A 57,671-nucleotide genomic window follows, 5' to 3' on the forward strand; every position below is an offset into this window, starting at 1 on the left:
CACAGGTTCTCATAATAGCTGCAACCACAGAAGATCCTAATACAACTCTTCTTCAAACTTTCACAAGAAGAATTCCTATGGTAATAACAATACCAGCATTAAGAAATAGGGGCATAGAAGAAAGGTTTAATCTCATAAAGCAGTTTATGATTGAAGAGTCAGGAAGGCTTGGAAAAAGCATAAAAGTATCTGTTAATTCAATAAAGTCATTTTTATTTTATGATTGTAAGAATAATGTAGGGCAGCTTAAGTCAGATATACAACTGGCTTGTGCAAGGGCATATGCAGATTTCTTGTCAAAGAAAAAAGAAGAAATAAGTATAAGTAGTTTAGACTTACCAAGTTATATAGCAGAAGGATTATATAGAGAAGTTGAGCATAGACAGCTTTGGAATAAATTAAGTGACATTAATAAAAGATATTATATATTTGATAAAAACGAAGAGAAGATAATATTTGAAGAAACCGATTCAGATGAAAATATATATGAAATGTTAGAGAATAAAACTAGAGAACTTAAAGCAAGAGGAATAGAAGGCAGAGGCTTTGAGGAAGAAATACAGAGAAATGTAGAGGGTTACTTTAACAAATATATTGATAAGTTTAATTATAAAGTTGGTACTACAAATATAGAAAACATTATAGAACCTCATATTATGAAGGTAATTGAAAACGTGATTAATTATTGTGAAGAAGAGTTAGATGTAAAGTTCAATGAGCAGATATACTATGGGTTAGCAGTTCACATTAATAATTCTATTGATAGAATAAGAAGAAATAAAAAGATTGAAAACTTAGAGTTAAATAGAATTCGTAAGCAATATAACAGAGAGTTTAATGTGGCTATAGACGTCTTAAAGATATTAGAGCAGTCTTTAGACATTAAAATGCCTGTGGATGAAGCTGGATTTATTACTATGTTTTTAACTTATCATAAAGAAAAAATAAGAAACTCTCATAGTAATGTAAATATAGTAATCATATCACATGGTGCTACAACAGCTACATCTTTAGCGGATGCTGTAAATGGACTTTTGGGAGTGAACTATGCAAAGGGAATAAATGCTCCAATAGATGAGAAACCTCAAATGACCTTAGAAAAGGTTAAAGATTATATAAGGCAAAACAATATTAATACAGACATATTGTTTTTAGTTGATATGGGTTCACTTGCAAACTTCGGTAGGGAGATAGAGAAAAGCTTAAAAATAAAAACAAGAACTATTCCTCTAGTGAGTACTCTTCATTGTATGGAGGCTACTAGAAAAGCAATAATGGGCTACTCATTAGATGAAATATACAGAGATACTTTAGAAGTTAATAACTTATATGATAATAATTCATTAGATTATATACCAGAGGTAGCTGAAGAAAAGAGATTATGTATAGTTACTATTTGCACAACTGGCGAAGGAAGTGCTAAAACTATGAAGAGCATCTTAGAGAGAAATCTTAAGATGGAAAATGAGTTGCTAGATATAATTCCACTTAACTTTATAGGTAAAGAAAACATTTATGATAGACTTAAAAAACTATCAAATAAATATGAAATACTAAGTATAGTTAGTCCTTTTGAGTTAGATGCCGATTATATACAATTTAAGTTAAGTGATATTATTGAGGGAAGGGCCTCAGAAGATATACAAAATTTAATAGATAGAGAAAAAGTCTATATGAAGATGAAGGAAACCTTAGAGCATCAGTTGAAGAATATTGATGGCAGAACTATTGTTAATGACATAAAAAGGTTTTGTAGAAATGTAACTAAAGCTTTGGAGATACAGCTAACATCAAATGCTCTAATAGGAATAACCCTTCATATGGCGGTAATGGTTGATAGGTTAATTGATAATGGAAAAGTAGAAGAGTATATAGGTAAAGAGGAATATATAAAACAAAATCTAGAGTTATATAGGTTAATTAAAAGTGAGTGTACTTTAATTAATACTAAGTACACAATCAATATATCAGAAGATGAGATTTGTTATCTCATGAATTTATTTAGTATGAAAAGTAGAAGATAAAGCACATAATCGATGTGCTTTATTTTTTTAGCTTAAAATAAAGCACATTAATATAAATTTGAAAAAGTTTTAATATTCTCTTAAACCCAGTAAAAATGGGACTTGAGAGAAGAAGGTATTTTAAAAAAGTAAAAATATAAACTTGGCACGGTGATTGCTATATATAGAAATGTAAGATACATAAATAACTTGAATAGAAGGTGAAGCAATGGAAATACTGTCAAAAGAACAAATAGTTATGGAATTAATAGTTAATAGTGGGGATGCTAGAAGTAAAGCAATGGGAGCTATTAAAATAGCAAAAAAAGGTGATTTAGAAGCTGCTAGAGCAAAGATTAAAGAGGCAAATGAAGCTTTAAACAAAGCACATAACATCCAAACTAGTTTAATACAAGGAGAAGCAGCAGGAGAGGAATTTCAGATAAATTTGCTCATGATACATGCGCAAGATCATTTAATGAATGCAATTACTATACGTGATTTAGCTCTAGAAGTACTTGATATTTATGAAGAAGTTAGAAAATAGTAAATCTAATAGTTAATAATAATTAAAAGCAAGCTTGTTTTAATAATTAATAAAAAATATAAAAATAAATCTTTAGGAGGAAAAAACAATGAAATATATTACCCTAATTTGTGCAGCAGGAATGTCTACAAGTATATTAATGAATAAGATGCAAGAAAGTGCAAAAGCTCAAGGACTTGATATAAAAGTAATAGCTATGTCAGAATCAAAATTTGAAGAATACGATGAACCTACAGAAGTTTTACTTTTAGGACCACAAATAGCTTACTTAGAAGATGAAATAAGAGAACAATATGAACCAAAAGGAATCAAAGTTGCAGTAATAGATATGATGGACTATGGAACTCTAAATGGTGAAAAAGTGTTAAAGGATGCACTTGCATTACTTGATTAATACAAATGAAAAGGTTATTAATGATAATATTTTAAAGGGGGATTTATAAATGGCTAATTTTGATGCGAAGGCGATATCAAAAAAGGTAGCGCCAGTATTAAACAAGGTTCAAAAAAGTAAATTAGCAAATGGAATAACTGGAGGAATGATGATAGCATTACCTGTTACATTATTCGGTTCATTTGCTTCATTATTTCAAAACTTACCAATACCAGCATGGAAAGCTTTTCTTGCTAGTTCAGGAATTGCAGGACTTCTAAACACAGGTATATTATTTACAACAAATTTTTTAGCTGTAGTATTTGTACTTACTATATCAGGTAGTTATGCAAAACAATATAAAGAAGATAGTATTATAGCATCGTTATTATCAGCAGTATGTTTCTTTATAATTACACCAACTGCAGTAAATAAAGTTAATGAAGTTAATGTGACTTCTATACCAGTAGAATGGTTAGGAGCAAAAGGAATTTTCTCTGCAATTATTATAAGTATAGTAGCAACTAGATTATATGTATATATTAAACAAGCAGGTTGGACAATTAAAATGCCATCAAGTGTGCCTCCAGTAGTATCAAGCAGTTTTAGCAGCTTAATACCAGGCCTTTTAGTTATTGCTTTATTCTTAGCTGTTGCAGGTGGTTTTGCAGCAACACCTTTCAAAACTATGCATGGATTCATTTATTCGTTTGTTCAAACTCCATTACAAGGTGTAGGTGGAAATATCATATCTATAATAATTTTATGGACATTCTCACAAATATTATGGTGGTTTGGAATTCATGGAACATTAGTTATTTACTCAGTTGTTCTTCCAATATTTACAGCAATGGACGCAGCTCAATTAGCAGCTTATGCGGCAGGAGAACCACTTCCTTATATAACTGGACGTGCTTTTATAAGTACTTATACTATGTCTGCAAGTGCAATAGGTTTTGCTCTACTTATGTTATTCTTTGCTAAGAGTAAACAATATAAGACATTAGGAAAATTATCTGCTGTACCATCTCTTTTTGGAATAAGTGAACCATTAGTTTTCGGTACTCCAATGGTTTTCAATGTTAGATTTGCAGTACCATTCTTATTCATGAATGCTATAAGTTTAACTATAGCTTATAGTTTAACAGCTATAGGTTTAGTTCCAAGAGTAGCAGGTATGACACCAATGAGCGGAATGCCTATAATATTTACTGGATTAATGGAAGGTAGCTGGAAAATAGCTGTACTTCAAGTAGTACTTGTACTTTTACAAATGGTTGTTTGGTATCCATTCTTTAAAAAGGCAGACAAAGAAGCTCATGAGATAGAAATGAAAGCAGAAGCTTAATATACTAAAAATAGGCCACCACTTGTATGAGTGGTGGCTTGAATATATTTAGAAGGAAAAGGAGAGAAGCACATTGAAAACAATAAATATAAATGATAACTGGTTATTTATTAAAGATAAAAATGTAAGTGAGACTGTTACATTACCACACTGCTTTAATGGAATAGATGGACAAAGTGGTAATGGGATGTTTAAGGGAGAATGTTGTTATCAAAAAAGCTTAAACATAAGTGAGGAAGAGTTAGAGAAGTTTATTTTTTTAGAAATAGGTGCAGCATCACTTGTATCTAAGGTATATGTAAATGGTGAACTTGCTGGAGAAAGCAGTTGTGGATTTTCTATGTATAGAGTGTTTTTAACTCCTTTCTTAAAAGCTGGGGAAAATACTATTTCAATTAAAGTAGATAATAGCCGTAATGATACAGTATATCCGCTAATGGCTGACTTTTCATTTTATGGTGGACTATATCGTGATGTAAGCTTAATAATATCAGAAAATCTTCACTTTGATCTAATGGATAATAGTAGAGATGGTATATATTTAACTCAAAAAGGATTAAGTGAAGGTAAATTTGAATTAAAGATAAATGGAAAAATAATAAATGAACTAGCTGAAGCAAAAGATGTAAAGGTGGATTTTAAATTAATAAACAAAGAAGAAGAGATTGTATATATGAAGGTAATTGACGTTAATGTTTCTAAAGAAGAGAGCTTTGAATTATTAGAAACAATAAATGATGTTATTGTTTGGCAGGGAGTAGAGAATCCTTACCTTTATAAAGCACAAATTGAGTTAGTTTATGATGGTCAAATATGTGATAAGAGAGTTATAGAGATTGGGTTTAGAAAAGTAGAAATTACTCAAGATAAGGGAGTATTCTTAAATGGTAAGGCTATTAAACTAAATGGTGTCAGTAGACATCAGGATTTTGATGGAATAGGCAATGCTCTAACTAAGGAACATATGGAATTAGACATGTCAATAATTAAGGAAGTAGGAGCAAACAGTGTAAGGCTTTCTCATTATCAACATGATGATTATTTCTACACTCTTTGCGATAGAGAAGGAATATTAGCGTGGGCAGAGATACCATTTATAAGTGTTCCAACAACAGCAGATAAAGAAAATAAAAATGCTAAGGATCAGTTGGAAAGATTAATTAAACAAGCATATAATCATAGTTCTATATATTGTTGGGGAGTTCAAAACGAAATAACAATAGCTATAGAAAATGAAAAGATATATGAAATGGTTAAAGAACTTGCTACTATAGCTAGAGAGTTAGATTCAAGCAGATTTATTGCACAAGCAAATATCCACTCTGTGGCAAATGAGAGTCCATTAAATGATATAACAGATTTTGTTGGATATAATTTATATTACGGATGGTATTATAAAGAGATGAAAGATCTAGCAATCAGATTAGATGAATTCCATAATGTAAGACCTAATATACCTGTTATGGTTACAGAGTATGGGGTAGATACTAACCCAGATCTTCATTCATACAACCCAACAGTAAAAGACTATACAGAAGAATATCAATTATTATTCCAAAATAATGCTCTAAAAACTTTTAATGAAAGAGAGTTTATTTTAGGCGGTTATGTATGGGCTATGTTCGACTTCGGTAGTGAAATTAGAAATGAAGGCGGTAAAAAAGGAAGAAATCAAAAAGGATTAGTTACTATAGATAGAAAGATTAAAAAGGATGCCTTCTATTTATGTAAGGCTTACTGGTCAAAAGAGCTGTTTGTGAAATTAGCAGGAAGCAGATTTGTAAATAGACATGAAGAATTAAATGATATAGTAGTATTATCAAATGTAGAGAATATCAAGCTTTATGTAAATGGAAAATTTGTAGATGAACTAAACGATAAAGAGCCAATGAAGAAATTCTCTAATGTTAAATTAGAGTTAGGAAAAAATATAGTAAGAGTAGAAGCTATAGATAATAATAAAAATATTTATACTGATGAAATAACATTAAATAGAACTAAAGAAGCTGATGAAAGTTATGTTCTTAAAAAGCCAGAAACAACAACTCATGTAACTAACTGGTTCCAAAAATTTGACTTAACAGATGTTCAAGAAGTGACACTTAAAGAGGGTTATTATTCAACTTTTGATACACTTGATGAATTGTATAAAAATGAAGACTCAAAAGCTGTATTTAAGAAATACTTTGGAGACATTGCAGAAAGCGATCAAATGAGCGCAATGAGAGGATTAATGACTATAGACAGTATGTCTAAGAGATCAAGATTCAATATACCAAAGGAATTACTAAGCGTTATAAATAAGGAACTAAATGTTATACCTAAAGCTGAAGACTAAGTGAGATTCTAAATCTTTGATTTAGTCAATCGAACTTATACTTGTAGTGAAAGTGAGATTCTAAATCTTTGATTTAGTCAATCGAACTTATGCTTGTAGTGAAGGTAAGAAATATAATAAGCGATATAGGATAGGTAGTTAACTTTACTACTGAATCCTATATCCTTTTTTATTTAGATATAACCACAGAGTAGTTTACAAATATTATTGTGCTATGAAAATTATGGTACAATTAAACTAGTCACATATGTATTTAATATCACTAGAAATAAATATCAAAGAATACAAGGAGATTATAACATGGACTACCAAGACTACATTGAATTAGGGTTAAATGGAGAAGAACCATTGAAATTAATATTGCGTGGAAGCATTGATAATAAAGAGAATAATAAGGTTGGAGTAGTGTCTGTAGTATATGCTACGACTGACAGAGATATAGCAGAACAAAAGATTCAGGAGTTACTAAAAAATAAAGATAATATAGATTATTATTATATGGTATATAGTGTGCCATTGAATACTGATTTAACAACACTTAGTCACTATCCATCAATAGAAATAACTAAAGATGATTTAATTTAATATTCTCTTCACTAAAGAAATGAGAGAAGTGAGGTGATACATCTATGATACAAGATAATATGTATATAAAAGAAATCCGTTTAAAAAAAGAAATTTATGAAGAAGAGAGCTATATTAAGAATTTACCTGTTGTTAGTAATTTAAATAGTTTAGCCTTATCAAGTAATGTAACTTTTTTTGTTGGTGAAAATGGTAGTGGGAAATCAACGTTACTAGAAGCTATTGCAGTTAATAGTGGCTTTAATGCAGAAGGTGGAACTAAAAATTTTAACTTTTCATCAATGGAAACTCATTCTGATTTATATAAGTATATTACTGTAGTAAAAAGTGTGAAGCGTCCTAAGGATGGATTTTTTCTAAGAGCAGAAAGTTTTTATAATGTAGCTACAGAAATAGAAAAATTAGGTGCTATACATAGCTATGGAGGAACTTCATTACATAAAATGTCACATGGTGAAAGCTTTATTACACTCATGACTAGCAGGTTTGGTGGAAATGGATTATATATTTTAGATGAACCAGAGGCTGCGCTATCCCCAATAAAACAGATGTCTATGCTTACTGTTATTAATGAACTTGTAAAGCAAAATTCTCAGTTTATTATAGCTACTCATTCACCTATACTGATGGCATATCCTGATGCAGATATATTTGTTATTGATGATAATGGCATTATGAAAACCCCCTACAAAAAGACCGATAATTATATGATAACAAGAAAGTTTTTAGAGAATCCTGAAAAGATGATACATTATTTGTTTGAGTAAATTAGTATGAATATTTAGCTTTATATAATATAATAGTTCTAAAAAAGAAAAGGAGATAAGTTATGATAGAATATAAATTTGATACACAATTATTAATTGAAGGAAAAAATCTTTCAGAAGATGAAATAAATGACTATATAACAAAAAATATTGAAGGTGATTGTTTACTTGCAGTTGGTGATGAAGAGTTAATAAAAGTTCATTTTCACACAAATATTCCATGGAAAGTACTTGAGTATTGCGCTTCTTTAGGAGAAATTTATGATGTTGTTATAGAAAACATGGAAAGACAATCAAATGGGCTTCAAGGTTAAGACGTTTTAAAATATTTATGTATTTACTTTAGAAATAAGAGTTTGGAGAATACATGAAAAAGATTATGAATGAAGAATTAATTTATGAAATACTTTCTGTTGTAGAGGAAATTCCAGAAGGGAAAGTAGCCACCTATGGACAAATTGCCAGCCTTATTGGCAGAGACAAAAATGCAAGACTTGTGGGGAAAGTTCTAAGTATGGCAGAATTTTATGGTAGATATCCATGTCATCGTGTAGTAAATCATGCTGGAAGATTGGCACCGGGATGGAAGGAACAACGATTTTTGCTACTAGAAGAAGGTGTATCCCTTAAAGATGAAAATCATGTTGATATGAAGAAAAATCATTGGGATTATTGAGATAGAGTATAGAAAAAAATGTGTTTTTAATAATGATGAAATAAAGACTTATTTAATGAATACTTTTATATATAATAACAAAGTCCAGCTTTTGCTGGACTTTACTAATATACTTATAAAGTGAAACTTGATTCAGGTAGGGGTTAGTCCCCGTCTGAATCTTAGTTGAACTTATCTAGGGTCATGCCAGTGTTATCTCCCACCTCGGATAGAGGATGGGGGTGTTACAGTGGCTAGACATCAGATAAATCTTATTAAACACCAGAATATGCTGAGAATCCACCGTCAATCGGAAGAACTACACCATTTATAAAGCTTGAAGCAGATTCATTTACTAAGAATAATAATGCTCCTATAAGCTCTTCTGGTTCTCCGAATCTTCCCATTGGAGTACTGTTTAGTATTTTGTGTGAACGCTCAGTTAGGCTTCCATCAGGATTCTTTAAAAGAGCAGCATTTTGAGCTGTTACAAGGAATCCAGGAGCTATAGCATTTACTCTTATTCCTACCTTAGCAAAATGTACAGCAAGCCATTGAGTAAAGTTTGATATAGCTGCTTTTGCACCTGAATATGCAGGTATCTTTGTAAGTGGAGTAAATGCATTCATTGAAGAAACATTTATTATACTGCAACCTTCTCTACCTATCATATCTCTTGCAAATTCTTGTGATGGTAGTAAAGTTCCAAGGAAGTTAAGGTCAAATACAAATCTTACTCCTTGCTCATCTAAATCAAAGAAAGTAATTAAATCCTTGTTATCTTCAGCTAAATCTTCTGGAAATAAGTATTCTTTTGTTGTTGTTCCCTTTGGATTATTTCCGCCAGCACCATTTATAAGTATGTCACATGGTCCGAATTTTTCTAATACAATTTCATGAGCTTTTTTAAGACTTTCTTTATTTAAAACATTTGCCTCAACACCTAAAGCTATCTTACCATTAGCTACAACTGCATCTGCTTTTTTTTCAGCATTTTCAAGTTTTAGGTCAAGAATTGCTACTTTTGCACCACATTCTGCAAGAGCATCTACCCAATACCCCCCAATAACTCCAGCGCCACCTGTTATAACAACTACTTTATCAGTTAAATCTATATTAAATGGAAGTTTCATTTTATTTTTCTCCTTTATCTGTTTTAGTTAGTGTTTCCCATATTCCAGTTAAGTACATTGATCCTAAAGCACGGTCATATAATCCATAACCAGCTCTTCCTGTTTCTCCCCAAATCATTCTTCCATGGTCAGGGCGAAGGTATCCTTCATAATTGTGTTTATGAAGAGCTTTCATTATTTCAACAAGGTCTAAAGAACCACAAGGTGAATAATGAGCACTTTCTTCAAAGCCACCATCATCAAGAAGCTTAACATTTCTAACATGCATGAAGTGGATACGTCTTTGAGAAGCATATTTATCTATCATTTTTACTACATCATTAAAGCTTCCAGATCCAAGAGAACCAGTACAGAAAGTTAAACCATTGTATTCACTATCAACAAGTTTTAAGAATCTATCTAGGTTTTCTTCGTTTGTAATTATTCTTGGAAGACCAAAAATATCATATGGTGGATCATCTGGATGGATTGCCATCTTAACTCCAGCTTCCTCAGCAATAGGTATTATTTCCTTAAGGAAATATTCAAGACTGTTCCATAAATCCTCTTTAGTTATCTTCGAGTATTTATCAAAAACTTCTTTAAGACTTTCTTTAGTATAGCTTGAATCCCAGCCTGGTAAAGAAAGTTCACCAGTAAGTGGGTCCATGTCTTTAATTTGATCAACGTAATAAACTAAAGCAGTTGAACCATCATCTAATACCTTATCTAACTGAGTTCTTGTCCAGTCAAATACAGGCATAAAGTTGTAACATATTACTTTAACTCCAGCTTTACCTAAGTTTCTTATGTTTTCTTTGTAGTTTTCTATATATTTATCTCTTGTAGGTAAACCAAGTTTAATGTCTTCATGTACAGGAACGCTTTCAATTACATCAAAATTTAAACTAGCATTTTCAACTGTTTCCTTAAGAGATAATATACTGTCCATGCTCCATTTTTCACCTACAGGCACATCATATATTGCAGTTACAATACTGTGCATGCTTGGGATTTGTCTAATATATTCGATTTTTACAGGATCATCATTTCCGTACCATCTAAATGATAATTTCATAAATTTATTCCTCCTACATTTCTAAATATTTCTTTATATTTTTAAAACATATAGCTTCAACTATTTCTTTAAGAAGTTTGTCATCATTTTCAAATTCACCAGAATCAACAAGATTTCCTATAAAGCTGCATAAAATCCTTCTAAAGTATTCATGTCTAGCATAGGATAGAAAACTTCTTGAATCGGTAAGCATTCCTAGAGAATAAGATAACATTCCTTGTTCTCCTAGGGATGTTAAGTGATCAGTAATACCTCTTTTATGGTCATTTAACCACCAAGCTGTACCAAACTGTACTTTGCCTTGAACACCATCTTCACTAAAACATTGAGGAAGAGTTGATAAAACTATATTATCTTTTGGGTTTAGGGTATAAAGTATAGTTTTTGGTAAGGAAGCTTCATTATTAATACCATTAAGTAACTTTGAAAGATGTGATGCGATTTCAAAATCATTAGTAATATCAAAACCAGAATCAGGACCTGTCTTACCTTGCATTACTTCATTATTGTTTCTAAGAGCTCCTATATGAAGCTGCATTACCCAATTTCTATCATTATATTCTTTAGCAAGTCGGTTTAAAGTAAAGAACTTATATTTCTCTGCTTCAGACTTTGAGATAGAATCACCTTTTAATCTTTTACTAAAAATTAGGCTTACTTCACCTTCATCTGTGGAGAAGTATTCTAAACTTTCAAGAGAGTGGTCTGAAAGCTTACAGCCAGCTTCATTAAAATAGCTAACTCTTAATTTTATAGCCTTCAAGAAATCTGAGTAAGTTTTAATATCTATAGAAGTTACAGTTGAAAGTTTTTCAATATAATCCTCGAAGTCTTTATTTAATAAATTTAGTGATTTATCCGGTCTAAAGGTTGGAAGTACTTTAAAAGTTAAATCACTTTTTTCATCTAATAGTTTATGATATTCTAAATCATCAATTGGATCGTCAGTAGTACATATAAGCTTTACATTAGAGTTTTCTATAAACTTTACAGGAGATAGATTTTCATCTTTAATTTTTTTATTGCAGTAATTATAAATTTCTTCAGAATTACTTTCTTTTAAAATTTCAGTTACACCAAAGAAGTTTTTAAGCTCTAAATTTGTCCAGTGATATAAAGGACTTCCTATTAATCTTTCACAAGTTTTTGCCCACATTTTAAATTTACTAAGATCATCTGAATCACCTGTTACATACTTTTCAGGAACTCCAGCATATCTCATTGCTCTCCACTTATAGTGATCAAATCCAAGAAAAATCTTAGAAATATTATCAAATGTGTTGTCTTCATATATTTCCTTAGCAGATAAATGACAATGGTAGTCATAAATCGGAGCATTTTTTGCAACACTATGATAAAGGCGTTGAGCCGTTTTACCATTTAATATAAAATCGTTATCTAACAATAACATCACCTCAATTAAGTTTGAAAGTATAATCTTTTTTACAAATTGATTATAGCAATAACAAAAATTAAAAAGTATGTTATTATTGCTATATAACATGCAAAAATTGCTCAAATAATAAAGGAGGTTTAAATGAGAAATAAGGTTCAGCAGTACTCAAACAGACAGTATATGCTTTCTACTGATTATGAAATATTTCATTATAAAAATACTGAAATGACAGGAGTAAGCCTTCATCATCATGATTTTTATGAATGTTATCTTTTTATTTCTGGAGATGTAACTTATCATATAGAAGGTAGAATATATAATTTAGCACCTGGTGATATAGTACTTATTAATTCTAAAGAACTTCACAAGGCAATAATAAATAACAAGGATCTAGCCTATGAGAGAATTGTATTATGGTTAAATAGATCTTTTTTAAAGAAGATATCAAGTGAAGAAACAGATTTAACTCTTTGCTTTGAAAGTGATAAGAAAAAAAATGTTTTAAGAATGGACTTTGAAACTCAAAAAAACATCAGATTGGTATTAAATAAGATACTAAGTGTTCAAAAAATTAAAGGTTTTGGTTATGAACTTCTATATTCAGCTTATATTACTGAGCTTATGGTTTATATAAATACCATACTGTTTAATAAAGATATTGTGCTTGATATAGATATAAAAAAGAGTAATTTAATAGATAGCATAATAGAGTACATAAATAATAATATTGAAGAGGACATAACAATAGATGAACTTGCAGAGTATTGCTATCTTAGTAAGTTTCATCTTTCAAGAGAGTTTAAGAGACATACAGGTACAACAATTCATAAATATATAGTTCAAAAGAAGCTTATTCAGGCAAAGGAACTTATACTTAACAATATATCTATAAAAGAGGTATATAAAAAATGTGGTTTTGGGGATTATTCTAATTTCTTTAGAGCCTTTAAAAATGAGTATGGAGTAACACCGAAGCAATTCTATGAAAGCATGTATAAAGAGTAAAAGGCTTAAAACTGATTACCTAAATCAGTTTTAAGCCTTTAGTAAATATTCTTTTGGAGTATAAGAAGTTAGTTTTTTAAATACTGAACAGAAGTAATTATGGTTTTCAAAACCTACCTTTAAAGCAATATCAGTAATGGAAAGCTCATTTTGCTTTATTAGAAATTTTGCTTCTTCAATTTTCACCTTATTTATAAATTCAGTTATAGTAAGGTTAGTTTCCTTCTTAAAACTTCTTGAAAGGTGAGAAGGACTTATTCCTATTTCATTAGATATGGTATTTAAAGATATCTTATTGTAGAAATTTATTTTTATATAATCAATACATTTTCCAACTACAGGACTATATTGAGAAGTTGAAAAACTTTTTACTAGATCACAATATTGTAAAGTCATCTCTTTCAATAAACTATCTAATTCTGCCTTATTTGTTACTTTTTCTATCAATATAGCAAACTTATCGGAAATATTGTGTATATAAATTGGAGAAACTCCCCCTTTATCTGCACCTATTCTAAGAAGCGTATTAATAACAAAACCGTAATTCTTCCATGCCCTTAAAGGATTATTAGGAACTCTGTGGGTTGGATTAAACTCAAAGCTGTTCATAAGCTTAAGGGCTTCTTCGCTTTCACCTTTAGCTACTGAATTCTGGATTTCTCTTTCTAATTTATATCTAAATTCTATATCAGAATAAAACTTTCTATCATCTGTCTCTTGGGAGTCCTTGATATTTGAAATACCGTTATTGTTTTGAACAAAGGATATATTGCTATTAATAAGAGGATTTGACGATAGATTTACCATAAGAGAACCTATATTTTTATAGGTTTTACTATCTAATATAGTAAGAGCCTTGTAGTATTCTCTAAGTTCTTGTCTATGTCCAAGAGGAAGATTATTTAATTGAATGACCTTAGATATTAATAAGTCATCTGGAATATCTGAGAGAAAAGGGCCTACAATTACTGTTCCAGAAGAAGAGTTTTGTTCAGTAAAAATTCCTAAACACAAATAATTTAGATTAAAATTATCAGTGTAGTACAATAAATCATTGGATTTTTTATTTTTAAGAAGATTCTCCATATTCAATATACTTGAAAATCTTAAGTCCTCTATTATAAGAGGTTTTTGGAATTTGAACAATTGAAGAGAAGAGTTATGAGAACTATCAAAAAACTCCACATCTATATTAACTAGGTTATGAATTAAAGAGCATATGTTATAGATACCTTCATCTATATTATCAATTCCAACATTCATAGATAACCCCCTTAAATAAGCTTATTTTTAGAATATAAGAATTTTATGATTAATGCAATAATTTTATACTTTATAGCAAAAAAATGAAAGAAAATATTGTTTAAAAGTTATAAATTTAAATTATTAATGATTAAGAGGGAGGATATAATCTAATGAAACGTTCAGAGATTATAAAAAACATAGTTGATGTAGGGGTAGTTGCAGTTATAAGGGCTGAGTCAAAAGGAGAAGCAATTAAAATAATTGAAGCAGTTAAAAATGGAGGCATAAATGTACTTGAAATTACCATGACTGTGCCTGGTGCTGTAGACATAATTAAGGAATTATCTGAAACATATAGAGAAGAAGATGTAATTATAGGAGCAGGAACTGTACTTGATCCTGAAACAGCAAGAGCTTGTATACTAGCTGGAGCAGAGTTTATTGTTAGTCCATGCCTAAGCATAGAAACTCTAAAAATGTGTAATAGATACGGGGTAGCTGTTATACCAGGAATAATGACAGTAACTGAAATTGTGGAAGCTTTAGAATATGGTGTAGAAATATTAAAAGTATTCCCGGGAAATGCTTATGGTCCATCCATTATAAGTTCTTTCAAAGCACCTTTACCACAAGCTAATTTTATGCCTACTGGAGGAGTAAATTTAGACAATGTAGCAGAGTGGATAAAAGCTGGAGCTATAGCAGTAGGTACAGGTGGTGATCTTACTAAAGGAGCTAAAACAGGAAACTATGAAGAAATCACAAAAGTAGCAGCTGAATTTGTGGAAAAAGTAAGAGAAGCTAGGAATAATATTTAGGTGGGGGTATAAAAATGAAGGAAGTATTAACCTTTGGAGAAACTATGGTACTTTTTAATCCTCAAGCTAATGGTCCACTAAGATTTGTAGAGGGTTTTAGTAAATCTATAGGTGGAGCAGATTCTAATGTTGCTATAGCACTTGCAAGATTAGGACATGAAGCAGGCTGGTTTTCAAAAGTTGGAGATGATGAGTTTGGGAGATACATTAAAAATACTGTTCGTGGAGAAGGGGTAGATGTATCTAGACTAAAAGTTGATAAGGGAGCTAGTACTGGAATACTTTTTAAAGAGAGAGTTAATAACGCCAATCCCAATGTTTATTATTATAGAGCCGGATCTGCTGCAAGTAGATTATCTATAGAAGATTTAGATATAGAATATATAAAAGACACTAAGATAATTCATATTACAGGAATAACACCAGCATTATCTGAAAGCTGTAGAGAAACTGTATTTAAGGTACTAGAGATTGCAAAAGAAAATGGCATAACTATTTCTTTTGATCCTAATATAAGATTGAAACTATGGACTTTAGAAAAAGCAAGACCAGTACTTCTAAAAATTGCAAAGATGGCAGACATTATATTCCCTGGAGTAGAAGAGGGAGAGATGATATTAGGATTAGATAATGAAAAAGACATCGCAGAAAAATTTTTAGAAATGGGCTGCAAAACAGTAGTAGTTAAGCTTGGAGAAAAGGGTTGTTATGTAGCAACTAAGTCTGAGAAGGAATATATACAAGGATTCCAAGTAACAACAGAAGATACTGTTGGAGCAGGAGATGGCTTTGCGGCAGGATTTCTATCTGGAGTATTAAAGAACTTAAGTGTAAAAGAATGTGGAATACAAGGAAATGCAGTTGGTGCAATGGCAACACTTGTAAAAGGTGACATGGAAGGTTATCCATATTATGATCAGCTCATGGCGTTTATGGGGAATAAAAAAGGGATAGATAGATAAAAAAGAGTTCAGCATTAAACGTGCTGAACTCTTTTTTATCTATATTCCTTAGAAAACACCCTAAAATAATGTCTAAGAATTTTAGCCATTCCTTCATTAGAAGCTTTTTTTAGTGCTATAAAGTCTACTGGTTTTACCTCGTCAATCTCCTTAATTGCACCTACCAAAAAGTCGGTAAATACATTGATTTTAGATATGCCTTCTATTGCACATCTATGAAGATTATCATCACCTGTTCCTGAACCACCATGGAGAACTAATGGAACTTCTATAGCCTTTGCTAATTCATTTAGCCTTTCAAAATTTATTTCAGGATTCTTATTACCTTTATAAATTCCATGGGATGTTCCTATAGAAACGGCTAAAGAATCTACACCAGTTTGCTTCACAAAAGATACTGCTTCTTCAACAGTTGTGTATATGGAAGAAGTTCCGCTTTGTCCTTCTCCTTGTCCAACGATTTCACCTTGACCAACATGTCCAATTTCAGCTTCAACAGTTATGCCTTTTGGGTGTGCAAGCTCAACAACTTCTTTTGTTTTGCGAACATTTTCCTCAAAACTATCCATAGATGCATCTATCATTACAGAAGTAAAACCTAGATCTATAGCACGTTTAATGTATTCTATGTCTTCGCCGTGATCAAGATGTAAAACTATAGGAACTTTAACGCTTTCAGCCATAAATTTTCCTACAGTAGCAGCTTCCTCTAGAGAAATTATATTACGGTGAGCTTGAGCAAATGATAGGATAATAGGTCTATTATATTCTTCAGCAACTTCAACAAAGGTTCTAGCAGAATCTAAATCTAAAAAATCAGGTGCTGGAACTCCATAATTATTTTTTTTAGCATCTAATAATACTTCTTTTGAATTAACTAACATTTTAATCCCTCCATATTAAATAAATTATTCTCCCATTACTATAATTTTGCATTTACGAGTACGAGATCTTGTACGATCAAAGTCTACAAAATAAACATATCCTGTAGTTCCAACTCCTAAGGCTCCATTATCAACTTCAAAAGTTTCACTAGAACCAAGTAGAGTTGCTTTTAAATGTGCATCACAGTTAAATAATGCAGAACGATCTGCGTTTGGAAGATAACTTGAGGCATCTGGCCATGATTCAACAGCTTTATAATGTTCTTCCCCAGGATAATTGTATTGACCTAGTGAAACATTGTCTGGAATTATTTTTTTTAGTACATCATTTAAGTCTACTTGAAGAAATTCATCACCATTTTCAGTGTAATCATGAACAAATTCTTCAAAAAATACTGAACAGGTAGTATGTGGAGAAATTACAACACAGATACCATTTTGTATGTTACTTTTCTTTATTGCTTCCCTTACTTGTGGAGTAATATCAAAAAAACTTGGTGTTTCTCCGTGAGATGTTAAACTTATTTGTTCTTTATAAACGCTCATATTATAACCCCCTATTTATTCCTTATCTTTTATTGCTCTAACCATTGCTTCAGCCCATTCTTCTATACGTATTTTAGGATCTGGAGCCCCTAAAATACCATTTGTTCCGCCAGTACCATCAGCACCAAGCTTAATAACGTTATAAACATCCTCAGCGGTGGTAACCCCCGAAGCTATCATAACTAAAGTATTAGGGCTCATGTCTCTAATCTTTTCCGTAGTTTCTATTACATAACTGTTATCAGCTGTTTTACCTGTTCCTATTAATTCTGTAGGTTCAGCTAAGATTATGTCTGGATTAAATTTAGAAAGTGCAACAGCTTCAGAAACAGAGTCAGCACATACTATAGTTTTTATATCAAGTTCACGTGCCCTTTCAATTGTCTTAGACAGTTCCGCTACAGTCATTGGATTTTCAGCATGATTTAAGAAAACTGCTTTTGCACCAGCTTCTTTTAAAGATTCTGGTAATACATGTCCCATTCCACGCCCTGGTTTTAAGGATTCCATATGCTGAGCAGTTACAATTACGTTAGTAGTATTTTCGCTAATATAACGAATATCTGCAAATGGACATGTAAAAAACATTTCTATACCTGTTTCTTTAGCTATTTTGTCAGCAGCTAGTGCTAAATCTAGAGATCGTTTTCCATATAGATAGGATTTTGGATTTACAACTAAAAATGGTGTTCTTATTTTCATAAATTAATAGACCCTCCTTTAATTTATATCTTTACCACTGGTAAAATAATTGTACCATAGGTAAAAATGGTCATCAATATAAAAATAGAAAATATTATAAATTTTAGGACTTGAGATAAAAGAGTAAGTGGAGTATAATTATTACCACTGGTAAATTGAAGAGGTCTTTTACTTGATGATTTTTCTTAAATATATTATTATTAAGTGAAAATAAATTTTAAAATAGATGATTTTAATTAATAGAAAGGGGCTGATTTTGAATGAAGAGAGCAGGTACTCCATTACATTTGGAGATTCAGGATGAAATGATAGCCTATTTTTCTAAATTCGAATATTATTCACCATTACCAGGTGAACGTGATTTATCCAATATGTTTAATGTAAGTAGACCAACCATTAGAAAAGCATTAGAAAAATTAGAGGATGAGAATATAATTGTAAGAATTCAAGGAAAAGGAACCTTTTACATAGGAAATAAAGTTCCAATAGATTATTCAGATTCTAATAATAATGGACTTGGATTATCTAGTATTTTAAGCTCAGCAGGGAAATTTACTAAAAATCGTGTACTTAAACAAGCTGTTGAATTCCCAAAATCCAATGTAGCATCTTATCTAAATATTTCTGAACAAGATTTAGTATTTCACTTAAAGAGAGTTAGGTATGTTAATGATGATTTGTATTCTCTAGCAGATGATTATATTCCATTAAAAATATGTCCTAAATTAATTGATATTGATTTTACAGAACATAATCTTTTTAGAACACTTGAGGAGCATAATGTAACTCCATATAAAGAGGAAAAAAATATAGAGATAAGAAAAGCTGATATTCAAGAAGCAACTTATCTTAATCTAAAAGAGAATGATCCTATCTCTATTACCCGTATTACTACCTACGATAAAGAGGGGAATATCATTCAATATGCAACTTCTAAATCAGATGCTTATAAAAGTACCTTTAGAATAATATCTAAAAAAGAATAGAACAAAGCACATTACTTATGTGCTTTAAAAAGCCTTCAAGAAGTAAAGCACATAAATACTTTTTGAAAGCTTTTTTATTACATAGAAATAGGAGAAATACATAAGTTAAAGTGGAAATATAAAGTTATATAAGTGATTTCAATCTTGGCACAGTGGTTGCTGATAGATAAGTAAGAAAGAAAATAGAGGAGGAGAAGAATGAAACAATTTCAAAAAGTTAAAACTGCTGTTATAGGTTGTGGAAAAATAAGTGGTATATATTTAGACAATATGATTAATAGGTTTGAAATCCTAGATGTAATTGGGTGTGGAGCCTTAAGTCTTCAAAGGGCTGAGGAAAAATCAAGGGAATTTGGAATAAAAGCTATGTCTGTTAATGAAATTTTGAATGACCCTGAGATTGAGTTGGTTGTAAACTTAACTCCTGCGACAGCTCACTATGAAGTAATAAAGAAATCATTAGAAGCAGGGAAAAATGTATATACCGAAAAAGTTATAACTCCAGATTTAAAAGATGCTCTTGAACTTAAGGAAATTGCGAAAAAACAAAACTTAAGAATTGGGTGTGCACCTGATACATTTCTTGGTGCAGCTATACAGACAGCTCGTAAGGTCATTGATAGTGGTGGAATAGGAAAGATTGTTTCATGCCATGCAGCAGTAAATCGTGATATGGAGTTTTTATATTATCCAGGAGCATTTCATACGGCAAAGGGGGGAGGCATAGGTTTTAATGTTGGTATTTATTATATTACAGCATTACTTAGTATTTTAGGACCTGTTGAAAAGGTTAGTGGATTTGCTTGCAATACAAACCCAGAACATACTGTAGAGAATCCCTCATTACCTAGCTTTGGTGAAACTTTTATGGTTGAAAGTGAAAACGTAATGATATCAAATATGAAATTTAAAAGTGGAGTATATGGAACAATGAATTTCACTTCAAATACCATATGGCCTCAAGTACCGGTGTTAACTATTTATGGTACGGAAGGGATTATAAATCTTCCAGATCCAGATAAGTTTGGAGGAACGGTATTATTACAGAAAAAAGGAATGAAAGAATCCATTGAAATACAAAATTGTTATGGATATGGTGAGAATTCTAGAGGTCTTGGGGTGGCAGAAATGGCATGGGCTATGAGAAAAGATAGACCACATCGTGCAAATATTGATATGGGATGTCATGCGGTGGAAATTTTAAATGGTATTGTTAAATGTACAGAAACAGGACAAGTACAAACTATGGAAACTGAATTTGAGTTAATACCTGCATTACCAGAAGGATATCTAGATAATTATTTTGGTAGAAATCAAGAGAGTGCTTTAATTATATAATAAAGATCTTTTATTGTGATAAACTATTATTATAAGAATTTATAGTAAAGTTGGAGGATGATATAAATGAATAAGATGAGTGATGATTTTATACTTAGTAATGGATATAAAATTCCATGTGTTGGATTTGGAACCTGGCAGACACCAGATGGAGCTACAGCAGTTAGTTCTGTAAAAGCAGCTCTTACTTCTGGATACAAACATATTGATACAGCAGCTGTTTATGGTAATGAAAAAAGTGTTGGTACAGGAATTTCTGAAAGTAAGGTATCACGTGAAGAGCTTTTTGTTACAAGTAAAGTATGGAATAAAGATCGTGGCTATGAGAAAACCATAGCTGCATTTAATAAAACATTAGATGATTTAGGATTAGACTATCTTGATTTATACTTAATTCATTGGCCTGCAAATGCAAAGCAGTTTTCAAATTGGGATGAAATCAATCTAGAAACATGGCGTGCAGTGACAAAGCTTTATAAAGAAGGAAAAATTCGTTCAATAGGTGTATCAAACTTTTTACCACATCACTTAAAGTCACTTATGAAAACTGAAATTCCACCAATGGTTAATCAGATAGAATTCCATCCAGGTCAAATGCAAAATGAGACTGTGGATTATTGCAAAAAACACAACATGTTAGTGGAAGCATGGAGCCCACTTGGGACAGGAAGAATGTTATCAAATGAAACACTTAAAGAAATCTCAGCAAAATATAATAAATCTGTAGCACAACTTTGTATACGTTGGTGTCTTCAAAATGAAGTACTTCCTTTACCAAAGTCAGTTACTCCTTCTCGTATAAAGGAAAATACTGAAATATTTGATTTTGTTATTTCTGATGAAGATATTTCCACAATTAACTCTATGGAGTATTGCGGTGGATCAGGAATGAATCCAGATGAAGTTAAGTTTTAGAAAAGTAAAAAACACTATATAAAGACAAGAGTTCAGCAAAACTTAATGCTGAACTCTCTTTTTCATCAAATTATAGTGGTTTCTTCCTTTTTGACTACTTTAGCAGAATTAATTGCAACTAAAGAGCCATTTTTTGTTTCAAAGAAGTTATTATCTATAATAAGATTCATTAAATTTTCTACTTCAGCTTTAGTTATATTTTCCCTAACACCAGCTATAGATATAGAAGATTTTGAACCATTGGAGGTGATAAAACTTAATGATAGAATAAAGCTCATATAACAACCCACCTTTCTAATTTAATATTTTTAATATATCTAATCATTTTTAACTATTTTAGATACGTCAAATACTAAAGCGTCTCGGGTATCATTAGATAAAATACCTCTTATAGCTTCTGCAAGCTCATAAAGGGCATCTACATTATAATCAGGTCTTAGGCCAGAAAAATTAAGCTTTTTATAAACAATTTCTCCTGCCTTATTAACTCCATTTTCAACCTCGACAGTAAATTGAGACGAAGTCGCTATCTTTTCTATTGACATTTTTATCAACTCCTAATAATTGATTACTCTTTACTATATGAATAAAAATAGAATTTGGGCACAATTTATCAAAAAAAATCGAATGTGGGAAAATAGCGAGAAAACCTTGTGGAATTCTAAGTTAAATAAATTTATTTTAATATTATGTTTAATAACCATATAACCATATATCCAGAAATCCAGAAATCCAGTTAACCAGAAAACTGGATATCCAGAAATCCAGATATCCAGCTAAAAAATTGTATCTTTTGAGTTTTGGTAGAATATTATTTTAACAAGAGGTGATGTTTATGGCTGAAAAAGTAAAGTTATCAGCTCATGAGGTTGATGAAATATTAAAAGAAGATGATGAAAAAGGCTCTATTAATATAGAGTGGACTGATGAGGAGGAGATTGACGGGGAAGTAGTAAATGAACTTATAAGTTCTAGGTATGAAGAGGTAACTTCTAATAGTAAAAAGGAAACAGTTTTAATAAATAAAGAAGAAAAAGATTTTGAAGTTAGAAAAATAAAAAGAGGAAAACGCAAGACTCCTACGATAGACGGAGAGGAATTTGATGTAAAAAGAACATATATGATGAGGAAATCAACGGTTAGAATGCTCAATCAGCTCAAAGGAATGAGTGAAGATGTAGATATTCATATGAGTACAATACTTGATATAGTTATTAGGCACTATTTTAATAGCGTAATTGAAGATGGTAAAAATGAAGTGTATTTAGGCAAGAAACAATAAAGGTTATTAAGAGACCTTTTCTTAATTTGTAAATCACATACTTTCTAAAAAAAATATGATACTATAGTTAGGGAGGTGTAGATACATGCCAAGTATTATTCTTTTATTATTAAATGTCATAAATACTGAAGAAGAGGATTCTGTAAATTATAAGATAGCTCACTATCTATTAAATAATACAAGCAGCTTTAAGTCTTTTTCAACTAGTAGTATTGCAGAGGGATGCAATGTTTCAAAAGCTACAATAAGTAGGTTCTGTAAGAAAATTGGAGTAGATAGCTTTTATGAGTTAAAATATATGTTTCAAGACAGGAAATCTGATTTAGAAGAGAAGTATGGGCTTGTTGTAGGACATGAAAATAGCCACTCTTATTTTATAAATCAGGCTATAAGTTCAATGAAGTTATTAAATGAAAATCTAGATGGTTATCTTTTGAGTAACTTAATTGAGGATATTTTTAAATATAAAAAAGTTGCTATGTTTGGACATATGCAATCAGGTAGCATAGCAATATCAATGCAACATGAGTTATTTTCAAGTGGAAAAATGGTGGATACTCGTATCCCTTTTATGGCTCAAAAAAAATATATCGAAGAGGCAACAGAAGAAAATCTTATTATAGCTTTTTCTTCTTCAGGTACATATTTTTTACGAATATTTCAAAATGAAGAGTTTTTTAACAAAAGTAATGCACCTAAAATATATTTGATAACAACCTCAAGTATAAAGAAGCCTTCTTATATTGATCATGTTATTGCTCTGCCAAACAATAATATGTTAGAATCTTCTCTAATACTTGAGTGTTATGCAAAACTTATTGCTCTAAAATATTATGAGCATGTAAATGGGAATTTAAATAATACATAAATAGTACTACAACGTGGACGATTACACATTGTAAATTTCTTTATCTGAAACTTGTTTCACAAAATGAAATAATATTGAAGTGAGACAAGATTTAATATATTGTAAAGGTATAGATCACTTAAGATTTAAGGAGGATTAGCAATGGATAAGAAGCCAGTTAAAATTGTTACAATCGGTGGAGGCAGCAGTTACACTCCAGAATTAATGGAGGGTTTTATAAAGAGATTTGATGAACTACCAATAAGAGAAATTTGGTTAGTTGACGTAGAAGCAGGAAAAGAAAAATTAGAAATCGTTGGTGCTATGGCTCAACGTATGTGGGATGCATCACCATATGATGTAAAAGTTCACTTAACTTTAGATAGAAGAGAAGCATTAAAAGATGCTGATTTCGTTACTACTCAATTCAGAGTTGGTTTATTAAACGCTCGTATAAAAGATGAAAGAATTCCTTTCTCTCATGGATTATTAGGACAAGAAACAAATGGAGCAGGTGGTATATTTAAAGCTTTAAGAACAATACCTGTAATTTTAGATATAGTTGAAGATATGAAGGAACTTTGCCCAAATGCTTGGTTAGTTAACTTTACAAATCCAAGTGGAATGGTAACTGAAGCTGTAGTTAGATATGGTAAATGGGATAAGGTTATAGGACTTTGTAACGTACCAGTTGGAGCTATGATGAATGAACCAGGAATGATAGGTAAAACATTAGATGATTTAACTTACAAGTTTGCAGGATTAAACCATTTCCATTGGCATAAAGTTTTCGATAACAATGGTAAAAATGTTACTGCAGAAATCATTGATAAAATGTACAGTGAAGATGCTGGAATTCCAAAGAATATCCATGCAGTTGCATTCATGAGAGAACAAATAGATCAAATGCAATTAATCCCTTGTGGATATCATAGATACTACTACTTACAAGAAGAAATGTTAGAACATGGTTTAGAGGAATACAATGGAGTTGGAACTAGAGCTCAACAAGTTAAAGTAACTGAAGGTGAGTTATTTGAACTTTATAAAGATCCTAACCTAAACTACAAACCAGAACAATTAACTAAACGTGGTGGTACTCACTATTCAGATGCTGCTTGTGAAACAATAGCTTCTATATATGGTGACAAAAAGCAACACATTGTTGTTTCTACTCAAAATAATGGATCTGTTCCAGATCTTCCAGCAGATTGTGTTGTAGAAGTTTCTGCTTACATTTCAGCAAGCGGTGCTCTTCCAATAGCATTTGGACCTTTAGCACCAGCAGAACGTGGATGGTTACAAGTTATGAAGAACATGGAACTTTGTGTATGTGAAGCTGCTGTAACTGGAGACTATGGTCTACTTATGCAAGCATTCTTCTTAAATCCACAAATACCAAGTGGAAAAACTGCTAAACGTGTAATGGACGAGCTTTTAATAGCTCACAAGAAACATTTACCTCAATTCGCTGCTAAAATAGCTGAATTAGAAGCAGCAGGAGTAACTGTTAAAGATGAAATAGCTGGAAGTATAGATTAATTAGTTTACTAATTAAAAAAATATAAAAAAGTAAGGTAGGTCAAAATGACTTACCTTATTTTTTTCTTAAACTAATCTAACGGATTTTCTCTCAACAAGTTTTGTTTCAATTCGAATCTTTCTAGAAAGCGACACTTCTAAAGACTTATCATTATTATGTATAAGATGAATAAGTTCATCTACTGCTTCAAATGCAAAAGTACGTTTAGGTATACTTATAGTGGTAAGGGGTGGAGAAGTAACTTCACATATACTCCTGTCATTAAAGCCTATAATTGAAATATCTTCTGGAATTTTATAGCCATATTCAGTAAAGGCTCGAAGAGCACCAACAGCAATAGTATCATCGTCACAAACAAAAGCTGAAGGAAGTTTTGGTGATTTATTTATTTCTAAGAGCCCTTTAATGTCTTGATAGCTTCCTTCTTCTGTATGACGAACTTCTAATATATCAGAAGAGGAAAAGGTAAGATTAAAGTATTCCAAAGCGCTTTCATATCCTTTTTTACGTTCTTCAAAACTACTTATACGTATATTACTTTTAAGATACCCTATTCGGTAATGATTCATTTTTACCAAGTGTTCAATGGCTTGGAAGGTACCCATAATATTGTTTATTGATACGGTGTTGCAGCTAAGTCTAGAAAAATCATTATCAATAGCTACTATTGGAATTTGAAGGTTTTTAAAACCTTTCATATTTTCATCATTCATTTCTGTTGCAAATATAATAGCACCTTTAAGGTTAAGTTCAGATATGTGGTCGATTTGAGGTTTAAGAGAGCGTCTTTCATCTATAGTTGAAAGCAGTATATTATAGCCATAGCTTCTAGCATGAATCTCAATAAATTCCATTAAAACAAGAAAAAAAGGGCTAATATCTAAAATAGCACCATGTTTTTTATAAATAACAAAGCCAATATTATTATTTTGTACCTCGGTGGTTATTTTTTTTATTAGATATCCAAAACCCATTTCATTTAGTTGTGTAATAATTTTTGTTCTAGTAGAATCAGAAACTCCGGGCTTATTATTAAGAATTAATGATAATGAAGCTGGAGAAATTTTAAGCTTTTGAGCTATTTCTCTATTTGTCATAAGGTCTTCCTCCTTGAAGGTATAACAAACATAATTTTTCAGATTACGTTTTCAATTATTTATGTAAATTATACAAAATGTAGAAGTAAATATCAATGATTCAATAATTTGTTTAGTAAAATTCACTAAATATTTTGAATATTTAGTATTTACAAGCTGAATGTTTAGTTATACAATCTAAACTATAAAAATAATACCTAATATTTAGTAATTAAGTAAAATAATTAAATGATACTTTCCCTAAATTCTAACTTAATAGCTATAAAATAAGGACTGTAAATTTTTTATAATACTAGGAAAAATATATTGACTAAAAAGATTAAAGATAATATAATCTTTGTGAACAAAAATAAAAGAGGTGAACAAATGTAAAAGAGAAATCTAAAGGGGGGGAGAACATGTTAGGATTGAATTGTAAATTAAACGAGTTAAGGGTTAAAAATAGTTCAGATGGATAAGTTATTTATGGACAAGTTCTAGGTTTAATATTGATTAGTAATAGGGTTTATTGATTTATAGTTTTTGTAAACGTTAGTATTAGGTTGGAGTAATTTGGAATAATAGAATGTTTGTTGTTAAAGCTAATTGGATATTAAATTATTAGAATAATAGTATAAAAAATATTAGGAGGTTTCTATGGTAAAGTTTGTTTATATTGCATTTTTGTTCATGATTTTACAAGGTGGTTTAACGTGGCTTCAGGTTGTTAACTATAAAAAAACAGTAAAGAGCTTAAAGAATAAGGGGATTATAGGCATTGGAGTGCAAAAAGGAAAACTTAAAGCGGGTAGAATTATTATACTTGTTAGTAATGAGGTTGGAGATATTATTACTGGGAAGGAAATGCATGGTATGACTATTTTTGCTAGGTTTAAGGAACTTAGAGGAATTCAAGGTAAGGATATATTTACCTTAAAAAAAGAAATCGCTGAGAAGGACGGAAAAAATATTGCTTTAATAAGTGCCGTTGACAGTATAGAAAATTCTTTAAGTAAGATAAAATTATCAATCAATTAATATCAAAAAATTATATTGAAAGGAGAATTTTTATGTTGGATGTTTTGTCTAATTTAGCGCAAGGTTTTATAGGTCTATTTAATAAGGGAGGAGAAAACTTTTTAGGTTTAGTAACTGGAATTCTACCAACCCTTATTGTACTTATGACTGGAGTTAATGCAATTATTAAAATAATAGGTGAAGAGAGAGTAAATAATTTTGCTAAACTATGTACAAAAAATGTAATTACAAGATATACAATTTTTCCTATTTTAGCTGTGTTCTTTTTAACTAATCCAATGTGTTATACTTTTGGCAGATTTGTAGATGAAAAGTATAAACCAGCATTTTATGATGCTACCGTTTCATTTGTACATCCTGTTGTTGGCTTATTTCCTCATGCAAATGCTTCAGAATTATTTGTTTATATGGGAATAGCTCAAGGGTTAACAACTTTAGGATTACCGCTTCCTCAATTAGCAGTTAGATACTTTTTAGTTGGTATAATAGTTATATTTATTAGAGGAATTTTAACTGAAAAAATTACTAATATCATGATGAAGAGAGGGTCTTCAAATAAAATTGCCATTACAGAAAACGTTTAGTATATAAGAAGGGGGGAAAGGTTATGTATAAAGCTGTAAAGATAACAAAAGGAACAAGTGGATGGGGTGGCCCATTAATTATAGAGCCTACTGAAAAAAGAAATAAAATTGTAAGTGTAACAGGTCAAAGTATTCACCCTATTGCTTATAAAATAGCCGAATTAACTAATGGGGAAGTCGTTAATGGATTTTTAACAGGAGTAGCTGATGATGAAATGGCTGTAGTTGTTGTTGATTGCGGAGGAACAGCAAGATGTGGAGTATATCCTAAAAAAGGAGTATACACTGTAAATGTTATGGCTGTTGGGCAAGCAGGACCATTAGCAAAATATATTAAAGAAGACATTTATGTATCTGATGTTAAAGAAAACTGCATTCAATTATATGATGGAACAGTTGAAGAAAAACCAACTGAAACTTCTCTTCCAGAATCAAGTGAAGATAGAAAGAAGTATTATCAGGAGGTAAAAGCTAGTGCAGCTAAATATCAGAAGGAAAACTTCTTTGTTAGACTTGGTAAAGGTGTTGGTGAGGTTGTAGGAAAATTCTATCAGGCAGGTAGAGAATCTATTGATTCAGTTATTAAGAATGTACTGCCATTTATGGCTTTTGTAAGTTTAATAATTGGTATTATATTAAAATCTGGTATTGGTGATATTATTGCAAATACTATATCACCGTATGTTGGTTCATTGCCAGGTTTACTAATACTTTCATTAGTATGTTCAATTCCAATATTATCACCTTTGTTAGGACCAGGAGCAGTTATTGCACAAGTAGTAGGTGTGTTAATTGGGGTACAAATAGGACAAGGAAGCATACCACCACAATATGCACTGCCAGCATTATTTGCAATAAATCCACAAGTTGGATGTGACTTTATACCAGTAGGGCTTAGTCTAGCAGAGGCTAGTCCAGAGACTATTGAAGTTGGTGTTCCTGCTATATTATTTTCAAGAATAGTTACAGGTCCATTATCTGTTGTTATAGCATACTTCATTGGAATTGGTTTATATTAAATATATAAAGATTAATAACTATGCAAATTGAAAGATGGGGGAGATACTATGAAATACCGTTCTAAAATTACAGGGATTGGAGAATTGGCTTTTGAGTTATTGGAGGAAAATGATAGTCTAATTATATTTAATGATAATGCACCAGAAGAATTAGCTGAGATATCATTTTTGCATACTATTAGTGAGTTTCAAGAAGAAATAGCTGTTGGAGACAGTATTTTATTAGGAGATCAAGTATATACTGTTACTGCTGTAGGTTATGAAGCACTTCATACATTAAGAGAATTAGGGCACTGTACCTTTAGATTTTCTGGCAAAGATCAGGTTGACTTACCTGGACAAATTGAGCTGGAAGGACCAGGTAGACCTAATATGAAGATAGGGGATATGATAGTAATCAATTAAGTTTAAACTAAATTAATCCTACAAAAGTCATATGTATACAGGCATGACTTTTGTAGGATTTTTTCATATAATAAAATTTATGAACAAAAAGAAAGGCGTTGAACATTAGTCAGAGTTAATGTATTATAAACTTAGTATGATACATTTTAAAATATTTTGGAGGAGACAAAAATAATGAAAAAGTTTGTTGGTGAAGCAAATTTAATGATCAAGTGTTGTAAGTTATATTATGAAGAAAACCTTACTCAAAATGAAATAGCCACTATACTTGGAGTTTCAAGACCTACTATATCTAGGCTTTTAGACGAAGGAAGAAAATCAGGTGTTGTAAAGATAGAAATAGTAAATCCTATTGAAAATAATTATGGGATTTTAGAAAGAAATATTGAGAAAAAGTATAGTTTAAGAGAAGTTATAATTGTTGATGATGATAAAGATGATGATACGCAAAAGAAAAACCTTGCAAAAGCATGCGCAGAATATTTGAAAAGAATAGTGAAGGCGGATGACAACATAGGAGTGTCTATGGGGACGACAATAAAAAATATTGGTAAATACATAGAACCAAATAGTAAGTTGAATTTAACCTTAATACCACTTATAGGGGGAGTAGGTCAAACTCAGATTGAAATTCACCCAAACCATGTGGTTATGGATTTAGCTAGAGCTTTTAGAGGCGATTTTAAGCTTTTGCATGCGCCTGCTGTTGTATCTAACGGAGAAATAAGAAATACTTTTCTGAAGGAAGAAAGTTTAGAGAATATACTAGAAATGGGTAAAAAAGTTGATATAGCTATTGTTGGTATTGGTTCACCTATAACGGATAAATCTACAATGATGAGCAGCGGATATTTTGATGTTGATGATTTAAAAGTATTTAAAAAGCAGGGAGCTGCTGGCGATATATGTCTTCAGTTTTATGACATCAATGGACAGTCTGATGAATTTGAGTTTAATAACAGAGTTATAGGAGTGGAGCTAGATAATATAAAAAAAATACCAACTGTTATAGGAGTTGCTGGTGGAGAAGAGAAAATAGAAGCAATTGTTGGCGCTTTAAATGGAAAGTTTATAAATGTTCTTGTAACTAATTATAGTAATGCGAAAGCTATTTACGACCAGTTTTAATTTTAAAAAATCTTATTGAATTTATGTTTGTACAAATATAAATTCGATAAGATTTTTTTATTTATTTAAAATAGGTTGACTTATAAAAGAAAAGGCAATATAATCTTTGTGAACAAAAATCAAAGAACTGAACATATGTAAAAGTAAAAATAGGAGGGAAAGATATGTTAGGATTAAATTACAAACTTGAGGAATTAGAAAAAAAGGGTGAATTCATTTGTACGGGGGTAATAGGTACTGGTCAAATGGGAAGAGGTATGGTTAGTCAAATGATCCTTATGAAAGGAATGAAACCTTCTATAGTAGTTGATATTAATATAGAAAATGCTAAGAAGGCTCTGGCTTATGCAGGCATAGAAGAAAAGGACATACTACAAGCAGAAACACAAGAAGAGGCAGATGCCTGGGCAAAAGAAGGAAAGTATGTTATTGCAAGCAGTATTGATTTTGTTACTCAATCAAAAGCTGTACAAGTTGTTATAGATGCGACAGGTGTAACAGAAGTAGGAGCTAAGATTGCTTTAGATACAATAACAAATAAAAAACACATTGTTATGCTTAATGCAGAAGCTGACTGTGTAATAGGACCAATACTTAAAAAATTAGCTGATAATGCTGGAGTAGTATACACTGGTGCAGCTGGAGATGAACCAGGTGCTGTTAAGGAATTATATGACTTTGCTGTAGCCATGGGATTTGAAGTAAGAGTTGTAGGAAAGGGTAAAAACAACAAGGTTGATTTAGATTGTAATCCAGATACAGTAAAAGAAGAAGCTACAAGAAGAGGAGTTAGCCCTCACATGTTAGCAGCCTTTAAAGAAGGAAGTAAAACTATGGTTGAAATGGCTCTTATGTCTAATTCAACAGGATTTATCCCTGATGTTAGAGGAGCACATGGAATTTCTGGACAAGTATCTGAACTTCCAGCTAAGTTCTCACTAAAAGAAGAAGGTGGAATATTAGGTAAATACGGAGTTGTTGATTATGTTGATGGTATAGCTCCAGGAGTATTTGTAATAGTAAGTAGTCCATTACCAGAAGTTAATCATGAGATGCAATACTTAAGTATGGGACCTGGTCCAAACTATGTATTATATAGACCATATCACTTATGTAGTTTAGAAACACCTTTATCAGCAGCTATGGCAGTATTAGATCATAAAGCCACAATTGCACCAATAGCAGGACTAGTTTCAGAAGTAGTAACAGTTGCAAAGAAGGATCTTAAAGCTGGACAAAACTTAGATGGAATAGGTGGATACACAGTTTACGGTACACTTGAAAGAGCAGAAGTTGCTAAAGATTTAAATCTACTTCCAGTAGGTTTAGTTAGTAGAGATACCATATTAAAGCAAGATGTTAAAAAAGGTGATTTAATCACTTATGATATGGTTGAATTAAATGAAGATTCATTATTACTTCAATTAAGAAAGCTTCAAGACAAGATGTTTAATTAGGTAAATAGAAATTATCTTTCATTTTTAGAAAACAACAAGTCCTTTTATGCCTTATAATTATAATATAGTGTACTTAAAATTCTTATAATTATGAGGTGGGTTTATGACAGATAGAAAGATGATATTTATAGATGTTGATGGAACTTTGTGTAATGATGAAGGTTTAGTACCTGAATCTGCGGCTGTAGCTATAAAAGAAGCAAGAAAAAACGGACATGTAGTTTATCTATGTACAGGACGTTCAAAAGCAGAAATTTATGACTTTATAATTGAAATAGGCTTTGATGGAATAATCGGAGCTGGTGGTGGTTTTGTAGAGATTGGTGAAGAAATGCTTTATCATAAAAAAGTTAGTGAAGAGAATGTTAAGCATTTAGTTGACTTTTTTACAGAACATAAAGTGGATTTTTATATTGAATCTAATGGTGGATTATATGCAAGTGAAAATTTAATTCCAGAGTTAGAAAGACTTATTTATGGAGATATAGAAAGTGATCCAACTGCGAAACATAAAAAAGAAAATAATCCAAATTATTTTATTGAAGCATTAATTAGTGGACAAGATTTATATAGAAATGATGTTAATAAAGCTTGTTTCTTAGAACCTAAAGGAATTACTTTTGAACAGATTAGAGATGAATTTAAAAATGAGTTTGAAGTTATTCATTGTACAGTTCCAATGTTTGGAGATGATAGTGGAGAGCTTGGAGTTCCAGAGGTGCATAAGGCAACCGCCATCGAAACTCTTTTAGAGCATTTAAACATTGATGTTAAAGATACCATAGCTTTTGGGGATGGAATGAATGATGTAGAAATGTTTGAGTTTTGTAATTTAGGGATTGCAATGGGAAATGCAAAACCAGGTTTAAAAGAAATTGCTGATGAAATTACAGATACTCACGATGAAGGTGGTATTTATAATAGTTTCAAAAAACTTGGATTAATTTAGTAGACTTTTAGATATAAAGTTACTAAACATTTATTTATAGAGTTGTAAAATGTAAAGAGTAGTAATGGAATTTAAACCTATTACTACTCTTTATTAAAATGCTATTATTCTGGATAGTTTAAGGTAGCTTCACTGATATTTAGAAGAACCTCATTAAGGAATTTCTTTCCTAAATACTTAGCCATAGGCAGATTCATATCAAGATAGTTTCCACAATCTCTTGCAGATGCTCCAGGAATTTCTCCCTCAAAATCTGCAATAAATTTATATAAACCAGTTAATAAATCAACTATGTCTTTTGAAGCATAATCTCCATTTAGTAGTAGATAAAAACCTGTTCTACAGCCCATAGGACCAAAATAAACAATTTTTGATCCAAAATCAGCATGATTTCTTAAATATGTGGCACCTAAATGTTCAATAGCATGCATTTCAGCTGTATTCATAACTGGTTCAAAATTAGGTCTTGTCATTCTGATATCAAAAGTAGTGATAACACTCCCACCCACATTGTCTTTTCTTGAAACATATACTCCAGGATGTAATTCTAAATGATTAATTGTAAAACTTGCGATTTTTTCCATTATATTGCCTCCTCTGCTTTAAAAACAGCTTAACTTTAATATTATAATATATTATAACATTATTAATTTCATTGTGAATGATCTTAAGAATTTATGAGATTTAATTTTTACATCGAAGCTCACCTTTACTTCTGCATTAGAATATTTATCCATCCAATTATAGCTTTCTCCAGTAAATCTTCATTATCTTGGTTTTCAACATAGTTAACAGAGCTTGGAATAGAGTTTATACTTAATTTTATTGGAACAATAACATTAATAATAGGATAATTTCCGCTAATTAAGCAATGATTAATTTACAAAATATAGTACAATTAAATTAGAAATAGATTTGATTAATATATAACAACCAAAAGCTTCAGCTAATGAAGCTTCTAGTTAATTTCTTAATTGTAGAATTATGATAATATTTTAATAAAATCAGTAAGAGATTAAGTAAGAGGTGAAAAGATTGAAAAAAATATTGTTAATTGAAGATGATTTAGATGTTGCTAGAGAACTTTCTTTATCATTGAGAAGATGGGATTTAGAGGTGGAATTAATAGATAATTTTAATAATATAGTTAAGGAGTTTATAGATAAAAAACCAAGTCTTTTGTTGATGGATATTAATTTACCTTTTTACGATGGTTTTTATTGGTGTCAGAAAATAAGAGAACATTCAAAGGTTCCTATAATATTTTTATCTTCAAGAGATTCTAATATGGATATAATAATGGGAATGAATAATGGTGGAGATGATTATATTACAAAGCCTTTTTCAGTAGATGTATTAGTCTCAAAGATTAATGCATTATTACGTAGAAGCTATGATTATACAAGTTCAGATTCTCTAGTTTATTATAATGATGCAGTTTTAGATATTGAAAGATGTATTTTTAGATATAATGATAAGGAAATTGAGCTCACTAAGAATGAAATTAAGATATTATCATTATTAATAAAAAATAAAGGGAAAATAGTATCAAGGGAAAAGCTTATGATGCTCCTATGGAATGATGATGAATTTGTTAGTGATAATACATTAACAGTGAATGTTACAAGGCTTAGAGTTAAAATAAAAGAATTAGGATTAGATGATATTATTAAAACTAAAAAGGGGATAGGGTATTTTGTTCAATGAGTTTAAAGAGATTTATAAAAGAAAACATAAGAAGTATTTTATTTAACTGTGGTATCTTAGCTTTTATTAATATTTATTTCTTAGTATTAAGTTTAACAAGAGAAGATATGGGAGATATCTTTTATTTAGAGGCAATATTAATAGTATTTTATCTTTCAGGTTTTATAATAAAGTATCGCAGCTTTAAGGAACGATATCGTAGCCTATATGAAATTATTAAAGAAGATAATGATATTAGTATGAATGATATCGATAAAGGTTATTTAGAAGAAGAGATAATGAAATATATAATAAATAAAAAGGAATATAAATATTTAAAGCTTATAGAAAATAAGGATAAACAAATCAAAGATATGGAAGAATACATTTCAAGATGGGTTCATGAAATTAAGCTGCCTATAAGTGCTATATCTATGATTTTAGATCGTATGGATGATGTAGAGATAAGTGCAGAAATTAAAAATAAAATTGAAAAAATTAACTTTTTAGTTAATTCTGTTCTCTATGGAAGCAGAGCAACGGCAGCTGCTGAGGATATATTTATTTATGAGATTAATTTGCAGGAAACAATAAAACAAGCAATAAAAAATAACGCATTTATGCTGATAAAAAATAATATTGAGATAAAGCTAAAAAAGCTTGATTATAATGTTTTTACTGATAGGAAATGGATATTGTATGTCTTAGATCAACTTATTAATAATGCCATAAAGTATTCAAAAGAAAATGCGCAAATTCAATTTAGTGCTGAAGAAAGTGATAAATATATATGCTTAAATATTAGAGATAATGGAATAGGCATTGCAGAAGAAGATATAGAAAGAGTATTTAATAAAGGCTTTACAGGTAGTAATGGTAGAAATACTACATATAAATCAACTGGAATGGGACTTTATTTTTCTAAAAAAATTTTAGGAAAATTAGGTAGCTGCTTTGAAGTAGAATCAATAAAAGATGAATATACCTTATTTAAAATTAAATTTAATAAAATATCTGATTTTACTACCATTACGAAAATGTAACATTAGAACTTTAATTGTAATGTTAAGTGAAGGATTAATTTAAGAAAAAGCACTAAAATTAATTTGTAAGCTGACTAACAGTTCAGTAATTTACAAATTAATTTTTGGAGGAAACAATTAATGAGTGAGATACTAAGATTAAGTAATTTATCAAAGGATTATGGAATTAAAGGCTTTAAGACTAGAGTTTTAAATAACATATCTCTATCTATTGAAGAAGGAGCCTTCTTATCAATAATGGGCCCTTCAGGGGCAGGTAAAAGTACCCTTTTAAATTTATTATCTACCATAGATAAGCCTAGTACTGGTGAAATTCTTTTAGATGGGATAGATATTACAAAGTTAAAAAACAAAGATTTATCTAATATTAGAAAAGATAAAATAGGATTTATATTTCAAGACTATAGTCTTTTGGATAACATGACCTTAATGGATAATATAGCCCTTCCCTTAGCTTTAGGCAGAAAAAGAACAAAGGAAATTGAAGAAAAGGTTATTAAAATGGCATATATTTTTGGATTAAAGGAGCACCTAAAGAAATATCCTTATGAGTTATCAGGGGGCCAAAAGCAAAGAGGAGCAGCAGCTAGAGCTTTAATTACCCAGCCAAGGATAATATTTGCAGATGAGCCCACAGGGGCATTAGATTCTAGATCATCTACTGACTTACTAGAATGTTTAAAAAGAGTAAATGAAGAAAATGATGCAACTATCATAATGGTTACTCATGATGCCTTCTGTGCTAGTTATTCTAAAAATGTTTATATGTTAAGTGATGGAGAAATAAAATGTCAAATAAATAGGGGGAATGATAGAAAAGAGTTTTATGGCAAGATAATTGATTTATTAGCAACCTTAGGAGGTGCTAAGTAATGAGTGTATTATCCATTGCCTTCAATAACTTTAAAAACAATATTAAAACCTATTCAATGTTTTTTATCTCAATGATATTTTCAGTCATTATATTAAGTAACTTTTTAATACTTATGGACGGGGAAGCATTGAAAGTTTTAGGTGAAGCTAATGCCTCCTATACTAAAATGATATTAGAAATTATAAGTGTAATTTTGGCTTTATTTATGCTTTTCTTTATATGGTATGCATCTAACGTATTTCTAAGAAATAGAAAAAAGGAAATAGGACTTTTCACCTTTATGGGTGTTGATTTAAAAACAATAGGTAAAATATATTTTTTTGAAATGATGTTAATTGGTATATTTGCTAGCGTCATCGGAATTGGTATTGGCATATTGTTTTCGAAGTTTTTCCAGATGATAGTTTTCGCAGTGGCAGGGTTTAATGTAGATGTTAAATTTGCAATTGCAGTTAACTCTATAGTAAGTTCATTTATAATATTTATGGCAATATTCCTACTAATGAGTATAAAGGGTTTTATTAGTATTGCAAGAAGCAAAGTAATTGAACTTTTAAATGATAGTAAAAAGGTAGAAAAAATGCCTAAAATAACTGTATTTACTTATATTATTGCAATAATTTCTATAGCATGTATTTCATATGGCTATTACTTAGTTCTGTATTCTAGAATAAAGGCTTTTGAATCTCTAATTTTAGTTTGTATTGGAACTTACGGATTGTTTTATGCTGTTATTCCAGTAGTCTTTAGCTTTTTAATTAGTAATAAAAATATATTATACAAAGGTGAAAATGTAATAACTATTAATAGCTTAGCTTATAGAATTAAGAAAAATTATACTACTTATGCTACAATAGGTATCTTAACAGCATGTACTATAACTGTTTTAGGTACAGCAGTATCTATGAAAAAGCTTTATACAATGAGTGAGCAAAACGATCAATTATATTCAGTATCTTTTTACTCTAATAATGAATTTGACAGTGAAAAAATGGGAGCAATTATTTCAAATAGCGTGGGTCCAACTAAATATGAATTGAAAACAGATGTTTTAATGGCTAAAAATACATTAGAACCAGTAGATGAAAGCCATAGTGAAGATTATATAGTTTTATCCTATGAGGAATTTGAAGATATTTTAAAACTTAATGGATACGAAGAAGATTTAAATAAGGTCAATGAAAATATGGTACAAGGGAATAAGGCTATATATGTTCAAAGACCAGGTACATTAGCAAGTTTAATTAAAGATGATACAATAACAATAAATGATAAGGTATATGAAGTAAGCCAAGATGATATTAGATTTAAATTACTAGGATCCCTTATAAACAAACCAACAGTTATCGTAAATAATGATAATTATGAAAATATAAAAGAACAAGGAAGCATGGTTAAGTTTTATGGTATAAAAATAGATGATGATACTAAGTTTTTAGATCAAGATAGGTTTAATGCTATGGGTGATGAATTAAATCTATATTTAAGAGAAGATATTCATGTGCAAATTGGTATTTATGCAACTAAAAGTGTAGAATGGCTAAAGCTAGTTTATGCTATTGGAGCATTTTTATTCTTAGTATTTGTACTTGCAGAAGCCAGTATAATCTACATTAAAATTTATAGTGATGCTACAGAAGATAAGGAAAAATATACAATTTTAAAAAATATAGGTGCATCAAAGAAGGATTTAGGAAATGCTATAAGAAAAGAAGTTGTGTTATTTTATGTGCTTCCATTATCTATAGGATTACTTCATAGCTTCGTTGCAATACAGGTTTTAGGAAAATTCTTATCAGAAAACTTAAATGGAATATTTATTATAAGTATAGTAGCATCACTAAGTATATTTATAGTTAGTGCAGTTATATCAAGTATAAGTTTTAAAAGCATTGTTGATGTTAAATAAGGAAGGAGCATATCCTTAGTATATGCTCCTTCCTTATTTATAATTATTTAAAATAGAACAGTATAGTAGAAGATATTAAAAAATAGCATTTAAAGTTGATACGGAGATTCCTATAACCAACAACTTTTTGACAGAGGATAGGTGTTATGTTAGAATTATAATGAAATAAATATGGAATTATCGGTTGAGCAGGAAACTGTTTTCAAGTCGTCTGGGCTACTCAGGGGGGAGAGCCCAGACGATTAGGAAACGGTTTGTTTTTTTTTTATCAAGGAAAAACTAGTTTTTTCTTAAAATAAAAATGAACGTATACAAAAAAGTGCAAGCCGATAAAAAAATGACAGCTGCTTTATGTACTTAAAAACTTATCTATAAAGAGAGGATGAATAATTTGTCAAACAATCTAAATTTAAAGAACAAAACTATGGTTGAAGTAATTATAGCAACTTTGCCTACAGTTGCTGCAAGTATGTATTTTTATAAGTTTGATGCGGTAAAGATAATATTAGCATCAGTTATAACCTCGATTTTATGTGAAGTTATTTGGAACTATGGAAGAGAGAGAAAATTCAAATTAAAGGATCTAAGCTCAGTAGTTACAGGCATATTATTTGCTTTGATCCTGCCAAGCCATCTTCCAATATGGATAGTTGTAATAGGGGCTATATTTTCTAATATCTTTGTTAAAAGTTTCTTTGGAGGATATGGAGGAAATTTTATGAACCCAGCTGCAGTTGGAAAGGTGTTTTTAATTACATCTTGGGCAGCAATTATAGCTAAACCATCAGGTGGAGAAATGGTACAAGCTGCTACTTTAATGGATAAATTCTTAGGAATAGCTAGTGGAAATCTAGGCGAGGTTTCTGTATTAGCTTTATTAGTAGGATTTATTTATCTATTAGTTAGAGGTGTTATTAGTTATAGAAGTACTTTAAGTTATTTGGTGTTTTTTGCTTTATTTAACTGGGTATTTTCAAGAGAAGGATATTTTCTTGGTGATTATACAAATGTTATAAACGGGGCAGTCGTGTTATCAGCAGTGTTTATGGCTAATGATCACGTAACCACACCAAAGGAAAAACTTGGACAAGTAATTTTTGGAGCGCTTACAGCTATGCTTGCAAGCATAATTATGATCTATGGATATAACCCAGATGGTCCTTATTATGCAATTATAATTATAAACTTGTTAACTCCAGTAATTGATTATGTTACTAAAAGAAAGCCAATAAAGGAGGTAGCATAAATATGAAAGAGAATTTTAAGTTAGGGATTATTCTTGCAATAATTACTTCTATAGCAGGAGTTCTTTTAGGATTGGCAAATGGTGTTACTAAAGATGCAATTGCAGAAAATTCTAAACTAAATAAAGAAGACTTAGCATTAATTATGCCTTTAGCAACTTCTGTTGAAGAAACAGATAAAGAATTAGAAGGTAATATTTTAGAAATTCTTGAGGGTAAAAATGGTTCTGAGGAAGTTGGGTATTTATTTAAAGTAAATACTAAAGGCTTTCATGGGCCAGTTGACCTTATGATTGGTATATCAAATGAAGGAAAAACAACAGGTCTTAAGGTTATATCTCACTCTGAAACTCCAGGGTTAGGAGCCAAAATAGATGAAGATAAATTTAAAGAAAGATTTAAAAATGTACCAATAGATAAAGGAATTAGTATGGTGAAGACAACTCCAACTAGTGAAAATGAGGTTGAAGGAGTAACTGGTGCAACCATATCTTCAAAAGCGGTAGGAACAGCAGTTAATGAAGCTATTAATTACTATAGAGTTAATATTCAGGGAGAGGCACCTATCGATGAAAATGGTACGGATGCAAATTCCGGAGCATCAGAAAGTTAGGGGGAGTTGTTTATATGAATAAAGTAATTGAAAGAGTAAAAAATGGCGTAATAACAGAAAATCCTATATTTGTTCAAGTTTTAGCTATGTGTCCAACTCTAGCTGTAACCACTTCTACTGAAAATGCCCTTGGAATGGGAATAGCTACCACAATAGTTTTAATATTTTCAAATATGTTGATTTCTGCTTTAAGAAAATTTATACCTGATAAAATAAGAATACCAGCATATATAGTTGTAGTTGCGTCTTTTGTAACTATTATAGAGATGTTTATTCAAGGATATGTACCAGCTTTATATAAATCTTTAGGAATATTTATTCCTTTGATAGTTGTAAACTGTGTTATTTTGGGAAGAGCTGAAGCCTATGCTTCAAAAAATTCTATAATACCATCAATTTTTGATGGACTTGGAATGGGATTAGGATTTACTTTAGCTTTAACAATGGTTGGAGTTATTAGAGAGTTAATAGGTTCCGGAGCTGTTTTTGGTTTTACTATAATGCCAGAAAGCTATAAACCAGCTTCAATTATGATTCTTGCTCCAGGAGCATTTATAACATTAGGCTTTTTAATGACTATTTTAAACTACATTAATATAAGAAAAGCTGATAAAAATGGAACTTCACCTAAGACATTAGAACACGGCTGTGGAAATTGTTCAGGCTGTGGAACTGGATGTAGTATAGAAAAATAGTATTAAGAGGAGAAGGTGAAATAAATGAATTTATTATTGATTTTTGTAAGTGCTATGTTTGTAAATAATTTTGTACTTTCTAGATTTCTAGGAATATGTTCTTTTTTAGGCGTATCAAAAAAGAGAGACGCTGCTATAGGAATGGGGTTTGCAGTTACCTTTGTTATGGTTATAGCATCTATAATGTCTTATTTAGTGTTTAATTTAATACTAGTACCACTTGAACTTCAGTATCTATCAACTATAGCTTTTATATTAGTTATAGCGTCTTTAGTTCAATTAGTTGAAATGGTAATAAAGAAAATGAGTCCAGGACTTTATAAAGCTCTTGGAATATATCTTCCACTTATAACTACAAATTGTGCTGTATTAGGTATGACAGTATTAAACATGCAGGAAAATTATGATTTCCTACAATCAGTAGTAAATGGTGTTGGAGCAGCTTTAGGATATATGATGTCCATAGTTTTATTATCTTTTATTAGAGAAAAAACTGATAACAATGAAAATATTCCTAGAGTTTTAAGAGGATTACCAATTACCTTATTTACTGCAGCCTTAATGTCTATAGCATTTTTAGGCTTTCAAGGCTTAATAAAGTAGGGGGTGGGAGAATGGATATTAATATATTATATGCAGCCTTAAGTTTAGGTGTTTTAGGGATTATATTTGGGACAGCGTTAGGTTATGCGTCAGATAAGTTTGCTGTAGAGGTAGACTCTAGAGTCCCAAAGGTACGTGAAGCTTTGCCAGGAGCTAATTGCGGAGGTTGTGGTTTTCCAGGATGTGACGCTTTTGCAGAAGCTGTTGTAAATGGAGAAGCAACTATAAATGGATGTACGGTTGGCGGAATAAAGGTTGCAAATTCATTAGGTGAAATACTTGGAGTTAAGGTTGAAAAAGTTGAGAAAAAAGTGGCCTTTGTAAACTGTAATGGAAATTGCTCAAATAAAAAGATACAGTTAGATACAGCAGGTTATACTAACTGTGTTGATGCTCATGAAAACTGGGATAAGATTGCATCTGGATGTTCATACAGTTGTTTAGGTTTAGGAACCTGTGTTAATGTATGTAAGTTTGGAGCTTTAGATATAGTAGATGGAATAGCAAAAGTTAACGAGGAGAAATGTGTTAACTGTGGAGCTTGTATAAAAGCATGCCCTAAGGGATTAATAGAATCTATTCCAGAAAACAAAAAAGTTAGAGTTGCATGTAGCTCTAAAGATGCAGGTAAGATAGTAAGAACAAACTGTAGTGTAGGATGTATAGGTTGTAAAATATGTGAAAAGAATTGTCCACATGATGCAGTTCATGTAAATGACCTTTTAGCTAAGGTTGATTATGATAAGTGTGTTAATTGTGGAATATGTGTAGAGAAATGTCCAACTAAGGCAATAAGAAGAGTTGGATAAAATATAGAAGTTTATAATTTAAGGTGCAGAAGATAAAATAGTATTTACTATTTTATCTCTGCACCATATTTCTTTATTAAGGGTATCTTTGAATATTATTTACTATGAATCATTTAAGTTTATAAAATATACATAATTATTTTTTATTGTACATAGTACCTTATCATTGATAAAAAGGAAATTGTCATCATATTGAATATTTTCTCCTGTAATAATATTAGTAACCATGCCTTGTAAGTTATTGTTAATATATATTTGATTGTCACTACTTATGTATATATCTTTTTTATCAACTTTTTCATTTAAAACTTGAGTTTTCCAATTATTTATATCATATATTGATTCACCATATATTATCTTTGAAATCTTGTTATCATCTGAATATTCACCAATGTATAAAGTGTTTCCTATAGCTTTTAATATGGTCAATTGATTTGTATTTTGTAAATTAATTTTTTTACTGCTTCCATTTGAATATTGGTAAAACTCCTTGTTATAAAAATCTTCAAAATAGAATAAATCCTTATTTGGAGAAACACTAGCAGTGCCTAACATAAATTTAAAATTAGAAATTTTTTTCCTTTCTTTTTCTATATCAACTCTATAAATTGTGGTGTTATTTCTATTAGTTATACTTACATATTCTGTTGATAATGAAATAAAGGATTGAATATTATCATTTTCATTATAGTTAGCTAATTTGCAGATATCTTGCTCTACTTCGTTTGTTGCATTATATGTTTTTGTATTTATTTCACCATGTTTATTTTCTACTAAAAATAAGGTGTTGTTTTTAGGAACCCATTCTACACTAAGTATATTAGTACCATTCAAAATTTCCTTGGTTTCACCTGTTGTAGTATTAACTATTTTTAGTTTACCATTTTGAAAATATGTAATAAAATTTCTGTTAAAAGAAGCTTTGATATTTTCAGAATCACTAGGTATATATATATTAGACACCTTAGTTTCTATAGGAGTATCTACGGTTTCTATTACAAACTGAGTTGATTCCTTAAAAAGTATTTTATCCAAATAAAAAAGTACACTAGATTGGATAACAATTGAAATAACTATGCAAACAATTACTTTTTTTAATATATTCATTTTCATACTCCACTTTCTTATTTAACTATAAATCCAGATGATACGGGCCTTTCTCCAAGAGCATAGGAAGGGTTGTTAATTACCTTGCCGTTCAGATACATAGTTGTTGATTTTCCACCATCTAAATTAACTGCATTATAACATTCTAAGTTCCTCATTACTTTTTGTGCTTCTGTTAAAGTTGCACAAACTCTTCCTCCAGGTAGATTAGAATCCAAAACTACAAAGATTATAGCACCGTCATTACGTTGACCTATCATTGTTTTAGGGGAGGTTCCTTGATTACTTGGTATGTCCAACAAGTTGCCGTTTTTAATAAGTGGTGTTATATAAGTCATTGCCTCTGTTACTGTTTCTTTTTCATTTTCTTTCTTTTCTAATAATTTAGCTATTGATGTTTTGCCGATTAATAATTTACCCTCTTTTGTAAGGGCTAAAATATAGGACTCTTCATTAGGATCTATATTTTGAATTATATTGCCGTTTGACATTAAAAATCCTACTGGAATACCACCATTAGATGACCATTTTTCTGAGTCAGCTTCATCAGTAAAATAACCTCCATTTATAGCAGCTACAGCACCATAATGTTCTGCAATTTCAGAAATGGTTTCACCTTCTTTAAATATTTTTGATGAAACTCCTATCTTTACTCTAGTTGGGTCTTTAATTATTAATGCATACCCTTTAAATTTATTATTTTCATCAGATATATCTTTTCTTTCTATAGAATTATCTTTTTCCTCTGATATTTTTATATTGGTAGTATCTTCATTAGTAATAGGATTTTCTTCAATTTCCTTATTGGCTCCGATAATTTCATCTATTTTGTCTTTAGGCAAAAAGCTTGTAGCAAGCCATTGAAAGTGCATGGAACCCATTGCGGTCCCAATAAAAATTTTTTTTGCATTTTCAAAAGGGCCATATAGCAAAGTAAAAGGAGCAGTTATACCTGTGAAAAATAAAGTAAATATAGAGCACCATACAATGGTTTTAATATGAAACTTACGTCCTACTTTTTTATCTATTTGCTTAGGTTTTTTATTTCTAAAATTGGTAATCATAGCGTGTCTCCTTATAAAATTAGTTTAAGTATAAATAAAAACTCTTTTTATGTCAATAATGTATAAAATTGATAAATGAATAAATAAAAAAATCAGCGGATTGAAAAGTTAAAGGTTGTAGTTGGATTTAAAGTTTTATAAAATTATAATTACAAATCATTGAAGGATATAAATTTATAATTTATTTACAGAATAGTTTCGGTGAAAAGGAATACATAAGGATCTAGATGAGGTTCAAATATAGGGGGAAGAAATGAGTAGTTTAATAAGAAATAAGGAGTTACCTGTAACAATACTTTTAAATAAAATAAAGAAGCTCTCTTTAAATGTTCAAAAAAATATGGAATTTCTTTTTGTTTTAAAAGGAAATATTAATATAATTTTAAATAATAATAAATATGAGTTGGTGGAATCAGATGTTATATTAGTAGCCAATGGAGACATGTATGAAATAGAGAATAGTGAAGAAAATCTAGTTTTATCCATACAAATTGATAATGACTTTTTTCAGGATACAATTGAGGGGGAACATAGGATGTTTTTATGTAATTCTTCCGTAGATAATAATAAAAACTATGATGGAGTTAGGAAAAATTTGTCTCAAATAATGTATCAATACTCTAATAAGGAGCAAGCTTATGCTCTTAAGACCATGTCTTTGATATACGAATTAATTTATTTAATGAATAGAGATTTTATAATAGTTGAAGACTACAATGTACATAGCCAAGAAAGCAAAAATAGTAAGTATAATAAGCGTATAACCAGTATAGTAAGCTATATTAAGCAGCATTACTATGAACAGATTTCTTTACAGGATGTAGCAAATAATCAGTATTTGACCCCAGAATATTTATCTAAGTTTTTTAAAATACAGATGGGAGTTACATTTTCAAGATATCTAAATAGATATAGGCTATCTCAGGCAAATAAGGAGCTCGTTAAGACAGACAATTCAATAACGCAGATAGCAATGAAGCATGGTTTTCCTAATTTAGTGGCTTTTAATAAAATATTTAGAGAAGTATACAATACTACACCTGCTGAGTATCGTAATAAAATAAGAAAAAGACAATTAATAGATGATGGGAAGAAAGAAGATAATAGGACAACAGAAAAGGACATAATTTCAGTAAATTATAGTCAAGCCATTGAAGAGATAAAGAAATATGCAGCTATAGAAGAAGTAAAGACTAAAGCTGAAAAACATAGTATAGAAGAAACTATTCTAGTAGATATAAATCCTGAGGGAGTAAAAGAAGTTTCTCATTCATGGAAAAATTTAATTAACCTTGGTTATGCCCAAGATGGACTAAGGTCAGATTTACAGCAACATTTAACAACGCTTCAAAATAAAATTAAGTTTAAATATGCTAGATTTCAAGGCATTTTTAGTGATGAAATGTTTAGCTATGAAAACTCAAGGATACAAGAAGAAAACTATAATTTTAATAAGATAGATAAACTAATTGATTTTTTATATAGTATTAATTTGAAACCATTTATTGAATTAGGAAATAAAGCTAAAATACTAAGCTTAGCTGGAAATAAGATTATGTATTTTAAGAACTCTGCCCAAAGAAATGTGAAAGATTCAGTAAATTTGTTAGAAAAGTTTATTGCTCATTCAATAAATAGATATGGAATTACTGAAGTTTCTCAATGGTACTTTGAACTTTGGAAAGAAGGGGATACTAATTATGTTTTTTGGAATGGGAATTTTGATAAATATTTAAGCATATTTGAGAGTTATTATAGAGTTATAAAAGAAATGGTGCCTAATGCAAAAGTAGGGGGACCTGGATTTAATCCAGAGGTCAACATGCAATGGTTTAAAGACTTCTTAGAAGAAGTAAAAAAGAGGAGGATTAAATTTGATTTTTTATCTGTATCAATATACCCTTATGAGTTGATAGAGGACAGCAGGAATGATAGAACAGATAATTCTAATATAAGAGAGGAATATAAGCAACATTTATTACCTTCTAAAGATAGGAATTATGCGAAGATAAAGTTAAATAAAATAAGAAAAATAATTAAGGAATCTGAGATTAGCATTCCAGAAATACATGTAACAGAATATAATTCTAGTATATCCCATCGTCATCCTGCCAATGATACAACTTTTAAAGCCGCATATATTACTAAAAATATAATAGATAACTTAGATGAAACAAATAGTTTTGGATATTGGTTCTGCTCAGATGTTTCTGGTGAGCTAAAAGACTCAAAGGATTTATTATATGGTGATATGGGATTAGTAAGTGCAAATGGTATAAATAAACCAGGATTTCATGCTTATGAAATGTTATCGAAGCTAGGAAACTTCTTAGTACAAAAGGGAGATGGCTATATTGTAACTAAGAAGTCACAATATAATTATGAAGTTATAACCTATAACTACAAGCATTTTGACTATATGCATTGCTTAAAAGAAGAGGCTTCATTAAGTGTAGATCAATATTATAGTATTTATGAAAATGAAAAGAACTTAAATATAAATATGTATTTAAGGGGTATAAAAAAAGGTAATTATCGAATAAAGCAATACATTTTAAATAGGAGTCATGGAAGTATTTTTGATGAATGGGTTAATATGAATGCAATAAATAATATTAAGAAAGATGAAATTGATTATTTAAAGCAAATATGTGTTCCAAAACAAAAGGTGTTTTATATAGAAAGCAATGGAGAGTTAAAATTAGAAAGCTTTCTCTCAGCACATGAAGTGAATTTTTTTGAGATAACATTTGAATATAGGTAGCATGTGGACGTTTAAGAAGATAATTTCTTAAACGTCCATTTTTATGCTTAATATTTAAATTAAGTAGGTTAAAAATTTGTATAAAATTTTAACCTAAATTAATATGACTTTATATTTAAATTAATTTTATAAGTATAATTGGATAAATAACAAAAGGAACTTAAAGGATTAAAAAAGTAAAATGTAATTGATTTAACAAATAACTTAATGCAATATAGATATATTTTGAATGTGAGGAGAGGGAATTAAGATGAAAAAATTAAAAATTGGTTTTATTGGATGTGGAGGAATTGCACATGGAAAGCATTTTCCTGCATTAGCTAAGTTAAAAGACAAAGTAGAGTTAGTAGCATTTTGTGACATTCTTGAAGAAAGAGCTGTGGAAGCTGGAGAAAAATATGGATATGAAGGTTATAAAGTGTATGTAGATTATAAAGAGTTAATTAAAGATGAAAGCATAGATGTAATTCATGTGTTAACACCAAATGTATCCCATGCTGAGATTACTGTAGCATCTTTAGAAGCTGGTAAGCACGTTATGTGTGAAAAACCAATGGCAATAAACAGTGCAGAAGCACAAACAATGTTAGATGCAGCTAAGAGAACAGGTAAAAAGCTAACAATAGGTTATCAAAATCGTTTCCGTTCAGATTCTATTGAAACAAAAGAAGCTTGTGAAAATGGTGAGCTTGGAGATATTTATCTTGCAAAGGCTCATGCTATAAGGCGTAGAGGTGTTCCAACTTGGGGCGTATTCCCAGATAAATCAAAACAAGGGGGCGGACCTTTAATAGATATTGGGACGCATGCTTTAGATTTAACTTTATGGTTCATGGATAATTACAAACCCAAAACAGTATTTGGATCAGTTTATCAAAAGCTTAAAGATAAGCCAGAAGGTAATATGTTTGGACCTTGGAATACAGAAACTTTTGAAACAGAGGATTCAGCATTTGGATTTATAAAGATGGAGAATGGAGCAACTATATATCTAGAAGCAGCTTGGGCGCTAAACATGATAAATCCAAAAGAAGCTCAAGTTACACTGTGTGGAACAGATGCAGGTGCGGAAATGTTTGGACTAGCATTTGCAGATCAAGGATATGTTGTATTCAATAAAGCAGCTCATGGAAAACTAGTTCAAAGTCAACCTTCAGATGCAGGTGGAGTATTTGGTTTTGAAGGAGCGGGTACATTAGAACAACGTGATGCAGAAGCTACTCAATGGATTGATGCTATTTTAAATGATACAGAACCATTAGTTAAGCCAGAGCAAGCTTTTGTTGTTACACAAATTTTAGAAGCAATATATAAGTCAGAAGAAACTGGTAAACCTGTAGACCTTTAATAGGAAAATTAAATACATGGAGGAAGTTAGCATGAAGTTAGGATTAAATAGTGCTATTTTAGGAGAGTTAACTTTTGAGGCGTTAGTAGACTTCGCAGCTGAAAATAATTTAGAATGCCTAGAGGTTTGTTGTTGGCCAAAAGGGAAAGCTGAAAGAAGATATGCTGGAGTATCACATATTGATATTGCAGACTTAGGTGACGATAAGGTAGATTATATTAAAAATTATTGTAAAGAAAAAGGTGTAGAAATATCAGCGCTTGGATATTATCCAAACACCCTAGACCCAGATTTAGAAAAAAGAGAAGTATACGTTAATCACATTTATAAATTAATAGATGCAAGTAGTAAGCTTGGGGTAAATATGATTACAACATTTTTAGGAAGAGTACCTAATAAAACTGTTGAGGAAAATTTAGAGATAGTTAAAGAAGTATGGCCTCCAATTGTAAAATATGCAGAAGAAAAAGATGTAAAGATTGCAATAGAAAATTGCCCAATGCTTTTTACTAATGATGAATGGCCAGGTGGACAAAATCTTATGACTACACCAGCTATATGGAGAGAGGTATTTAAAATACTTGAAAGTGATAATTTGGGTATTAACTACGATCCTTCTCATTTTGTATGGCAGCAAATAGACTATATTAAGCCAATATATGAATTTAAGGATAAAATATTCCATGTTCATTATAAGGACATAAAAGTATTTAAAGATAAGCTTGATGATGTTGGGATAATGGCAACTCCGCTTAAGTATATGTCACCTAAATTACCAGGGCTTGGTGATATAAACTGGGGAAAATATGTTTCGGCATTAACAGACATAGGGTATAAAGGCTATACATGTATAGAAGTTGAGGATAAAGCCTTTGAAGGGTCTATTGATGAGGCTAAGAAGTCAGTTAAATTGTCAGCTAAATATTTGAGAAATTTCGTTATTTAAGTGTAAGGAGGAAGATTTATGGAAGTTAAATTTGGAATTATAGGCTTTGGATTTATGGGCCATATTCATGAAAAGACATTGAATTCATTAAAGGAAGCTAAAGTAATTGCAATATGTGATATTGAAAAAGAAAAAATGGATGATGCAACTACAGAAGGTATAGTGAAAACTACTGAGGTAGATGAACTATTAAAAATAGAAGAAATTAATACGGTAATAATTTCTGTAAGTAATCATGTCCATAAAGAAGTCGTGATTAAGTCGGCAAAGGCTGGAAAAAACATAATATGTGAAAAACCAGCGGCTATGAGTGTAAAAGAGTTTGATGAAATGATAGCTGTAGTGAAAGATACTGGTGTGTTATTTACAGTACATCAACAACGTAGATTTGATGAAGACTTTAGAACAGCTAAGGAGGTTTACGATAAAAAATCACTAGGAAATGTATATACTATTCAATCAATGTTATACGGAATAAATGGAAATATGCATGATTGGCATATTTATAAGAAGTATGGTGGTGGTATGTTATATGACTGGGGTGTTCATTTAATAGACCAAATACTGTATATGGTAGATAGCAAAATAACAACTATATTTGCAGATTTAAGAAATGTAATTAATGAAGAAGTAGATGATTATTTTAAGATATGGTTCAGATTTGAAAATGGAATAGCAGCAGAAGTTGAGCTTGGAACATATTTTTTAGCAGACAAGCATAAATGGTTTGAAAGACATTGGTTTATAGGAGGAGACAAAGGAAGTATGTACTCAGATGGCTTCGAACCAGAAGGAAAAATTGCTAGTACAACAAGACTTCTCCAAAATATTCCAGGAAAAACAACGATGACAGCATCAGGACCAACTCGCTCTTTTGGACCACCAGCAGAAGGAATATTGATTACTGAAGAATTACCAAAGGTAAATGTTGATCATGTTATGTTTTTTGAAAATTATTTAAGTGCCGTAGCTGGAAAAGAAGAGTTTGTTGTTAAAATACCAGAAGTAAGAAGAGTATTAGCTGTAATGGAAGCTGTAAGAGAATCAGCTGAGACTGGAAGAACAATTGATTTTGAATAAAATGTGATTTAATAAGGAGGAATAACAGTATGTCTAAAATAAAAACATGTGTAAGTTTATATAGTTTACAAGATGAATATTTAAACAAAAGAATGAGTCTAGAAGATATTATGTGGTTTGTAAAAGAAAGCAAGGCAGAGGGAGTTGAAATATTACCTGACCAGATGCTTCATGGCGCACCTGATATAAGTGATGAGACTTTAGAAAGATGGAATAAGATAATTAAAGAAACTGAATTAAAACCTGTAATTGCAGATGTATTTTTAAACACTAATATTTATAAAAATCGTGAATTAACACATAAAGAATGTGTTGAGTTATTAGTTAAAGAAATAAAGCAGGCAGATAAACTTGGAATCAGATTAATAAGGTTAGTTTCTATGGTTCCTTATTGGGTTCTAGAACCATTATTACCATATTGCGAGCAATATAATGTAACAGTTGCTTTAGAAATTCATGCAGCTATGGCTTTTGATATTCAAGAAACTAGAGAATTTATAGAAGAAATGAAAAGATTAAACTCAACGTATATTGGACTAGTAATAGATACAGGTATTTTTTGCAGAAGATTTCCAAGAGTAGTTAAAAAATATGAATTAAATAATGGCGCTAGTAAAGAAATATTTGATTATATTGATGCCTTATTTGAGAAAGGAACAGATTTTCATAAAGAACGTAAAAAAAATGATGGAAAGTTTCCAGAAGACTTTATAAAAACAATGAAAACTGAAGAAGATCACATGTTTGCACATTTATGTGATGGGTATGAAAATTATTCTTATGACATATTAGATGAGTACATGCCATATATTAAACATTTTCACTTTAAATTATTTGAAATGACAGAGGAAGGACCAGAGTATTCTATGGACTATAAAGGATTATTACAATATCTTCATGAACATAATTATGATGGATATGTAGCAACAGAATACGAGGGTAATAGATTCACTCTTCCAGGAACTCCAATGGCTGAGAAGGAGCAGGTTTCAGCAAATCAGAAGTATATTAGAGAATGTTTAAAAGAAATTCAGGGTTAAGGGGGAAGAAATAATGTTTGATAATAATGTCTTTCTAGAAGACAGTTGTAAAAATGTAGTAGAAAATGGTGATATAATAGGATATGAAATGCAAACTAATATAACTTATTATAGAGGGATTCCACTTTCAATGATTGAATATATTCGTGTAAGCAAAGATGGTGATGTTGAGCCATTAGAAAACATAAGAATTTCTATAGATAAAATAGATTGGTTCACTTTAAAGGAGGCAGAAACAGTTACTTCTTATAAATGGGAATATGGCGAACCATTATATATTAGGATATTAGAAGAAGGCGGATTAAGCAAGGGTACACATAAGATTAAATTGACAGTTGCTACAAGAACTGCATATATTCCTGTTCCGCTAGAAGGAAGTAAAGAAAGAATAGTAGAAATATAAAAATAAGGGGAAAACTATGAAGAAAAAAGTGCTTGGAATATCATTTGGAAGAAAAATGAGTAATACTGAAATAATGATAAAAACTGCTCTAATGGAGTGTGAGAAGGCTGGCTCGGAGGTTAAATTCATCCGTGCAGATGATTTAGATATATGTGACTGTACAGGATGCATATCATGTGTAATAGGATTATTACATGGAGGAAATGGAGGATGTCATTTAAAGGATGAAATGCACATTATAGATGAGGCATTAATGGAATGTGATGCAGTAATTGTAGGTTCTCCTACATATGTATTATCTCCAACAGGTAAGTTTAAAACTGTATGTGATAGATTAGGACCATCTCATGATATAGCATTTAGAACAGAAGCTAAAAAGATGGGAATAAAAATGGGAAAAGATCCAGAAAAGTTGCCAGATGAGAGATCATTTAAACCAAGAATAGGTGCATTAGTAACCGTTGGTGGAGCTATAACACAAAACTGGTTATCCTTTGCAATGCCGACTATGTATGAATTTACAATGTCAATGGGAATTAATGTTGTAGATAAATACGAATACTTTGGTGCTATGGCTCATGAACATGCTGTTGGTAATAAAGAAGTTATGGATCGTATGGTTGTAATGGGGCAAAATATTGCTGAAGCTTTAAATAGCAAAAATAAAGAAGCTATGAATAAGTGGAGAGGAAATGATGAGGGGGTTTGCCCTGTGTGTCATTGTGATATGTTAACGGTGGTTCATAAAAGAAATATAGTAGAGTGTCCAGTATGTGGGATAAGTGGAGATTTAACCTTAGTTGATGGAGAAATAAAGGTTAACTTTAGTGAAGCAGAGCAGAAACGTTCACGTTTATTTTATGAAGGTAAGCTAGAGCATCAAGTTGAAATTTCTACAAAGGCAGTTGGACCTGGACAAATTCCTAATAAGAAAGAGTTACTAGAGAAATATAAAGGATATGGAGAATAAGGAATCTCAAATATTTAAGTAATAAATATAAGACTAAGCTAATTAAATGCTTAGTCTTATATTTTAGTGAAAAATAAAACACTTTTTCAAAAGAAAGCCTCATTGTATACGTTTTTACAAAAAGTATAATTGTAATTGTAAAACAACCCGATATCATAGGAGGAGAAATTTATGAAAAAGCTATTAAGTATTTTATTAACTGGAAGCATTTTGTTTGGAGCTATGGTAGGATGTAGCAACAAGTCAAACACAGCCACTGGAGATAGCTCAAACAAGGAGAAGTTTGTTGGATTTGCAATTTCATACACAGGCAATGACTTTATGCAGGCTTTAGCGGATGGAACTAAATCAATGTTTGAATCAAAAGGAATAAAATGTGAGGTTGCAGTTGCCGATGGAAATGCAACTAAGCAAGTTGAGCAGATTGAAAACTTCACTACAATGGGGGCAGATTTAATAATAGTTATGGGCGTTGACCCAACAGGACTTACCGATGCATGTAAAAAAGCAAGAGATGCTGGAATTAAAGTAATGGCATTTACAACTGATACTAAGGAACAAGATGTGTACTTAGGTACTCCAAGTGAAACTATAATTGGTGAAAATATAGCTACTTTAGCTAATGATTGGATGAAAAAGACTTTTAGTGATGAAACTGAAGTAGCTATATTTGGATATTCAGGAACTCCAGAAGCTGCTAATAGAACTAAGGGCATGAAGGATAAATTTACTGAGATATCTAAAAACGCTAAAGTAACTTATATAGAGCCTGAATCAAATACTTTTGATGCTGCTCAAAAGGCAGCTGAAAACTTATTCCAAACTAATCCTAATATAAAAACTATATTATGCTACAACTCTGGTATGGCACTTGGGGTTAATGCTTATGCAATGTCACCAAGTTCGGTAGTAAAAGATAAATCAAAATTTGGAGCTTTTGGAGCAGATTTTTCTTCAGAGGTTGCATCAGCAATTAAAGGTTCAAAGAATAATGAAAGTATAGTTAGAGGAGTAGTTTCAGTAGGGACATTAAATGATATTTTTGCAGATGTTTGGTCAGCGTCAGAAAAATTATTAAACAATGAAACACTTCCAGCAAAAATAGAATCAAAAGTAATTAACGTAACAGTAGATAATGTAGATCAGCAATAATTATATATATAAGTATGCCGAAGGTGTACAAACCTTCGGCATATAAGTTAAAAATAATTGAGGTGAAAAAATGGAAGAGGTAGTATTGTCACTAAAAAACATAACAAAAAGATATCCTGGGGTAGTAGCTCTAAATAATGTATCCATTGATTTCATAAAAGGAGAAGTACATGCTTTATTAGGAGAAAATGGAGCAGGAAAATCTACACTTATAAAGATTCTTTCAGGTGCTGTAAGAAATGATGAAGGAAATATAATAATCGATGAAAAAGAATATAAACACATGACTCCTAAAATATCTAGAGGACATGGTGTTGAAGTTATTTATCAAGAGTATAACCTAATAAATACTTTATCAGTAGCTGAGAATATTTGTTTAGGTGAAAAGACAGAGGGATTAGTTAACTACAAGGCGATAAGAGAAAAAGCAAAGAAAATATTTGATAGATTCAATATAGACATTAATCCAGACATTAAAGTGAGGGACTTATCACCTGCACTTCAACAATTAGTAGAGATAGCTAAGGCAATTTCTAAAGATGCTAAGGTGATTGTTATGGATGAGCCAACGGCACAACTAACATTAGGAGAGGTAGAAAATCTATATAAAATAATAGAAGCATTAAAGAAAAATGGTGTAACTATAATTTATATTTCTCATAGATTAGAGGAAATATTTCAAGTGACAGATAGAGTCTCAATAATGAGAGATGGTCAGTATATAACAACTGTAAATACAAAAGAGACAAATAGAAAAGAGCTAATATCATTAATGGTTGGAAGAGCATTAACAGAATCCTACCCTAATAGAAATTGCATTAAAGAGGAAGTAGCCATGGAAATTAAAAATGTTTCAGGCTTAAAAAATAGCAATGTATCCTTTGAAATAAAAAAGGGTGAAATACTAGGGTTAGCTGGTTTAGTTGGTGCTGGAAGAACAGAATTAGTTAGAGTAATATTTGGAGCAGATAAAAAAAATAGTGGAGAAGTATTTATTGACGGCAAGAAAGTAGAAATAAACTCACCTAAGCAGGCATTAAAGTTTGGCATAGGATTAATACCTGAAGATAGAAAGAATCAGGGGTGTTTTTTGAGAAAAAGTATTAAATGGAATGTAGTCATATCTAATATTAAAGATATTTCGAAAAATGGAATTGTAAATAACGAAAGTGAGCAAAAGCAAGCTGATGAATATAAAGAAAAGTTAAGAATAAAGACTCCATCAGTGGATCAAATTGTAGGTAATTTAAGTGGTGGAAATCAGCAGAAGGTAGTATTGGCAAAAGTCTTAGCCACTAATTCAGATATTATAATTTTTGATGAGCCAACACGTGGTATAGATATTGGAGCTCGTCATGAGATTTATAATATAATGAACGAATTAGTTGAGGATGGTAAAGCTATAATAATGATTAGCTCTGATATGGAGGAGTTACTTGGAATGTCAGATAGAATATTGGTTTTATGTGAAGGAAAAATATCAGGAGAAATTTTGAAAAATGATTTCTCACAAAATAAAATTTTAGAACTAGCTTCAAGTAACTAAAGGAGTGTAAAAAATGACAAATAATAAAAAAATATCTATCGATTTGAAAAAATTTGTACTACTATTTATTTTAATTGGATTAGTGATTTTCTTTGGAATAATGTCACCTAAGTTTTTAACCTTTAACAATATAATGAATATAATTACTCAAAATTCGTATTTAATTATAGCATCAATAGGAGTTGCTATGGTTATGATTAGTGGAGGTACAGACTTATCAGTTGGATATCAAATTTCTGTAATAGGAGTTTGTGTTGCTATATTTATGCAGTGGCTAAGTATGCCAATTTGGATTTCTATAATTCTAGGATTACTTATAGGTGTACTTCTAGGATTGATAAATGGGTTTACAGCAAATAGACTTAACATGCATCCAATGATTGTTACCCTAGCTACAATGACATTATTTCAAGGGATATCATTTCTAACATCACAATCTAAATCAATTTATGACTTAAGTTCGTCCTTTAAGTTTATTGGACAAGGTTATGTAGGCAAAGTTCCATTACCTGTAATCATAGTTCTTGTAGTTGCTATAGTTATAGGGGTTATGCTAAAGAAAACATACTTTGGAAGACATATTTATGCAGTAGGTGGAAACCCAGAAGCTGCTCACTTAGCAGGAATAGATGTGAAAAAAATTAAACTATTAGTTTTTGCTTTATGTGGTTTATTAGTGGGACTAGCAGCTGTTGTTTTAATATCTAGAACAGGTTCAGCTAACTCTTCAATGGGACCAGGTACTGAATTTAGTGCAATTACAGCGTGTGTATTAGGTGGAGTAAGTTTTATAGGCGGGGAAGGCGACATTGATGGAGTTATTATAGGGGTGTTAATTCTAGGTGTATTATCTAATGGAATGCAATTAATAGGATTAGGAATCTACATTCAATATGTAGCCAAAGCATTGATCTTAATTGCTGCAATAGCTTTTGATACGTATCAAAAGCAAGTTAAAGTTAAAAGAAGCACTATAAAAGCTTCAGGGGTAGAAAAAATGGCCTGAATTCATATTAAATAAAATGAAATAACAAAACATTTTAATATGAAAGGATGTATATCAGATTAAATTTTAATGATTAATTTGGTGTGCATCCTTTTTAGGTTAAAATAAGAGATTAAATTTTTAACTAATTGCCAATGAATTTAATACTTCAATTAAATAAGGTTAAAAATTAACAACAATAAAGTTTAAAAAAGAGAGGTTAATGTAAAAGATTACAATTATAATCAAATGAAAAGGGTAGTGAAGAGATATTTATAATATTTATGGAGGCAAGCTATGATAAAGGTGTTAATTTCTGAGGATGAGAAACGGATATGCAAATTAATCCAGAATATTATTCCATGGAATGAGTTGGGATTCGAAATAGTAGACTTTGCATACTCCGGAACAGAAGCTATAAATAAAATACAGTTATATGATCCAGATGTAGTAATAACTGATATTAGGATGCCAGGATGTACTGGAATAGAGATGATCGAACAAGTTAATAGCGAAAAAATTAAATTTATTATCATAAGTGGATATAAGTACTTTGAATATGCAAAGAGTGCAATAAAATATGGAGTAGAGGACTATATTTTAAAACCTATAGATAGAAATGAATTAATTAATGCGCTTGTTAGAATAAAAAAGAATTATGAAGTACTCCATATAAATATACAAAAAGATATTGAATTAAAAAACAGCAAGGAAAAGATAAGAAATAACTTGATTAACAATGTGTTGCTAAATAATAACTTAGTAAAAGATTCAAATATAAGCAAAATTAATGAGGAATTTAATTTACATTTTCAAAAAGGTAGCTTTAAAGCAATATATCTAAAAATATTAAGTGAGG

At 30.5% G+C, this 57,671-nt stretch carries 58 protein-coding genes (2 of these 58 only partly in view); 45 read left to right on the forward strand and 13 right to left on the reverse strand.

Annotated elements, in window-relative coordinates:
* The 9 genes from P8F83_RS22540 to P8F83_RS22580 all read left to right on the forward strand — a co-directional run.
* Positions 1-2,024 carry the 3' portion of a sigma-54-dependent transcriptional regulator gene (locus P8F83_RS22540; protein ID WP_326512772.1) on the forward strand. Its footprint begins 646 nt before the window's first position, so the window shows 2,024 of its 2,670 coding nt (coding positions 647-2,670); the start codon falls outside the window, past its left edge; its stop codon occupies positions 2,022-2,024.
* A gap of 208 nt (positions 2,025-2,232) precedes the next feature.
* Positions 2,233-2,550 (forward strand): PTS sugar transporter subunit IIA, encoded by a 318-nt coding sequence (locus P8F83_RS22545; RefSeq protein WP_326512773.1) that lies wholly within the window; start codon positions 2,233-2,235, stop codon positions 2,548-2,550.
* An 88-nt stretch (positions 2,551-2,638) separates the two neighbouring features.
* The gene (locus tag P8F83_RS22550) at positions 2,639-2,944 is read left to right on the forward strand and encodes a PTS sugar transporter subunit IIB (protein ID WP_326512774.1); all 306 of its coding nucleotides are present in this window, start codon (positions 2,639-2,641) and stop codon (positions 2,942-2,944) included.
* Between the two features lie 49 nt (positions 2,945-2,993).
* Positions 2,994-4,271, forward strand: a complete 1,278-nt coding sequence (locus P8F83_RS22555; RefSeq protein WP_286906774.1) for a PTS sugar transporter subunit IIC — start codon at positions 2,994-2,996, stop codon at positions 4,269-4,271.
* A gap of 73 nt (positions 4,272-4,344) precedes the next feature.
* Entirely contained in the window at positions 4,345-6,609 is a 2,265-nt protein-coding gene (locus tag P8F83_RS22560; protein WP_326512775.1) for a glycoside hydrolase family 2 protein, read from the forward strand.
* A 300-nt stretch (positions 6,610-6,909) separates the two neighbouring features.
* Positions 6,910-7,194, forward strand: a complete 285-nt coding sequence (locus P8F83_RS22565; protein WP_315110808.1) for a hypothetical protein — start codon at positions 6,910-6,912, stop codon at positions 7,192-7,194.
* Positions 7,195-7,238: 44 nt separating this feature from the next.
* Positions 7,239-7,961 carry an AAA family ATPase gene (locus P8F83_RS22570; protein WP_315110807.1) on the forward strand — a complete coding sequence of 241 codons (723 nt, stop codon included), beginning with the start codon at positions 7,239-7,241 and terminating at the stop codon, positions 7,959-7,961.
* A 62-nt stretch (positions 7,962-8,023) separates the two neighbouring features.
* A complete protein-coding gene (locus tag P8F83_RS22575) occupies positions 8,024-8,275 on the forward strand; it encodes a kinase to dihydroxyacetone kinase (protein WP_315110805.1) in 252 nt (83 codons plus the stop codon).
* A gap of 53 nt (positions 8,276-8,328) precedes the next feature.
* The gene (locus P8F83_RS22580) at positions 8,329-8,637 is read left to right on the forward strand and encodes an MGMT family protein (RefSeq protein ID WP_315110803.1); all 309 of its coding nucleotides are present in this window, start codon (positions 8,329-8,331) and stop codon (positions 8,635-8,637) included.
* Positions 8,638-8,891: 254 nt separating this feature from the next.
* Here the strand turns inward: P8F83_RS22580 and P8F83_RS22585 are convergent, their stop codons facing one another.
* Genes P8F83_RS22585 through uxaC form a run of 3 tightly spaced genes read right to left on the reverse strand, consistent with a single transcriptional unit; the run spans position 8,892 to position 12,211 of the window.
* Complete coding sequence (locus P8F83_RS22585; RefSeq protein ID WP_326512776.1) at positions 8,892-9,749, reverse strand: SDR family oxidoreductase; 858 nt, start codon at positions 9,747-9,749, stop codon at positions 8,892-8,894.
* Position 9,750: 1 nt separating this feature from the next.
* Positions 9,751-10,806, reverse strand: coding sequence for a mannonate dehydratase (gene uxuA / locus P8F83_RS22590; protein WP_326512777.1), 1,056 nt, complete (start codon positions 10,804-10,806; stop codon positions 9,751-9,753).
* A 13-nt stretch (positions 10,807-10,819) separates the two neighbouring features.
* The gene (gene uxaC, locus P8F83_RS22595; RefSeq protein ID WP_337250867.1) at positions 10,820-12,211 is read right to left on the reverse strand and encodes a glucuronate isomerase; all 1,392 of its coding nucleotides are present in this window, start codon (positions 12,209-12,211) and stop codon (positions 10,820-10,822) included.
* 132 nt (positions 12,212-12,343) lie between these two features.
* Here uxaC and P8F83_RS22600 point away from each other — a divergent pair, with 132 nt between their 5' ends.
* Positions 12,344-13,207, forward strand: a complete 864-nt coding sequence (locus tag P8F83_RS22600; RefSeq protein WP_326512779.1) for an AraC family transcriptional regulator — start codon at positions 12,344-12,346, stop codon at positions 13,205-13,207.
* A 30-nt stretch (positions 13,208-13,237) separates the two neighbouring features.
* Here P8F83_RS22600 and P8F83_RS22605 read toward each other — a convergent pair whose 3' ends face one another.
* Complete coding sequence (locus P8F83_RS22605; RefSeq protein WP_326512780.1) at positions 13,238-14,470, reverse strand: AraC family transcriptional regulator; 1,233 nt, start codon at positions 14,468-14,470, stop codon at positions 13,238-13,240.
* A 152-nt stretch (positions 14,471-14,622) separates the two neighbouring features.
* On the opposite strand from P8F83_RS22605, the gene P8F83_RS22610 reads away from it, so the two are divergent.
* Together P8F83_RS22610 and P8F83_RS22615 are read left to right on the forward strand one after the other, a co-directional pair.
* Positions 14,623-15,270 (forward strand): bifunctional 4-hydroxy-2-oxoglutarate aldolase/2-dehydro-3-deoxy-phosphogluconate aldolase, encoded by a 648-nt coding sequence (locus P8F83_RS22610; protein WP_326512781.1) that lies wholly within the window; start codon positions 14,623-14,625, stop codon positions 15,268-15,270.
* 14 nt (positions 15,271-15,284) lie between these two features.
* Positions 15,285-16,232 carry a sugar kinase gene (locus P8F83_RS22615; protein WP_326512782.1) on the forward strand — a complete coding sequence of 316 codons (948 nt, stop codon included), beginning with the start codon at positions 15,285-15,287 and terminating at the stop codon, positions 16,230-16,232.
* Positions 16,233-16,267: 35 nt separating this feature from the next.
* Here P8F83_RS22615 and P8F83_RS22620 read toward each other — a convergent pair whose 3' ends face one another.
* Genes P8F83_RS22620 through P8F83_RS22630 form a run of 3 tightly spaced genes read right to left on the reverse strand, consistent with a single transcriptional unit; the run spans position 16,268 to position 18,364 of the window.
* Positions 16,268-17,116, reverse strand: a complete 849-nt coding sequence (locus P8F83_RS22620; protein ID WP_326512783.1) for a class II fructose-bisphosphate aldolase — start codon at positions 17,114-17,116, stop codon at positions 16,268-16,270.
* A gap of 24 nt (positions 17,117-17,140) precedes the next feature.
* The gene (locus P8F83_RS22625) at positions 17,141-17,662 is read right to left on the reverse strand and encodes a YjbQ family protein (RefSeq protein WP_326512784.1); all 522 of its coding nucleotides are present in this window, start codon (positions 17,660-17,662) and stop codon (positions 17,141-17,143) included.
* Between the two features lie 15 nt (positions 17,663-17,677).
* Positions 17,678-18,364 (reverse strand): triose-phosphate isomerase, encoded by a 687-nt coding sequence (locus P8F83_RS22630; protein WP_326512785.1) that lies wholly within the window; start codon positions 18,362-18,364, stop codon positions 17,678-17,680.
* A gap of 260 nt (positions 18,365-18,624) precedes the next feature.
* Between P8F83_RS22630 and P8F83_RS22635 the strand changes: the two genes are divergently transcribed.
* The 3 genes from P8F83_RS22635 to P8F83_RS22645 all read left to right on the forward strand — a co-directional run bounded on the left by P8F83_RS22635 (position 18,625) and on the right by P8F83_RS22645 (position 21,603).
* Positions 18,625-19,350, forward strand: coding sequence for a GntR family transcriptional regulator (locus P8F83_RS22635; protein WP_326512786.1), 726 nt, complete (start codon positions 18,625-18,627; stop codon positions 19,348-19,350).
* A gap of 198 nt (positions 19,351-19,548) precedes the next feature.
* Positions 19,549-20,688, forward strand: a complete 1,140-nt coding sequence (locus tag P8F83_RS22640; RefSeq protein ID WP_326512787.1) for a Gfo/Idh/MocA family protein — start codon at positions 19,549-19,551, stop codon at positions 20,686-20,688.
* Positions 20,689-20,754: 66 nt separating this feature from the next.
* Entirely contained in the window at positions 20,755-21,603 is an 849-nt protein-coding gene (locus tag P8F83_RS22645) for an aldo/keto reductase (RefSeq protein ID WP_326512788.1), read from the forward strand.
* A gap of 65 nt (positions 21,604-21,668) precedes the next feature.
* Here P8F83_RS22645 and P8F83_RS22650 read toward each other — a convergent pair whose 3' ends face one another.
* Both P8F83_RS22650 and P8F83_RS22655 read right to left on the reverse strand, forming a co-directional pair.
* Positions 21,669-21,881, reverse strand: coding sequence for a DUF2922 domain-containing protein (locus tag P8F83_RS22650; protein WP_326512789.1), 213 nt, complete (start codon positions 21,879-21,881; stop codon positions 21,669-21,671).
* A gap of 39 nt (positions 21,882-21,920) precedes the next feature.
* The gene (locus P8F83_RS22655; RefSeq protein WP_315110773.1) at positions 21,921-22,148 is read right to left on the reverse strand and encodes a DUF1659 domain-containing protein; all 228 of its coding nucleotides are present in this window, start codon (positions 22,146-22,148) and stop codon (positions 21,921-21,923) included.
* Positions 22,149-22,438: 290 nt separating this feature from the next.
* Between P8F83_RS22655 and P8F83_RS22660 the strand changes: the two genes are divergently transcribed.
* The 3 genes from P8F83_RS22660 to P8F83_RS22670 all read left to right on the forward strand — a co-directional run bounded on the left by P8F83_RS22660 (position 22,439) and on the right by P8F83_RS22670 (position 25,274).
* Positions 22,439-22,885: a hypothetical protein gene (locus P8F83_RS22660; RefSeq protein ID WP_326512790.1), complete on the forward strand. Its 447-nt coding sequence runs from the start codon at positions 22,439-22,441 to the stop codon at positions 22,883-22,885.
* A gap of 85 nt (positions 22,886-22,970) precedes the next feature.
* Positions 22,971-23,753 carry a MurR/RpiR family transcriptional regulator gene (locus tag P8F83_RS22665; protein WP_326512791.1) on the forward strand — a complete coding sequence of 261 codons (783 nt, stop codon included), beginning with the start codon at positions 22,971-22,973 and terminating at the stop codon, positions 23,751-23,753.
* A gap of 141 nt (positions 23,754-23,894) precedes the next feature.
* Positions 23,895-25,274 carry a 6-phospho-beta-glucosidase gene (locus P8F83_RS22670; protein WP_073022354.1) on the forward strand — a complete coding sequence of 460 codons (1,380 nt, stop codon included), beginning with the start codon at positions 23,895-23,897 and terminating at the stop codon, positions 25,272-25,274.
* A 66-nt stretch (positions 25,275-25,340) separates the two neighbouring features.
* On the opposite strand, the gene P8F83_RS22675 is transcribed toward P8F83_RS22670, so the two are convergent.
* Positions 25,341-26,372 (reverse strand): LacI family DNA-binding transcriptional regulator, encoded by a 1,032-nt coding sequence (locus P8F83_RS22675; protein ID WP_326512792.1) that lies wholly within the window; start codon positions 26,370-26,372, stop codon positions 25,341-25,343.
* A gap of 636 nt (positions 26,373-27,008) precedes the next feature.
* Between P8F83_RS22675 and P8F83_RS22680 the strand changes: the two genes are divergently transcribed.
* From P8F83_RS22680 to P8F83_RS22710, 7 genes are all read left to right on the forward strand, one after another.
* Entirely contained in the window at positions 27,009-27,389 is a 381-nt protein-coding gene (locus P8F83_RS22680; RefSeq protein ID WP_326512793.1) for a transcriptional regulator GutM, read from the forward strand.
* Between the two features lie 35 nt (positions 27,390-27,424).
* Positions 27,425-27,973: a PTS glucitol/sorbitol transporter subunit IIC gene (gene srlA, locus P8F83_RS22685; protein ID WP_337250877.1), complete on the forward strand. Its 549-nt coding sequence runs from the start codon at positions 27,425-27,427 to the stop codon at positions 27,971-27,973.
* 23 nt (positions 27,974-27,996) lie between these two features.
* Positions 27,997-28,992 carry a PTS glucitol/sorbitol transporter subunit IIB gene (gene srlE, locus P8F83_RS22690; protein WP_326512794.1) on the forward strand — a complete coding sequence of 332 codons (996 nt, stop codon included), beginning with the start codon at positions 27,997-27,999 and terminating at the stop codon, positions 28,990-28,992.
* Positions 28,993-29,040: 48 nt separating this feature from the next.
* Positions 29,041-29,397, forward strand: a complete 357-nt coding sequence (locus P8F83_RS22695) for a PTS glucitol/sorbitol transporter subunit IIA (protein WP_073022350.1) — start codon at positions 29,041-29,043, stop codon at positions 29,395-29,397.
* Between the two features lie 174 nt (positions 29,398-29,571).
* Positions 29,572-30,525 (forward strand): sugar-binding transcriptional regulator, encoded by a 954-nt coding sequence (locus P8F83_RS22700; protein ID WP_326512795.1) that lies wholly within the window; start codon positions 29,572-29,574, stop codon positions 30,523-30,525.
* Positions 30,526-30,689: 164 nt separating this feature from the next.
* The gene (locus tag P8F83_RS22705) at positions 30,690-31,982 is read left to right on the forward strand and encodes an NAD(P)H-dependent oxidoreductase (protein ID WP_326512796.1); all 1,293 of its coding nucleotides are present in this window, start codon (positions 30,690-30,692) and stop codon (positions 31,980-31,982) included.
* 103 nt (positions 31,983-32,085) lie between these two features.
* Positions 32,086-32,931: a Cof-type HAD-IIB family hydrolase gene (locus P8F83_RS22710; protein WP_326512797.1), complete on the forward strand. Its 846-nt coding sequence runs from the start codon at positions 32,086-32,088 to the stop codon at positions 32,929-32,931.
* Positions 32,932-33,035: 104 nt separating this feature from the next.
* On the opposite strand, the gene P8F83_RS22715 is transcribed toward P8F83_RS22710, so the two are convergent.
* A complete protein-coding gene (locus tag P8F83_RS22715; RefSeq protein ID WP_326512798.1) occupies positions 33,036-33,515 on the reverse strand; it encodes an S-ribosylhomocysteine lyase in 480 nt (159 codons plus the stop codon).
* Positions 33,516-33,966: 451 nt separating this feature from the next.
* Here P8F83_RS22715 and P8F83_RS22720 point away from each other — a divergent pair, with 451 nt between their 5' ends.
* The 9 genes from P8F83_RS22720 to P8F83_RS22760 all read left to right on the forward strand — a co-directional run bounded on the left by P8F83_RS22720 (position 33,967) and on the right by P8F83_RS22760 (position 42,407).
* On the forward strand, positions 33,967-34,638 hold the full coding sequence (locus tag P8F83_RS22720; RefSeq protein WP_326512799.1) for a response regulator transcription factor: 672 nt from the start codon (positions 33,967-33,969) through the stop codon (positions 34,636-34,638).
* Entirely contained in the window at positions 34,635-35,660 is a 1,026-nt protein-coding gene (locus P8F83_RS22725) for a sensor histidine kinase (RefSeq protein ID WP_326512800.1), read from the forward strand. Before P8F83_RS22720 ends, P8F83_RS22725 begins: the two co-directional genes overlap by 4 nt.
* Positions 35,661-35,780: 120 nt before the next feature.
* Entirely contained in the window at positions 35,781-36,533 is a 753-nt protein-coding gene (locus tag P8F83_RS22730; RefSeq protein ID WP_326512801.1) for an ABC transporter ATP-binding protein, read from the forward strand.
* Positions 36,533-38,443, forward strand: coding sequence for an ABC transporter permease (locus tag P8F83_RS22735; protein ID WP_326512802.1), 1,911 nt, complete (start codon positions 36,533-36,535; stop codon positions 38,441-38,443). Before P8F83_RS22730 ends, P8F83_RS22735 begins: the two co-directional genes overlap by 1 nt.
* A 391-nt stretch (positions 38,444-38,834) precedes the next feature.
* Complete coding sequence (locus P8F83_RS22740) at positions 38,835-39,689, forward strand: RnfABCDGE type electron transport complex subunit D (RefSeq protein ID WP_326512803.1); 855 nt, start codon at positions 38,835-38,837, stop codon at positions 39,687-39,689.
* Between the two features lie 2 nt (positions 39,690-39,691).
* The gene (locus tag P8F83_RS22745; protein WP_326512804.1) at positions 39,692-40,300 is read left to right on the forward strand and encodes an RnfABCDGE type electron transport complex subunit G; all 609 of its coding nucleotides are present in this window, start codon (positions 39,692-39,694) and stop codon (positions 40,298-40,300) included.
* 14 nt (positions 40,301-40,314) lie between these two features.
* Positions 40,315-40,995 (forward strand): electron transport complex subunit E, encoded by a 681-nt coding sequence (locus P8F83_RS22750; RefSeq protein ID WP_326512805.1) that lies wholly within the window; start codon positions 40,315-40,317, stop codon positions 40,993-40,995.
* A gap of 24 nt (positions 40,996-41,019) precedes the next feature.
* Positions 41,020-41,598 (forward strand): electron transport complex subunit RsxA, encoded by a 579-nt coding sequence (gene rsxA, locus P8F83_RS22755; protein ID WP_326512806.1) that lies wholly within the window; start codon positions 41,020-41,022, stop codon positions 41,596-41,598.
* An 11-nt stretch (positions 41,599-41,609) separates the two neighbouring features.
* Complete coding sequence (locus P8F83_RS22760; RefSeq protein WP_326512807.1) at positions 41,610-42,407, forward strand: RnfABCDGE type electron transport complex subunit B; 798 nt, start codon at positions 41,610-41,612, stop codon at positions 42,405-42,407.
* Between the two features lie 102 nt (positions 42,408-42,509).
* Here P8F83_RS22760 and P8F83_RS22765 read toward each other — a convergent pair whose 3' ends face one another.
* Entirely contained in the window at positions 42,510-43,514 is a 1,005-nt protein-coding gene (locus tag P8F83_RS22765) for a hypothetical protein (protein WP_326512808.1), read from the reverse strand.
* Between the two features lie 17 nt (positions 43,515-43,531).
* A complete protein-coding gene (locus P8F83_RS22770) occupies positions 43,532-44,578 on the reverse strand; it encodes a phosphodiester glycosidase family protein (RefSeq protein ID WP_326512809.1) in 1,047 nt (348 codons plus the stop codon).
* Positions 44,579-44,831: 253 nt separating this feature from the next.
* Between P8F83_RS22770 and P8F83_RS22775 the strand changes: the two genes are divergently transcribed.
* The 11 genes from P8F83_RS22775 to P8F83_RS22825 all read left to right on the forward strand — a co-directional run.
* Entirely contained in the window at positions 44,832-47,342 is a 2,511-nt protein-coding gene (locus P8F83_RS22775) for a GH39 family glycosyl hydrolase (protein ID WP_326512810.1), read from the forward strand.
* 250 nt (positions 47,343-47,592) lie between these two features.
* Positions 47,593-48,690 (forward strand): Gfo/Idh/MocA family protein, encoded by a 1,098-nt coding sequence (locus P8F83_RS22780; protein ID WP_326512811.1) that lies wholly within the window; start codon positions 47,593-47,595, stop codon positions 48,688-48,690.
* A 31-nt stretch (positions 48,691-48,721) separates the two neighbouring features.
* The gene (locus P8F83_RS22785) at positions 48,722-49,636 is read left to right on the forward strand and encodes a sugar phosphate isomerase/epimerase family protein (protein ID WP_326512812.1); all 915 of its coding nucleotides are present in this window, start codon (positions 48,722-48,724) and stop codon (positions 49,634-49,636) included.
* 18 nt (positions 49,637-49,654) lie between these two features.
* Positions 49,655-50,716 (forward strand): Gfo/Idh/MocA family protein, encoded by a 1,062-nt coding sequence (locus P8F83_RS22790; protein ID WP_326512813.1) that lies wholly within the window; start codon positions 49,655-49,657, stop codon positions 50,714-50,716.
* Positions 50,717-50,745: 29 nt separating this feature from the next.
* On the forward strand, positions 50,746-51,756 hold the full coding sequence (locus tag P8F83_RS22795; RefSeq protein ID WP_326512814.1) for a sugar phosphate isomerase/epimerase family protein: 1,011 nt from the start codon (positions 50,746-50,748) through the stop codon (positions 51,754-51,756).
* Between the two features lie 13 nt (positions 51,757-51,769).
* Positions 51,770-52,159 carry a C-glycoside deglycosidase beta subunit domain-containing protein gene (locus tag P8F83_RS22800; RefSeq protein ID WP_326512815.1) on the forward strand — a complete coding sequence of 130 codons (390 nt, stop codon included), beginning with the start codon at positions 51,770-51,772 and terminating at the stop codon, positions 52,157-52,159.
* A gap of 16 nt (positions 52,160-52,175) precedes the next feature.
* Positions 52,176-53,129, forward strand: coding sequence for a flavodoxin family protein (locus tag P8F83_RS22805; RefSeq protein ID WP_326512816.1), 954 nt, complete (start codon positions 52,176-52,178; stop codon positions 53,127-53,129).
* 171 nt (positions 53,130-53,300) lie between these two features.
* The gene (locus P8F83_RS22810) at positions 53,301-54,281 is read left to right on the forward strand and encodes a sugar ABC transporter substrate-binding protein (RefSeq protein WP_326512817.1); all 981 of its coding nucleotides are present in this window, start codon (positions 53,301-53,303) and stop codon (positions 54,279-54,281) included.
* Between the two features lie 70 nt (positions 54,282-54,351).
* Positions 54,352-55,827 (forward strand): sugar ABC transporter ATP-binding protein, encoded by a 1,476-nt coding sequence (locus P8F83_RS22815; RefSeq protein ID WP_326512818.1) that lies wholly within the window; start codon positions 54,352-54,354, stop codon positions 55,825-55,827.
* Between the two features lie 13 nt (positions 55,828-55,840).
* Complete coding sequence (locus tag P8F83_RS22820) at positions 55,841-56,833, forward strand: ABC transporter permease (RefSeq protein WP_326512819.1); 993 nt, start codon at positions 55,841-55,843, stop codon at positions 56,831-56,833.
* 276 nt (positions 56,834-57,109) lie between these two features.
* Positions 57,110-57,671: the 5' portion of a response regulator transcription factor gene (locus P8F83_RS22825; protein WP_326512820.1), read on the forward strand. The gene runs 1,037 nt beyond the window's last position; the window shows 562 of its 1,599 coding nt (coding positions 1-562); its start codon is at positions 57,110-57,112; the stop codon falls past the right edge of the window.

The organism is Clostridium intestinale, assembly GCF_035905475.1.
Classification (GTDB): Bacteria; Bacillota; Clostridia; order Clostridiales; family Clostridiaceae; genus Clostridium_T; species Clostridium_T intestinale.

What these genes read in the sequence shown, in the direction of transcription:
- P8F83_RS22545 (WP_326512773.1), top strand. Translation starts at nt 2,233, where the DNA reads ATGGAAATACTGTCAAAAGAACAAATAGTTATGGAATTAATAGTTAAT.
- P8F83_RS22550 (WP_326512774.1), top strand. Translation starts at nt 2,639, where the DNA reads ATGAAATATATTACCCTAATTTGTGCAGCAGGAATGTCTACAAGTATA.
- P8F83_RS22555 (WP_286906774.1), top strand. Translation starts at nt 2,994, where the DNA reads ATGGCTAATTTTGATGCGAAGGCGATATCAAAAAAGGTAGCGCCAGTA.
- P8F83_RS22565 (WP_315110808.1), top strand. Translation starts at nt 6,910, where the DNA reads ATGGACTACCAAGACTACATTGAATTAGGGTTAAATGGAGAAGAACCA.
- P8F83_RS22570 (WP_315110807.1), top strand. Translation starts at nt 7,239, where the DNA reads ATGATACAAGATAATATGTATATAAAAGAAATCCGTTTAAAAAAAGAA.
- P8F83_RS22575 (WP_315110805.1), top strand. Translation starts at nt 8,024, where the DNA reads ATGATAGAATATAAATTTGATACACAATTATTAATTGAAGGAAAAAAT.
- P8F83_RS22580 (WP_315110803.1), top strand. Translation starts at nt 8,329, where the DNA reads ATGAAAAAGATTATGAATGAAGAATTAATTTATGAAATACTTTCTGTT.
- P8F83_RS22585 (WP_326512776.1), bottom strand. Translation starts at nt 9,749, where the DNA reads ATGAAACTTCCATTTAATATAGATTTAACTGATAAAGTAGTTGTTATA.
- uxuA (WP_326512777.1), bottom strand. Translation starts at nt 10,806, where the DNA reads ATGAAATTATCATTTAGATGGTACGGAAATGATGATCCTGTAAAAATC.
- P8F83_RS22600 (WP_326512779.1), top strand. Translation starts at nt 12,344, where the DNA reads ATGAGAAATAAGGTTCAGCAGTACTCAAACAGACAGTATATGCTTTCT.
- P8F83_RS22605 (WP_326512780.1), bottom strand. Translation starts at nt 14,470, where the DNA reads ATGAATGTTGGAATTGATAATATAGATGAAGGTATCTATAACATATGC.
- P8F83_RS22610 (WP_326512781.1), top strand. Translation starts at nt 14,623, where the DNA reads ATGAAACGTTCAGAGATTATAAAAAACATAGTTGATGTAGGGGTAGTT.
- P8F83_RS22615 (WP_326512782.1), top strand. Translation starts at nt 15,285, where the DNA reads ATGAAGGAAGTATTAACCTTTGGAGAAACTATGGTACTTTTTAATCCT.
- P8F83_RS22620 (WP_326512783.1), bottom strand. Translation starts at nt 17,116, where the DNA reads ATGTTAGTTAATTCAAAAGAAGTATTATTAGATGCTAAAAAAAATAAT.
- P8F83_RS22625 (WP_326512784.1), bottom strand. Translation starts at nt 17,662, where the DNA reads ATGAGCGTTTATAAAGAACAAATAAGTTTAACATCTCACGGAGAAACA.
- P8F83_RS22630 (WP_326512785.1), bottom strand. Translation starts at nt 18,364, where the DNA reads ATGAAAATAAGAACACCATTTTTAGTTGTAAATCCAAAATCCTATCTA.
- P8F83_RS22635 (WP_326512786.1), top strand. Translation starts at nt 18,625, where the DNA reads ATGAAGAGAGCAGGTACTCCATTACATTTGGAGATTCAGGATGAAATG.
- P8F83_RS22640 (WP_326512787.1), top strand. Translation starts at nt 19,549, where the DNA reads ATGAAACAATTTCAAAAAGTTAAAACTGCTGTTATAGGTTGTGGAAAA.
- P8F83_RS22645 (WP_326512788.1), top strand. Translation starts at nt 20,755, where the DNA reads ATGAATAAGATGAGTGATGATTTTATACTTAGTAATGGATATAAAATT.
- P8F83_RS22650 (WP_326512789.1), bottom strand. Translation starts at nt 21,881, where the DNA reads ATGAGCTTTATTCTATCATTAAGTTTTATCACCTCCAATGGTTCAAAA.
- P8F83_RS22655 (WP_315110773.1), bottom strand. Translation starts at nt 22,148, where the DNA reads ATGTCAATAGAAAAGATAGCGACTTCGTCTCAATTTACTGTCGAGGTT.
- P8F83_RS22660 (WP_326512790.1), top strand. Translation starts at nt 22,439, where the DNA reads ATGGCTGAAAAAGTAAAGTTATCAGCTCATGAGGTTGATGAAATATTA.
- P8F83_RS22665 (WP_326512791.1), top strand. Translation starts at nt 22,971, where the DNA reads ATGCCAAGTATTATTCTTTTATTATTAAATGTCATAAATACTGAAGAA.
- P8F83_RS22670 (WP_073022354.1), top strand. Translation starts at nt 23,895, where the DNA reads ATGGATAAGAAGCCAGTTAAAATTGTTACAATCGGTGGAGGCAGCAGT.
- P8F83_RS22675 (WP_326512792.1), bottom strand. Translation starts at nt 26,372, where the DNA reads ATGACAAATAGAGAAATAGCTCAAAAGCTTAAAATTTCTCCAGCTTCA.
- P8F83_RS22680 (WP_326512793.1), top strand. Translation starts at nt 27,009, where the DNA reads ATGGTAAAGTTTGTTTATATTGCATTTTTGTTCATGATTTTACAAGGT.
- srlE (WP_326512794.1), top strand. Translation starts at nt 27,997, where the DNA reads ATGTATAAAGCTGTAAAGATAACAAAAGGAACAAGTGGATGGGGTGGC.
- P8F83_RS22695 (WP_073022350.1), top strand. Translation starts at nt 29,041, where the DNA reads ATGAAATACCGTTCTAAAATTACAGGGATTGGAGAATTGGCTTTTGAG.
- P8F83_RS22700 (WP_326512795.1), top strand. Translation starts at nt 29,572, where the DNA reads ATGAAAAAGTTTGTTGGTGAAGCAAATTTAATGATCAAGTGTTGTAAG.
- P8F83_RS22705 (WP_326512796.1), top strand. Translation starts at nt 30,690, where the DNA reads ATGTTAGGATTAAATTACAAACTTGAGGAATTAGAAAAAAAGGGTGAA.
- P8F83_RS22710 (WP_326512797.1), top strand. Translation starts at nt 32,086, where the DNA reads ATGACAGATAGAAAGATGATATTTATAGATGTTGATGGAACTTTGTGT.
- P8F83_RS22715 (WP_326512798.1), bottom strand. Translation starts at nt 33,515, where the DNA reads ATGGAAAAAATCGCAAGTTTTACAATTAATCATTTAGAATTACATCCT.
- P8F83_RS22725 (WP_326512800.1), top strand. Translation starts at nt 34,635, where the DNA reads ATGAGTTTAAAGAGATTTATAAAAGAAAACATAAGAAGTATTTTATTT.
- P8F83_RS22730 (WP_326512801.1), top strand. Translation starts at nt 35,781, where the DNA reads ATGAGTGAGATACTAAGATTAAGTAATTTATCAAAGGATTATGGAATT.
- P8F83_RS22735 (WP_326512802.1), top strand. Translation starts at nt 36,533, where the DNA reads ATGAGTGTATTATCCATTGCCTTCAATAACTTTAAAAACAATATTAAA.
- P8F83_RS22745 (WP_326512804.1), top strand. Translation starts at nt 39,692, where the DNA reads ATGAAAGAGAATTTTAAGTTAGGGATTATTCTTGCAATAATTACTTCT.
- P8F83_RS22750 (WP_326512805.1), top strand. Translation starts at nt 40,315, where the DNA reads ATGAATAAAGTAATTGAAAGAGTAAAAAATGGCGTAATAACAGAAAAT.
- rsxA (WP_326512806.1), top strand. Translation starts at nt 41,020, where the DNA reads ATGAATTTATTATTGATTTTTGTAAGTGCTATGTTTGTAAATAATTTT.
- P8F83_RS22760 (WP_326512807.1), top strand. Translation starts at nt 41,610, where the DNA reads ATGGATATTAATATATTATATGCAGCCTTAAGTTTAGGTGTTTTAGGG.
- P8F83_RS22765 (WP_326512808.1), bottom strand. Translation starts at nt 43,514, where the DNA reads ATGAATATATTAAAAAAAGTAATTGTTTGCATAGTTATTTCAATTGTT.
- P8F83_RS22770 (WP_326512809.1), bottom strand. Translation starts at nt 44,578, where the DNA reads ATGATTACCAATTTTAGAAATAAAAAACCTAAGCAAATAGATAAAAAA.
- P8F83_RS22775 (WP_326512810.1), top strand. Translation starts at nt 44,832, where the DNA reads ATGAGTAGTTTAATAAGAAATAAGGAGTTACCTGTAACAATACTTTTA.
- P8F83_RS22780 (WP_326512811.1), top strand. Translation starts at nt 47,593, where the DNA reads ATGAAAAAATTAAAAATTGGTTTTATTGGATGTGGAGGAATTGCACAT.
- P8F83_RS22785 (WP_326512812.1), top strand. Translation starts at nt 48,722, where the DNA reads ATGAAGTTAGGATTAAATAGTGCTATTTTAGGAGAGTTAACTTTTGAG.
- P8F83_RS22790 (WP_326512813.1), top strand. Translation starts at nt 49,655, where the DNA reads ATGGAAGTTAAATTTGGAATTATAGGCTTTGGATTTATGGGCCATATT.
- P8F83_RS22795 (WP_326512814.1), top strand. Translation starts at nt 50,746, where the DNA reads ATGTCTAAAATAAAAACATGTGTAAGTTTATATAGTTTACAAGATGAA.
- P8F83_RS22800 (WP_326512815.1), top strand. Translation starts at nt 51,770, where the DNA reads ATGTTTGATAATAATGTCTTTCTAGAAGACAGTTGTAAAAATGTAGTA.
- P8F83_RS22805 (WP_326512816.1), top strand. Translation starts at nt 52,176, where the DNA reads ATGAAGAAAAAAGTGCTTGGAATATCATTTGGAAGAAAAATGAGTAAT.
- P8F83_RS22810 (WP_326512817.1), top strand. Translation starts at nt 53,301, where the DNA reads ATGAAAAAGCTATTAAGTATTTTATTAACTGGAAGCATTTTGTTTGGA.
- P8F83_RS22815 (WP_326512818.1), top strand. Translation starts at nt 54,352, where the DNA reads ATGGAAGAGGTAGTATTGTCACTAAAAAACATAACAAAAAGATATCCT.
- P8F83_RS22820 (WP_326512819.1), top strand. Translation starts at nt 55,841, where the DNA reads ATGACAAATAATAAAAAAATATCTATCGATTTGAAAAAATTTGTACTA.